48 protein-coding genes, 2 rRNA genes and 1 pseudogene (1 of these 51 cut by a window edge) are annotated in these 57,109 nt (G+C 63.2%); 35 read left to right on the plus strand and 16 right to left on the minus strand.

Features of this window, described 5'->3' with window-relative positions; all coding sequences use genetic code 11:
- Window positions 1-190 precede the first annotated feature (190 nt).
- From DUGA2_RS25590 to DUGA2_RS25605, 4 genes are all read left to right on the plus strand, one after another.
- Window positions 191-3,065: ribosomal RNA gene (locus tag DUGA2_RS25590) — 23S ribosomal RNA — on the plus strand.
- 166 nt (window positions 3,066-3,231) lie between these two features.
- A 5S ribosomal RNA gene (rrf, locus tag DUGA2_RS25595) occupies window positions 3,232-3,344 on the plus strand.
- A gap of 160 nt (window positions 3,345-3,504) precedes the next feature.
- The gene (locus DUGA2_RS25600) at window positions 3,505-4,926 is read left to right on the plus strand and encodes a tetratricopeptide repeat protein (protein WP_070272244.1); all 1,422 of its coding nucleotides are present in this window, start codon (window positions 3,505-3,507) and stop codon (window positions 4,924-4,926) included.
- The gene (locus DUGA2_RS25605) at window positions 4,926-6,155 is read left to right on the plus strand and encodes a murein L,D-transpeptidase family protein (protein ID WP_070272245.1); all 1,230 of its coding nucleotides are present in this window, start codon (window positions 4,926-4,928) and stop codon (window positions 6,153-6,155) included. Before DUGA2_RS25600 ends, DUGA2_RS25605 begins: the two co-directional genes overlap by 1 nt.
- Window positions 6,156-6,261: 106 nt before the next feature.
- Here the strand turns inward: DUGA2_RS25605 and DUGA2_RS25610 are convergent, their stop codons facing one another.
- On the minus strand, window positions 6,262-6,807 hold the full coding sequence (locus DUGA2_RS25610; RefSeq protein ID WP_070272246.1) for an acyloxyacyl hydrolase: 546 nt from the start codon (window positions 6,805-6,807) through the stop codon (window positions 6,262-6,264).
- Between the two features lie 117 nt (window positions 6,808-6,924).
- Here DUGA2_RS25610 and DUGA2_RS25615 point away from each other — a divergent pair, with 117 nt between their 5' ends.
- A complete protein-coding gene (locus tag DUGA2_RS25615; RefSeq protein ID WP_071658982.1) occupies window positions 6,925-7,821 on the plus strand; it encodes an NAD(P)-dependent oxidoreductase in 897 nt (298 codons plus the stop codon).
- Here the strand turns inward: DUGA2_RS25615 and DUGA2_RS25620 are convergent.
- Window positions 7,818-9,011 (minus strand): M20 aminoacylase family protein, encoded by a 1,194-nt coding sequence (locus DUGA2_RS25620; protein WP_070272248.1) that lies wholly within the window; start codon window positions 9,009-9,011, stop codon window positions 7,818-7,820. The two genes, DUGA2_RS25615 and DUGA2_RS25620, sit on opposite strands and share 4 nt — an antisense overlap.
- A gap of 148 nt (window positions 9,012-9,159) precedes the next feature.
- On the opposite strand from DUGA2_RS25620, the gene DUGA2_RS25625 reads away from it, so the two are divergent.
- The 4 genes from DUGA2_RS25625 (at window position 9,160) to DUGA2_RS25640 (ending at window position 15,930) form a co-directional block, all read left to right on the plus strand.
- Window positions 9,160-11,238: a molybdopterin-dependent oxidoreductase gene (locus DUGA2_RS25625; protein WP_070272249.1), complete on the plus strand. Its 2,079-nt coding sequence runs from the start codon at window positions 9,160-9,162 to the stop codon at window positions 11,236-11,238.
- Window positions 11,239-11,247: 9 nt separating this feature from the next.
- A complete protein-coding gene (locus DUGA2_RS25630) occupies window positions 11,248-12,375 on the plus strand; it encodes an aminopeptidase (RefSeq protein WP_070272250.1) in 1,128 nt (375 codons plus the stop codon).
- Between the two features lie 189 nt (window positions 12,376-12,564).
- Entirely contained in the window at window positions 12,565-14,256 is a 1,692-nt protein-coding gene (locus tag DUGA2_RS25635; RefSeq protein ID WP_070272251.1) for a long-chain-fatty-acid--CoA ligase, read from the plus strand.
- Between the two features lie 3 nt (window positions 14,257-14,259).
- Window positions 14,260-15,930, plus strand: a complete 1,671-nt coding sequence (locus tag DUGA2_RS25640; protein WP_070272252.1) for a long-chain fatty acid--CoA ligase — start codon at window positions 14,260-14,262, stop codon at window positions 15,928-15,930.
- 44 nt (window positions 15,931-15,974) lie between these two features.
- On the opposite strand, the gene DUGA2_RS25645 is transcribed toward DUGA2_RS25640, so the two are convergent.
- Genes DUGA2_RS25645 through DUGA2_RS25655 form a run of 3 tightly spaced genes read right to left on the minus strand, consistent with a single transcriptional unit; the run spans window position 15,975 to window position 18,364 of the window.
- Window positions 15,975-16,274 carry a hypothetical protein gene (locus DUGA2_RS25645; protein WP_070272253.1) on the minus strand — a complete coding sequence of 100 codons (300 nt, stop codon included), beginning with the start codon at window positions 16,272-16,274 and terminating at the stop codon, window positions 15,975-15,977.
- Between the two features lie 54 nt (window positions 16,275-16,328).
- Window positions 16,329-17,903, minus strand: coding sequence for an alkaline phosphatase (locus DUGA2_RS25650; protein WP_070272254.1), 1,575 nt, complete (start codon window positions 17,901-17,903; stop codon window positions 16,329-16,331).
- Between the two features lie 11 nt (window positions 17,904-17,914).
- The gene (locus DUGA2_RS25655) at window positions 17,915-18,364 is read right to left on the minus strand and encodes an acyl-CoA thioesterase (protein ID WP_070272255.1); all 450 of its coding nucleotides are present in this window, start codon (window positions 18,362-18,364) and stop codon (window positions 17,915-17,917) included.
- Between the two features lie 61 nt (window positions 18,365-18,425).
- Between DUGA2_RS25655 and DUGA2_RS25660 the strand changes: the two genes are divergently transcribed.
- Entirely contained in the window at window positions 18,426-20,285 is a 1,860-nt protein-coding gene (locus DUGA2_RS25660) for an ABC transporter ATP-binding protein/permease (protein WP_070272256.1), read from the plus strand.
- 14 nt (window positions 20,286-20,299) lie between these two features.
- Entirely contained in the window at window positions 20,300-21,718 is a 1,419-nt protein-coding gene (locus tag DUGA2_RS25665) for a M20/M25/M40 family metallo-hydrolase (RefSeq protein ID WP_070272257.1), read from the plus strand.
- Here the strand turns inward: DUGA2_RS25665 and DUGA2_RS34105 are convergent.
- Window positions 21,715-21,870, minus strand: coding sequence for a hypothetical protein (locus DUGA2_RS34105; RefSeq protein ID WP_168167827.1), 156 nt, complete (start codon window positions 21,868-21,870; stop codon window positions 21,715-21,717). The genes DUGA2_RS25665 and DUGA2_RS34105 overlap by 4 nt on opposite strands.
- Before the next feature lie 70 nt (window positions 21,871-21,940).
- Window positions 21,941-23,194 carry a dicarboxylate/amino acid:cation symporter gene (locus tag DUGA2_RS25670; RefSeq protein WP_070272258.1) on the minus strand — a complete coding sequence of 418 codons (1,254 nt, stop codon included), beginning with the start codon at window positions 23,192-23,194 and terminating at the stop codon, window positions 21,941-21,943.
- Between the two features lie 217 nt (window positions 23,195-23,411).
- Between DUGA2_RS25670 and DUGA2_RS25675 the strand changes: the two genes are divergently transcribed.
- Together DUGA2_RS25675 and DUGA2_RS25680 are read left to right on the plus strand one after the other, a co-directional pair.
- Window positions 23,412-24,137 (plus strand): amino acid ABC transporter ATP-binding protein, encoded by a 726-nt coding sequence (locus DUGA2_RS25675; RefSeq protein ID WP_070272259.1) that lies wholly within the window; start codon window positions 23,412-23,414, stop codon window positions 24,135-24,137.
- Window positions 24,138-24,148: 11 nt separating this feature from the next.
- A complete protein-coding gene (locus DUGA2_RS25680; protein ID WP_070272260.1) occupies window positions 24,149-25,585 on the plus strand; it encodes an amidohydrolase family protein in 1,437 nt (478 codons plus the stop codon).
- A gap of 15 nt (window positions 25,586-25,600) precedes the next feature.
- Here the strand turns inward: DUGA2_RS25680 and DUGA2_RS25685 are convergent, their stop codons facing one another.
- On the minus strand, window positions 25,601-26,503 hold the full coding sequence (locus tag DUGA2_RS25685; protein WP_070272261.1) for a LysR family transcriptional regulator: 903 nt from the start codon (window positions 26,501-26,503) through the stop codon (window positions 25,601-25,603).
- Between the two features lie 105 nt (window positions 26,504-26,608).
- Here DUGA2_RS25685 and DUGA2_RS34920 point away from each other — a divergent pair, with 105 nt between their 5' ends.
- Window positions 26,609-28,594, plus strand: coding sequence for a zinc-binding dehydrogenase (locus tag DUGA2_RS34920; protein ID WP_070272262.1), 1,986 nt, complete (start codon window positions 26,609-26,611; stop codon window positions 28,592-28,594).
- Here DUGA2_RS34920 and DUGA2_RS25695 read toward each other — a convergent pair.
- Together DUGA2_RS25695 and DUGA2_RS25700 are read right to left on the minus strand one after the other, a co-directional pair.
- Window positions 28,591-28,854, minus strand: coding sequence for a Txe/YoeB family addiction module toxin (locus DUGA2_RS25695; protein ID WP_070272263.1), 264 nt, complete (start codon window positions 28,852-28,854; stop codon window positions 28,591-28,593). The genes DUGA2_RS34920 and DUGA2_RS25695 overlap by 4 nt on opposite strands.
- Complete coding sequence (locus DUGA2_RS25700; protein ID WP_070272264.1) at window positions 28,851-29,093, minus strand: type II toxin-antitoxin system Phd/YefM family antitoxin; 243 nt, start codon at window positions 29,091-29,093, stop codon at window positions 28,851-28,853. Before DUGA2_RS25700 ends, DUGA2_RS25695 begins: the two co-directional genes overlap by 4 nt.
- A 116-nt stretch (window positions 29,094-29,209) precedes the next feature.
- On the opposite strand from DUGA2_RS25700, the gene pyrC reads away from it, so the two are divergent.
- From pyrC to DUGA2_RS25720, 4 genes are all read left to right on the plus strand, one after another.
- Window positions 29,210-30,262 carry a dihydroorotase gene (gene pyrC / locus DUGA2_RS25705; RefSeq protein WP_070272265.1) on the plus strand — a complete coding sequence of 351 codons (1,053 nt, stop codon included), beginning with the start codon at window positions 29,210-29,212 and terminating at the stop codon, window positions 30,260-30,262.
- A gap of 3 nt (window positions 30,263-30,265) precedes the next feature.
- Window positions 30,266-31,063 carry a DUF3025 domain-containing protein gene (locus DUGA2_RS25710; protein WP_070272266.1) on the plus strand — a complete coding sequence of 266 codons (798 nt, stop codon included), beginning with the start codon at window positions 30,266-30,268 and terminating at the stop codon, window positions 31,061-31,063.
- Window positions 31,064-31,107: 44 nt separating this feature from the next.
- Complete coding sequence (locus tag DUGA2_RS25715; protein WP_070272267.1) at window positions 31,108-32,103, plus strand: Gfo/Idh/MocA family protein; 996 nt, start codon at window positions 31,108-31,110, stop codon at window positions 32,101-32,103.
- A 70-nt stretch (window positions 32,104-32,173) separates the two neighbouring features.
- Window positions 32,174-33,388 carry an MFS transporter gene (locus DUGA2_RS25720; RefSeq protein ID WP_070272268.1) on the plus strand — a complete coding sequence of 405 codons (1,215 nt, stop codon included), beginning with the start codon at window positions 32,174-32,176 and terminating at the stop codon, window positions 33,386-33,388.
- Between the two features lie 209 nt (window positions 33,389-33,597).
- Here the strand turns inward: DUGA2_RS25720 and recG are convergent, their stop codons facing one another.
- Window positions 33,598-35,664, minus strand: coding sequence for an ATP-dependent DNA helicase RecG (gene recG / locus DUGA2_RS25725; protein ID WP_070272269.1), 2,067 nt, complete (start codon window positions 35,662-35,664; stop codon window positions 33,598-33,600).
- A 129-nt stretch (window positions 35,665-35,793) separates the two neighbouring features.
- On the opposite strand from recG, the gene queA reads away from it, so the two are divergent.
- From queA to DUGA2_RS25755, 6 genes are all read left to right on the plus strand, one after another.
- Window positions 35,794-36,822 carry a tRNA preQ1(34) S-adenosylmethionine ribosyltransferase-isomerase QueA gene (gene queA, locus DUGA2_RS25730; protein WP_070272270.1) on the plus strand — a complete coding sequence of 343 codons (1,029 nt, stop codon included), beginning with the start codon at window positions 35,794-35,796 and terminating at the stop codon, window positions 36,820-36,822.
- 8 nt (window positions 36,823-36,830) lie between these two features.
- Window positions 36,831-37,970 carry a tRNA guanosine(34) transglycosylase Tgt gene (gene tgt, locus DUGA2_RS25735; RefSeq protein ID WP_008452978.1) on the plus strand — a complete coding sequence of 380 codons (1,140 nt, stop codon included), beginning with the start codon at window positions 36,831-36,833 and terminating at the stop codon, window positions 37,968-37,970.
- 126 nt (window positions 37,971-38,096) lie between these two features.
- Window positions 38,097-38,432 (plus strand): preprotein translocase subunit YajC, encoded by a 336-nt coding sequence (gene yajC / locus DUGA2_RS25740; RefSeq protein ID WP_008452975.1) that lies wholly within the window; start codon window positions 38,097-38,099, stop codon window positions 38,430-38,432.
- Between the two features lie 77 nt (window positions 38,433-38,509).
- Entirely contained in the window at window positions 38,510-40,372 is a 1,863-nt protein-coding gene (secD, locus tag DUGA2_RS25745) for a protein translocase subunit SecD (protein ID WP_070272271.1), read from the plus strand.
- A 13-nt stretch (window positions 40,373-40,385) separates the two neighbouring features.
- A complete protein-coding gene (gene secF / locus DUGA2_RS25750; RefSeq protein ID WP_070272272.1) occupies window positions 40,386-41,408 on the plus strand; it encodes a protein translocase subunit SecF in 1,023 nt (340 codons plus the stop codon).
- Window positions 41,409-41,467: 59 nt separating this feature from the next.
- A complete protein-coding gene (locus DUGA2_RS25755) occupies window positions 41,468-43,546 on the plus strand; it encodes a tetratricopeptide repeat protein (RefSeq protein WP_070272273.1) in 2,079 nt (692 codons plus the stop codon).
- Here the strand turns inward: DUGA2_RS25755 and DUGA2_RS25760 are convergent.
- Window positions 43,530-44,420 (minus strand): LysR family transcriptional regulator, encoded by an 891-nt coding sequence (locus DUGA2_RS25760; RefSeq protein WP_070272274.1) that lies wholly within the window; start codon window positions 44,418-44,420, stop codon window positions 43,530-43,532. The genes DUGA2_RS25755 and DUGA2_RS25760 overlap by 17 nt on opposite strands.
- Before the next feature lie 92 nt (window positions 44,421-44,512).
- Between DUGA2_RS25760 and DUGA2_RS25765 the strand changes: the two genes are divergently transcribed.
- Both DUGA2_RS25765 and DUGA2_RS25770 read left to right on the plus strand, forming a co-directional pair.
- Window positions 44,513-45,067 carry a chromate transporter gene (locus DUGA2_RS25765; protein ID WP_070272275.1) on the plus strand — a complete coding sequence of 185 codons (555 nt, stop codon included), beginning with the start codon at window positions 44,513-44,515 and terminating at the stop codon, window positions 45,065-45,067.
- The gene (locus tag DUGA2_RS25770; RefSeq protein ID WP_070272276.1) at window positions 45,064-45,597 is read left to right on the plus strand and encodes a chromate transporter; all 534 of its coding nucleotides are present in this window, start codon (window positions 45,064-45,066) and stop codon (window positions 45,595-45,597) included. Before DUGA2_RS25765 ends, DUGA2_RS25770 begins: the two co-directional genes overlap by 4 nt.
- On the opposite strand, the gene DUGA2_RS25775 is transcribed toward DUGA2_RS25770, so the two are convergent.
- Window positions 45,590-46,513 carry a helix-turn-helix domain-containing protein gene (locus tag DUGA2_RS25775; protein ID WP_229214774.1) on the minus strand — a complete coding sequence of 308 codons (924 nt, stop codon included), beginning with the start codon at window positions 46,511-46,513 and terminating at the stop codon, window positions 45,590-45,592. The genes DUGA2_RS25770 and DUGA2_RS25775 overlap by 8 nt on opposite strands.
- A gap of 206 nt (window positions 46,514-46,719) precedes the next feature.
- Between DUGA2_RS25775 and eat the strand changes: the two genes are divergently transcribed.
- From eat to DUGA2_RS25805, 6 genes and pseudogenes are all read left to right on the plus strand, one after another.
- The gene (eat, locus tag DUGA2_RS25780) at window positions 46,720-48,099 is read left to right on the plus strand and encodes an ethanolamine permease (RefSeq protein ID WP_070272278.1); all 1,380 of its coding nucleotides are present in this window, start codon (window positions 46,720-46,722) and stop codon (window positions 48,097-48,099) included.
- Window positions 48,100-48,123: 24 nt separating this feature from the next.
- Complete coding sequence (locus DUGA2_RS25785; RefSeq protein ID WP_070272279.1) at window positions 48,124-48,945, plus strand: TorF family putative porin; 822 nt, start codon at window positions 48,124-48,126, stop codon at window positions 48,943-48,945.
- A gap of 29 nt (window positions 48,946-48,974) precedes the next feature.
- Window positions 48,975-50,366 carry an ethanolamine ammonia-lyase subunit EutB gene (locus DUGA2_RS25790; RefSeq protein ID WP_070272280.1) on the plus strand — a complete coding sequence of 464 codons (1,392 nt, stop codon included), beginning with the start codon at window positions 48,975-48,977 and terminating at the stop codon, window positions 50,364-50,366.
- An 11-nt stretch (window positions 50,367-50,377) separates the two neighbouring features.
- Window positions 50,378-51,230: pseudogene (gene eutC / locus DUGA2_RS25795) on the plus strand (ethanolamine ammonia-lyase subunit EutC).
- A 44-nt stretch (window positions 51,231-51,274) separates the two neighbouring features.
- Window positions 51,275-51,970 carry a YafY family protein gene (locus tag DUGA2_RS25800; protein ID WP_070272281.1) on the plus strand — a complete coding sequence of 232 codons (696 nt, stop codon included), beginning with the start codon at window positions 51,275-51,277 and terminating at the stop codon, window positions 51,968-51,970.
- Between the two features lie 62 nt (window positions 51,971-52,032).
- Window positions 52,033-52,650 (plus strand): glutathione S-transferase family protein, encoded by a 618-nt coding sequence (locus DUGA2_RS25805; RefSeq protein ID WP_070272282.1) that lies wholly within the window; start codon window positions 52,033-52,035, stop codon window positions 52,648-52,650.
- A 130-nt stretch (window positions 52,651-52,780) separates the two neighbouring features.
- On the opposite strand, the gene DUGA2_RS25810 is transcribed toward DUGA2_RS25805, so the two are convergent.
- From DUGA2_RS25810 to DUGA2_RS25820, 3 genes are all read right to left on the minus strand, one after another.
- A complete protein-coding gene (locus tag DUGA2_RS25810) occupies window positions 52,781-53,617 on the minus strand; it encodes an HDOD domain-containing protein (protein ID WP_070272283.1) in 837 nt (278 codons plus the stop codon).
- 87 nt (window positions 53,618-53,704) lie between these two features.
- A complete protein-coding gene (locus DUGA2_RS25815; protein ID WP_008452944.1) occupies window positions 53,705-53,986 on the minus strand; it encodes a hypothetical protein in 282 nt (93 codons plus the stop codon).
- Entirely contained in the window at window positions 53,983-54,456 is a 474-nt protein-coding gene (locus tag DUGA2_RS25820) for a MarR family winged helix-turn-helix transcriptional regulator (protein ID WP_008452943.1), read from the minus strand. The genes DUGA2_RS25815 and DUGA2_RS25820 overlap by 4 nt, the downstream gene beginning before the upstream one ends.
- An 80-nt stretch (window positions 54,457-54,536) precedes the next feature.
- On the opposite strand from DUGA2_RS25820, the gene DUGA2_RS25825 reads away from it, so the two are divergent.
- From DUGA2_RS25825 to astC, 3 genes are all read left to right on the plus strand, one after another.
- Window positions 54,537-55,451, plus strand: a complete 915-nt coding sequence (locus DUGA2_RS25825) for a DMT family transporter (RefSeq protein WP_070272284.1) — start codon at window positions 54,537-54,539, stop codon at window positions 55,449-55,451.
- Between the two features lie 7 nt (window positions 55,452-55,458).
- The gene (locus DUGA2_RS25830) at window positions 55,459-56,418 is read left to right on the plus strand and encodes a GlxA family transcriptional regulator (RefSeq protein ID WP_070272285.1); all 960 of its coding nucleotides are present in this window, start codon (window positions 55,459-55,461) and stop codon (window positions 56,416-56,418) included.
- A 140-nt stretch (window positions 56,419-56,558) separates the two neighbouring features.
- Window positions 56,559-57,109 carry the beginning of an acetylornithine/succinylornithine family transaminase gene (gene astC, locus DUGA2_RS25835; RefSeq protein WP_070272286.1) on the plus strand. It continues 694 nt past the right edge of the window, so only the first 551 of its 1,245 coding nucleotides appear in the window; the start codon lies at window positions 56,559-56,561; its stop codon lies off the right edge, out of view.

The following is a 57,109-nucleotide window of genomic DNA, read 5'->3' on the forward strand; positions in this document are numbered from 1 at the left end:
TTTGATCTTTTAGAGATCAAGTGCTGTACGTTCTTTAACAATCTGGAAGAAGTAAGTAAATTTTTATTGATCGTTTTACGGTAAAACGTAAGACGATGGGTAATGATTGTATGTATCAACAAACGCAACAACGTAGTACTTCTTATTCCTATAAACGCTCCTTGTTTAGTCGCAGGGGCTAACGTTATAGGGACAAGTGAATAAGTGCACATGGTGGATGCCTTGGCGATTACAGGCGATGAAGGACGTAGTAGCTTGCGATAAGCTGCGGGGAGCTAGCAAACAAGCTTTGATCCGCAGATTTCCGAATGGGGAAACCCGGCCTTTTAGGTCATTGCATACTGAATACATAGGTATGCAAAGCGAACGCGGCGAACTGAAACATCTAAGTAGCTGCAGGAAAAGAAATCAACCGAGATTCCCAAAGTAGTGGCGAGCGAAATGGGAAGAGCCTGCACGTTTTAGCATGACGCATAGAAGAATCCTCTGGAAATAGGAGCCATAGCGGGTGATAGCCCCGTATTCGAAATGCGATGTGTGGAACTAAGCGTGCGACAAGTAGGGCGGGACACGAGAAATCCTGTCTGAATATGGGGGGACCATCCTCCAAGGCTAAATACTCGTAATCGACCGATAGTGAACCAGTACCGTGAGGGAAAGGCGAAAAGAACCCCGGGAGGGGAGTGAAATAGATCCTGAAACCGTGTGCATACAAACAGTAGGAGCGGACTTGTTCCGTGACTGCGTACCTTTTGTATAATGGGTCAGCGACTTACATTCAGTGGCAAGGTTAACCAAATAGGGAAGCCGTAGAGAAATCGAGTCCGAATAGGGCGATAGTCGCTGGGTGTAGACCCGAAACCAAGTGATCTACTCATGGCCAGGATGAAGGTGCGGTAACACGCACTGGAGGTCCGAACCCACTAATGTTGAAAAATTAGGGGATGAGCTGTGGGTAGGGGTGAAAGGCTAAACAAACTTGGAAATAGCTGGTTCTCTCCGAAAACTATTTAGGTAGTGCCTCAAGTATCACCATCGGGGGTAGAGCACTGTTATGGCTAGGGGGTCATCGCGACTTACCAAACCATTGCAAACTCCGAATACCGATGAGTGCGAGCTTGGGAGACAGACGTCGGGTGCTAACGTCCGGCGTCAAGAGGGAAACAACCCAGACCGCCAGCTAAGGTCCCAAAGATTGGCTAAGTGGAAAACGAAGTGGGAAGGCTAAAACAGTCAGGATGTTGGCTTAGAAGCAGCCATCATTTAAAGAAAGCGTAATAGCTCACTGATCGAGTCGTCCTGCGCGGAAGATGTAACGGGGCTAAGCCAGTCACCGAAGCTGCGGATATCTAGCAATAGATATGGTAGGAGAGCGTTCTGTAAGCCTGCGAAGGTGTCTTGTAAAGGATGCTGGAGGTATCAGAAGTGCGAATGCTGACATGAGTAGCGATAATGGGGGTGAAAAGCCCCCACGCCGTAAGCCCAAGGTTTCCTGTTCAACGTTCATCGGAGCAGGGTGAGTCGGCCCCTAAGGCGAGGCAGAGATGCGTAGCTGATGGGAAGCAGGTTAATATTCCTGCACCGTCGTATGATGCGATGGGGGGACGGATCGCGGAAGGTTGTCTGACTGTTGGAATAGTCAGTTTCTGGTTCATAGAAGGCGCTTAGGCAAATCCGGGCGCGGAATTCAAGGGATCGGGACGAGGCACTTAGGTGCTGAAGCAATCGGAAGTGGTTCCAAGAAAAGCCTCTAAGCTTCAGTCATACGAGACCGTACCGCAAACCGACACAGGTGGGCGAGATGAGTATTCTAAGGCGCTTGAGAGAACTCGGGAGAAGGAACTCGGCAAATTGGTACCGTAACTTCGGGAAAAGGTACGCCCTTGTAGCTTGGCTGATTTACTTCAGTAGGGTGAACGGGTTGCAATAAACTGGTGGCTGCGACTGTTTAATAAAAACACAGCACTCTGCAAACACGAAAGTGGACGTATAGGGTGTGACGCCTGCCCGGTGCTGGAAGATTAAATGATGGGGTGCAAGCTCTTGATTGAAGTCCCAGTAAACGGCGGCCGTAACTATAACGGTCCTAAGGTAGCGAAATTCCTTGTCGGGTAAGTTCCGACCTGCACGAATGGCGTAACGATGGCCACACTGTCTCCTCCCGAGACTCAGCGAAGTTGAAGTGTTTGTGATGATGCAATCTACCCGCGGCTAGACGGAAAGACCCCATGAACCTTTACTGTAGCTTTGCATTGGACTTTGAATCAATCTGTGTAGGATAGGTGGGAGGCTTTGAAGCGGGGACGCCAGTTCTCGTGGAGCCATCCTTGAAATACCACCCTGGTTCATTTGAGGTTCTAACCTTGGCCCGTTATCCGGGTCGGGGACAGTGCATGGTAGGCAGTTTGACTGGGGCGGTCTCCTCCTAAAGTGTAACGGAGGAGTTCGAAGGTACGCTAGGTACGGTCGGACATCGTGCTAATAGTGCAATGGCATAAGCGTGCTTAACTGCGAGACTGACAAGTCGAGCAGGTACGAAAGTAGGACATAGTGATCCGGTGGTTCTGTATGGAAGGGCCATCGCTCAACGGATAAAAGGTACTCTGGGGATAACAGGCTGATTCCTCCCAAGAGTTCATATCGACGGGGGAGTTTGGCACCTCGATGTCGGCTCATCACATCCTGGGGCTGTAGCCGGTCCCAAGGGTATGGCTGTTCGCCATTTAAAGTGGTACGTGAGCTGGGTTTAAAACGTCGTGAGACAGTTTGGTCCCTATCTGCCGTGGGCGTTGGAAATTTGAAGGGGGCTGCTCCTAGTACGAGAGGACCGGAGTGGACAGACCTCTGGTGTACCGGTTGTCACGCCAGTGGCATTGCCGGGTAGCTAAGTCTGGAAGAGATAACCGCTGAAAGCATCTAAGCGGGAAACTTGCCTTAAGATGAGATTTCCCAGAGCCTTGAGCTCTTTGAAGGGTCGTTCGAGACCAGGACGTTGATAGGTCAGGTGTGGAAGTGCAGTAATGCATTAAGCTAACTGATACTAATTGCCCGTACGGCTTGTCCCTATAACCTTAGCAGGTTATGGTGAATAAGAAGTGCGTTGAAACGTTCGTTGATACAACAACTTCATTACCTAAAATATTTACTACATAAACGATATAAATCGTTTATAATACTTCCTCCAGATTCTTGGCGGCGCGGAAAAAGACGCGACGCCTGTACAAGTCAATGCCTGATGACCATAGCAAGTTGGTCCCACCCCTTCCCATCCCGAACAGGACCGTGAAACAACTCTGCGCCGATGATAGTGCTGCAACCAGTGTGAAAGTAGGTTATCGTCAGGCTAGTTATATGAAGAACCCCACCAAGTGATCTTGGTGGGGTTTTTCGCATTCTGGCGTGTTTTTTTTGTGGCGAAAAGAGGCATATAAGATACAAGCTAGATTTTGATCTGGGGAAACGAAAGGTGTACCATGTGTTCTTTCGCGCTTGCTTCAGACCTCAATGAAAAATAAGACAGCCCCAACCCCGCTGTACCGTGCCCTGGCGTCCGCCGGCATCGTGGCAACCATCCTTGCGATCATGCCCGCGCGGGCCGACGAGATGGCGGACGTCAGCAAACTGGCCAAGGCCGGCAAGGTTGTCGAGGCGCTGAACAAGACCAACGAATACCTGAGCAAACACCCTGCCGATCCGCAGATGCGCTTCATGAAAGGCGTGCTGCTGACCGAACAGAACAAATCGGACGAGGCGATCGCCGTTTTCACCAAGCTAACCGAGGACTACAAAGACCTGCCGGAGCCGTATAACAACCTGGCCGTGCTGTACGCGGCCAGCGGCCAGTACGACAAGGCGCGCGTCTCGCTGGAGAAGGCGATCCGCACCAATCCAAGCTATATGACGGCCTATGAGAACCTGGGCGACGTCTACGGCAAGATGGCCAGCCAGGCTTACGACAAGGCCCTGGCGCTGGGCGCGAACAATGCGCCGCCAGCCAAATCCAAGTTGACCTTGCTGCGCAACTTCTCGACCACGACCGGCGCCAAGTTTGCCGTGCCGGATAACGCCGTGCCGGTTGCTGCGCCAGCACCGCAATTGGCTCAGGCTGCGCCACCGCGTACCGCCGCCAATGCCGCGCCGCCGCTGATCTCGCAAATTCCTCCGGATACCGGCAAGTCGACCATGCTGCAACGCATACCGGCGCTGTCGGTCACGCCGCCGGCGCCGACGCCGGCACCGGCACCGGCCGTCAAAGTTGCTGCGGCACCGACGCCAGCGCCAGCGCCTGCAGCCAAGGTTGCCGCGACGCCGGCGCCAGTGCCGACGCCAACGCCTGCAGCGAAAGTTGCCGCTGCACCGGTACCGGTTCCAACGCCTGCGCCTGTGGCCGCCAAGCCTGTTGTACCGGCTCCTGTACCGGCGCCGGTCGTCGCCAAGGTTGAACAGCCCAAGCCTGCGCCTGCTCCGGCGCCTGCGAAAGCCGCACCGGTGGTCGTTGCCCAGGCAGAGCCTGCCAAGCCTGCCAAAGCGGAGGCCACTAAACCGGCCAAGCCTGAACCTGAAAAAGCCGCCAAGCCGGACACCACCGAACGCGACGCCGTGCTGGCCCAGGTCCACGGCTGGGCCAAGGCCTGGACCGCGCAGAACGTCGATTCCTACCTGGGCTACTACAGCCACGAATTCGAGCCGCCGAAAGGGCTGTCGCGCAAGGCGTGGGCCGATGAGCGCCGCGCCCGTATCGAAGGCAAGGGCCGCATCCGCGTCGAAGTGGGCGGACCGGAAGTGCTTGTGAACGGCAACACGGCCAAAGTGACATTCCGCCAGACCTATGAATCAGACCGTCTCACCGCAAAAAGCCGGAAGACGCTCGTGCTGGTCAAAAATGGTGGAAAATGGCAGATCAAGCAGGAGTCCTCGGGTAGCTGATGTCACACTTTAGATTTTCGAAACACTGGCGGGCAGGTGGTTTGCTGTGCGCGCTCCTTCTCGTCGGATTGGGGGGAGAGGCCAGCTATGCCGCAAAAAAGCCGTTACGGGCGCCAGTCGTCCGTAAAGCCAACCCGGAAGAGCAGCTCTCTGATATCTACAGGGAGCTGGCCCAGCACAACCTGCGTGTAGCCCAGCAAAAGGCCGATGCGCTGGTCGCGGCCTATCCCAATTTCCGCCTGGGCCACCTGGTCCGCGGCGATATCCTGTTGATGCACACCCGCGCCGTTACGGCGCTGGGCGACGCCGCGCCGCAAGGGGCGGAAGGCAAGCTGGCCGACCTGCGCCGCGAGGCCGCCGTGCGCATGCAGGCCGAGCCTGGCAGACCGTCGCCGGCCTTGCTGCCGCGCGCGCTGCTGCAGATGCGCAAGGACCAGAAGCACGCGCTGATCGTCGACGCCAAGCATTCGCGCCTGTACCTGTACGAGAACCGCAACGACCAGATCCGCCTGCTGTCCGACTTCTACGTCAGCCAGGGCAAGCTCGGCATCAACAAGCTGAAGGAAGGCGATATGCGCACGCCGGTCGGCGTGTACTACATCATCGGCCATCTGCCCGGCGTCAAGCTGCCCGACATGTACGGCAAGGGCGCGCTGCCGCTCGACTATCCGAACGACTGGGACAAGGTGCAGGGCCGCAGCGGCTCCGGCATCTGGGTGCACGGCACGCCGCCGGAAACCTTCAGCCGTCCGCCGCTGTCGACCGACGGCTGCGTGGTGGTCAGCAATGACGACCTGAACACGCTGACGCGCACGGTGGAGATCGGCAAGACGCCCATCCTGATCGGCGATCAGGTGGAGTTCGTCAGCAAGGAGCAGATGGAGCGTGATTTGCGCGTGGCCAGCTCGCTGGTGGAGACTTGGCGCCGCGATGTCGAGAATCGCGACGAGGCCGGTTTGCGCGCGCTGTATTCGCCGCGCTTCAAATCGGCGGCCGACGAGGATGTGAGTGCGTGGCTGGACAAGAACCGCTTCCTGCCCGGCGCTAAGAAGATCAGCGTCACCGTCACCGAGCCGAGCTACTTCCGCCAGCCTAGCCAGGAGGAAGTCATCGTCAGCAATTTCACGCAGCAGATCGTGGTCGGCAAATTCCGCCACGCCGTGCGCAAGAAGCAGTACTGGGCCAAGGAAGGCAAGAACTGGAAGATCGTCGCCGAGTCCAACGTCTAAAAAACAATGGGGTCAAGTCTGACATTCGGACACGAGCCCTACCGTAACGCTGGTTACGGTAGGGCTCGTGTCCGAATGTCAGACTTGACCCCAAATTGTTTTTGGATCAGAAGTGGTAAGCCGCTTTGATTTCCAGGAAGTTGACGCCGGTGTTAGGCTTCTTGTAGCCGCCGTTCGAGAAGTGCTGGATCTTGCCGGCGATTTCCCAGTTGTTGTTGAACACGTAGCCGATGCCGATGTGGTCGCCGAACTGGAAGTGGGTCGACAGACGATAGGTGTCGTTGTCGTACAGCTTGGACAGGTAGTGCACGCCGATGCCGCCTTCGTAGTACAAGCCCTTCTTGTTGTCGTTCTCAAAGCGGAACACCGGGGTGAAGCCCACGTCCCACAGGCTCGCGGACTTGCCCGAAATATTCTGGTACTGGCTCTGATTCCAGAAACCGGCGCTGGCTTCCCAGTAGCCGCTCAGGTGGGTGCCGTTCGATTGGAACCAGCGCGCGCTCCAATCCTTGGCGGCGCTGAAACGCACCATTTGCACTTTGGCGGCATTGCCGTAGTCGATCGCTACCGAGTCGACCAGCTTGTCGTCGGCATATGCACCCTGCACCGCTACCAGTGCGGCCATAGCCACAATCATTTTTTTCGCGAACATAGTATCCTTGCTAATGTTAATGCTGTATCCCAGTTGTATACGGCTGCCCAGATTGTACCGGGGTTCTTGGAATTTTTCCGGGAAGGGCTGCTATTTTGACTATCTCAGGAGTTGTAATTGTCTACGCGAATCGCCTTTCTCGGTATTGGCTTGATGGGAGACCCGATGGTGCGCCGCCTGCTGGCGGCCGGCCATGCCGTGACGGTATGGAACCGCACCTATGCCAAGGCCGCCGCGCTGGCCGATGCCGGCGCACGCGCCGCCGCTGAACTGGCCGAGGCGGTGCGCGACGCCGACATCGTCATCTCGATGCTGGAGGCCGGCCCTATCGTCGGCGTCGTGATGCAGGACGCCTTGCCGGCGCTGGCGCCGCGCGCGCTGTGGGTGGACATGAGCTCGACCCGCCAATCGGAAGCACAGGAATTCCACGCGCTGCTGACGGCGCAAGGCCGGCGTTTTGTCGATGCGCCGGTGTCGGGCGGCGTCGGCGGCGCGGCGGCGGGCACGCTGGCCATCATGGCGGGCGGCAGCGCGGAAGATTTCGCCGAGCTGCAGCCGGTGCTGGCGGCCATGGGCCGGCCGACGCTGGTGGGCCCGGCCGGCAGCGGCCAAGTGGCTAAGCTGTGCAACCAGCTGATCGTCGGCGCCACCATCAACATCGTGGCCGAAGCCCTGCTGCTGGCGCAGGCGGCCGGCGCCGATCCGGCGGCGATGCGCGCGGCCATACGCGGCGGCTTCGCCGAAAGCAAAATTCTCGACGTGCACGGCCAGCGCATGCTGGAGCGGAATTTCGTCGCCGGTGGACAGGTGAAGACGCAGCTGAAGGATCAGCGCAATATCCTGGCGGCGGCGGAAGCGGCGGGCATTTCCTTGCCTGTGACGCAGCTGGTCACGGAGCGCTACCAGGCGCTGGCGGAAACCATCCCGCAGGCCGACCATTCGGCGGCCCTGCTGGGACTGGAGGCATTGAACCCGGGCCAGCGCGTCGGCACCGCCCCGGACCGGCTGGCTTAAGCAGCCGGCAGCGCCTGCTCGGCCAGGCGCACCCAGAAGCTGGCGCCGATAGGCAGCAGGTTGTCGTTGAAGTCGTAGCTGCCGTTGTGCAGCACGCACGGGCCGAGGCCGTGGCCGCCGTCGCGGTGCTCACCCTCGCCGTTGCCGATGAAGACGTAGCAGCCCGGCTTGGCCTGCAGGAAGAACGCGAAGTCTTCCGCGCCCATGGTCGGCTCGACGTTGTCGTCGACATGGTCCGCACCCACCACCGACTTCATCACCTCCACCGCGAACCTGGTTTCGGCCGCATGGTTGACCAGCGGCGGATAGTTGCGGCGGAACTTGAACTCCACCTCGGCGCCGAAGGCGGCGGCCGTGTGTTTGGCGATTTCCTCCATGCGCTGTTCGATCATGTCCAGCACCGGCTGCGTGAAGGTGCGCACCGTGCCGACCAGTTCGGCCTCGTCGGGTATCACGTTGGTGGCGCTGCCCGCATGGATCTGCGTGATCGACAGCACGGCCGTATCCAGCGGGCTCTTCTGGCGGCTGATGATGGTCTGCCAGCTCTGCGCGATCTGCACCGCCACCATCACCGGGTCGATGCCCTTGTGCGGCTGGGCCGCGTGCGCGCCCTTGCCTTTGACGGTGACGTAGAACTCGTTACTGGACGCCATCATCGGCCCTTCGACCACGCTCATCGTGCCGGTCGGCGCGCCCGGCCAGTTGTGCATGCCGTAGATCGCGTCCATCGGGCATTGCTCGAACAGGCCATCCTCGATCATGCGGCGCGCACCGGCGCCGCCTTCCTCGGCCGGCTGGAAAATGAGGTAAACCGTTCCGTCGAAATTGCGGTGCGCGGCCAGATGCTTGGCCGCGCCCAGCAGCATGGCGGTGTGGCCGTCGTGGCCGCAGGCGTGCATCTTGCCGGGATGGCGCGAGGCGTGGGCGAAGGTGTTCACTTCCTGCATCGGCAGCGCATCCATGTCGGCGCGCAGGCCGATGGCGCGCTTGGAATGGCCGCTCTTGAGGATGCCGACCACGCCGGTCAGGCCCAGGCCGCGTATCACGGGGATGCCCCATTCGGCCAGCTTGTCGGCGACGACTTCGGAGGTGCGTTTTTCTTCGTAGCACAGCTCGGGATGGGCGTGCAGGTCACGCCGGATTTGCTGTATTTCAGATTGAAATGCAATGATGGGATCTACTAGTTTCATCTGCTTCTCCAATATCGGGTTCGCTTGCCTTTTGGGCATCGAGATCAGCCATTGTAGCCCTTGTCGTGCAAACAAATCCAGCGCCGGCGGAATCGTCGCCTTATCGATTACCATACTGCTTTGCATCCACGTTTTTTAGGCGTTTGACATGACAACCACACAAGTCCGCGCGACCTGCCCGCATGACTGCCCCGACACCTGCGCACTGCTGGTGACGGTGGAGGATGGCGTAGCCACCGCCGTCAAGGGCGACCCCGACCATCCGACCACCGCCGGCGTGCTGTGCACCAAGGTGGCGCGCTACACCGAGCGCACCTACCACGAGGACCGCCTGCTGCATCCGCTGCGCCGCGTCGGCAAGAAGGGCGAGGGCAAGTTCGAGCGCATCAGCTGGGACGAGGCGCTGGACACCATCGCAGGCAAGCTCAAAGCCATTGCCGCGCGCTTGCCGGAAGCAATCCTGCCGTACAGCTACTGCGGCACGATGGGGCTGGTGCAGGGCGAGTCGATGTCGTCGCGCTTCTTCAACCAGATCGGCGCTTCGCTGCTGGACCGCACCATCTGCGCGACGGCCGGCTTCACCGGCTACAAGTACACGATAGGCGGCTCGATCGGCATCGACATGGAGCAGTTCCAGAACGCCAAGCTGATCATCATCTGGGGCGGCAATCCGATTGCCTCCAACCTGCATTTCTGGACCCGCGCGCAGGAAGCCAAGCGCAACGGCGCCAAGCTGATCGCCATCGATCCCTACCGCTCGCTGACGGCGGAGAAGTGCCACCAGCACATCGCGCTGCTGCCGGGCACCGACGCCGCGCTGGCGCTGGGCCTGATGCATGTGCTGATCGCCGAAGACTTGCTGGACCACGACTACATCGCGCAGTACACGCTGGGCTTCGAGCAACTGAAGCAGCGCGCGGCCGAGTGGACGCCGGAGCGCACCGCCGAGACCTGCGGCATCGGCGTGGCCGAAGTGGTCGAGCTGGCGCGCCTGTACGGCTCGATGGCGCGCGCCGGCGAGCCGGTGGCGATCCGCACCAACTACGGTGTGCAGCGCGTGCGCGGCGGCGGCATGTCGGTGCGTAACATGGCTTGCCTGCCGGCGCTGGTGGGGGCCTGGCGCCATCCGGCCGGCGGCATCCAGCTGTCGTCCGGCGGCTCCTTCCCGACCAACAAGGCGGCGCTGCAGCGGCCCGACCTGCTGAAGAACCAGCCGCGCACCATCAACATGACCACCATCGGCGACGACCTGCTGCGCTCCGCGTCGCCGGAGTTCGGGCCGGAGATCGAGGCGGTCATCGTCTACAACGCCAACCCGCTGGCGATCGCGCCGGATTCGGCCAAGGTGATGGCCGGCTTCGCGCGCGAGGATTTGTTCACCGTAGTGCTGGAACACTTCCAGACCGACACCGTGGACTATGCCGACATCGTGCTGCCGGCCACCACGCAGCTGGAGCACGTCGACGCGCATACGTCCTACGGCCACCTGTACATGATGGCCAACAACGCCGCCATCGCACCCATGGGCGAGGCCAAGGCCAACACCGAGATCTTCCGCCTGCTGGCCGCGCGCATGGGCTTCGACGATCCGTGCTTCCAGGACAGCGACGACCAGCTGGCGGCCATGGCCTTCAACGCGCAGGACGTCCGCGCCGTCAACTTCGACTGGGAATCGCTGAAGCAGAAGGGCTGGCAGAAGCTCAATGTGCCGGATGCGCCGTTCGCGCAGGGCGGCTTCCCCACGCCGTCCGGCAAGTGCGAGTTTTATTCCGCCGCGATGGAGGCCGACGGCCTCGATCCGCTGCCCACCTATCTGCCGCCGTACGAATCGGTGGCCAGTAATCCGGAACTGGCTAAACGGTTTCCGCTGGCGATGATTTCCCCGCCGGCGCGCAACTTCCTCAACTCCAGCTTCGTCAACGTGAAAAGCCTGCGTTCGGCCGAGGGCGAGCCGCACCTCGACATCCATCCGGACGACGGCGCGGAGCGCGGCATCGTCGACGGCGACATGGTGCGCATCTTCAATGACCGCGGCAGTTTCGTCGCCAAGGCGCGGGTCACGGACAAGGCGCGGGCGGGCCTCGTTGTAGGCTTGTCAGTATGGTGGAAAAAGCTAGGCAGGGATGGCAAGAACGCCAATGAGGTAACAAGCCAACAGTTGACTGATATGGGCCGCGCACCAACTTTTTACGATACACTGGTACAAGTCGAAAGAGTCGCTGCTTGAAGGTAATGTATGCGCAACCTAGCCCGCCGAATCGTCCGTGCCCGATACTGGTTGGCGGCGGGCTGCGCGGCACTTCTGCTGGCTGGTTGCGCTCAGCTCAAGTACTACATGCAGGCCGCCCAGGGCCAGTATGCGCTGTGGTCGGACGCCCGTCCGATTGAAGACTGGCTGGGCGATCCCAGCACCGATCCCCAACTGAAGGCCCGCCTGGAAAAAGCGTTGTTAATACGCCGCTTCGCCGTCAAGGAACTGGGCCTGCCCGACAACGCCAGCTACAAGAACTATGCCGCGCTGACGCGCCCCTTCGTGCTGTGGAATGTGGTGGCGACGCCGGAGCTGTCGCTGCGGCCCATCCAGTGGTGCTTCCCGATCGCCGGCTGCGTCAGCTATCGCGGCTACTACAGCAAGGAAGACGCGATGGCCTACGCCGACGAGCTGCGCAAGGAGCGCAACGATGTGCAGGTGGGCGGCGTGCCGGCCTACTCCACGCTGGGCTGGTTCAGCGATCCGCTGCTGTCGACCTTCATCAACTATTCCGATGCCGAGCTGGCGCGCATGGTGTTCCACGAACTGGCGCACCAGGTGGTGTACGTGCAGGGCGATACCCAGTTCAACGAAGGCTTCGCGACGGCGGTGGAGGAGGCCGGCGTGGCGCGCTGGCTGGAGCTGTACGGCACCGATCCGATGCGCGAAGCCTACACCCGCTACAACGCGCGCCGCCAGGATTTCCTCGAACTGCTGGTGAGCCACCGCAAGATGCTGGCCGACACCTACGCCGGCAAGACCAGCACCCGCCACAAGCGGGCCGAGAAGGCGCGCATCTTCGCCCACCTGAAAACCGAGTACCAGAAGCTCAAGGACAGCTGGGGCGGCTACGCCGGCTACGACCGCTGGTTTGCCGAGCCGCTGACCAACGCCCACCTCAGCGCTGTGGGAACTTACCACGATTATTTGCCTGCCTTCCGTTCCTTGCTGAAGCAGGAACGAACGTTCGTGCGATTTTATGGTGCAGTGCAAAATTTAGCTTCTCTTGATCTAGTTCAACGTCAGCAGCAGCTACAGCAACTGGGCCGCCCCGTAATGCTCAATGCAGAGACCAGCAAGCAGGCGGACACGCCGCCGGAAGGCCCGCATTGATGTTGCGACGCAACATAAAAAGCCGTTAGAAGGCGCCTTCAAATATGGTTAAATGCGCTTGCGTCTGAGCTTGCTGCCCGATAGCATCGTCATAAGTAGGCTCCGGAAGTTCGCATAGACGAATCACCGACCCTGAACCGGCACTGTGCGCCGGACCTTACAACGATAATTCGAGACACGAGGCACAGGATGGAAAAAATCTGGTTGAAGTCATACCCGCCCGGCATGCTGACGGAGATAGACACGGGGCAGTACAGCTCCCTGGTGCAGCTGCTGGAAGAATCCTTCCACAAGTTCGCAGACCGCAACGCCTACGTCTGCATGGACAAATTCCTCACCTATGCCGAAGTCGACGCGTATTCCAAGCGCCTGGGCGCCTGGCTGCAAAGCCGCGGGATGAAGAAGGGTGCGCGGGTCGCCGTCATGATGCCTAACGTGCTGCAGTATCCGATCGCGATCGCCGCCATCCTGCGCGCCGGCTACACGGTGGTCAACATCAACCCGCTGTACACGCCGCGCGAACTGGAGCACCAGCTCAACGATTCGGGCAGCGAAGCCATCCTGATTCTGGAAAATTTTGCGACCACGCTGGAACAGGTGCTGGGCCGCACGCAGGTCAAGCACATCGTGGTGGCCAGCATGGGCGAGATGCTCGGCGGCGTCAAAGGCGCGCTGGTCAACTTCGTGGTGCGCAACGTCAAGAAGATGGTGCCGCCATTCTCGCTGCCGAACGCGGTGCGCTTCAAGGATGCGCTGTCGCAGGGCGGCCGCATGAAGCTGACGCCGGTGTCGCTGCAGCCTTCCGATGCGGCCTTCCTGCAGTACACGGGCGGCACCACCGGCGTCTCCAAGGGCGCCACGCTGACGCACCGCAACCTGGTGGCCAACCTGTTGCAGAACGAGGCCTGGTCCAAGCCGGCGCTGGGCAATGTGGCCGAGCAGATCACCATCGTCTGCGCGCTGCCGCTGTACCACATCTTTGCGCTGACCTGCTGCGCGATGTGGGGCACGCGGGTGGGCGCGCTGAACATCCTGATCCCGAATCCGCGCGACATCGGCGGCTTCATCAAGGAGCTGAGCAAGTACAAGTTCAACATGCTGCCGGCGGTGAACACGCTGTACAACGCGCTGTTGAACCATCCGTCGTTCGGCAACCTGGACTTCTCGGGACTGAAGATCTGCAACGGCGGCGGCATGGCGGTACAGCAAGCCGTCAACGATAAATGGCTGAAGGTGACTGGCGTATCCATCATCGAAGGCTATGGCCTGTCCGAAACGTCGCCGGTGGCTACCTGCAACCGCGCCGACAGCCAGGCCTTCACCGGCACCATCGGCTTGCCGGTGCCGTCGACCGACATCGCTATCCTCGATGACGACGGCAATGAAGTGGCGCTGGGCCAGCCGGGCGAGATCGCGATCCGCGGCCCGCAGGTGATGGCCGGCTACTGGAACCGTCCGGACGAAACCGCCAAGGTCATGACGGCCGACGGCTATTTCAAATCCGGCGACGTCGGTGTGATGGACGAGAACGGCTTCGTCAAGATCGTCGACCGCAAGAAGGACATGATCCTGGTGTCCGGCTTCAACGTCTATCCGAACGAACTGGAAGGCGTGATCGCGCTCCACCCAGGCGTGCTGGAGTGCGCCTGCATCGGCGTGCCGGACGAGCACTCGGGCGAGGCGGTCAAGGTGTTCGTGGTGCGCAAGGATCCGAACCTGACGGTCGAGCAGTTGATGGCCTACTGCAAAGAACAATTTACCGGCTATAAAAAGCCAAAATATATCGAGTTCCGCGAGGAGCTGCCCAAAACCAACGTCGGGAAAATCCTGCGGCGCATGCTGCGCGATGAACCTCCCGGCCAGAACAAGAAAGCTGCATAAGACATGGAAAAGATTTGGCTGAAGTCCTACCCCGAAGGCGTGCCCGCCGAGATCGACAGCACGCAGTACCGCTCGGTGACGCACCTGCTGGAAGAGTCGTTCCGCAAGTATGCCGACCGCAACGCCTACGTGTGCATGGACAAGTTCCTGACCTACGGCGAGCTCGACAAGCTGTCGCTGCAAATGGGCGCCTGGCTGCAAAGCAAGGGCCTGAAGCCGGGCGCGCGCGTGGCCATCATGCTGCCCAACGTGCTGCAATATCCGGTGGCGATGGCGGCCATCCTGCGCGCAGGCTACACGGTGGTCAACGTCAATCCGCTGTACACGCCGCGCGAGTTGCAGCACCAGCTGGTGGACTCCGGTTCGGAAGCGATCATCGTGCTGGAAAACTTCGCCACCACGGTAGAGCAGGTGCTGGCGCACACCCAGGTCAAGCACGTGATCGTCGCCACCATGGGCGACATGCTGGGCACGCTGAAGGGCACGCTGGTCAACTTCGTGGTCCGCAAGGTCAAGAAGATGGTGCCGCCGTTCTCGCTGCCGACCGCCGTGTCGTTCAAGCAGGTGCTGGCCGAGGGTTCGCGCCTGGCGCTCAATCCGGTCAAGCAGGGCCACGACGATATCGCCTTCCTGCAATACACCGGCGGCACCACGGGCGTGTCCAAGGGCGCCGTGCTGCTGCACCGTAACATCATCGCCAACGTGCTGCAGAACGAAGCCTGGCTGCAGTTCAAGCCGCAGGCCGAGCAGCTGGTGTTCGTGTGCGCGCTGCCGCTGTACCACATCTATTCGCTGACCATCAGCGCCTTCATGGGCATGCGCATGGGCGGCATGAATTTGCTGGTGCCGAATCCGCGCGACATCCCGGGCTTCGTCAAGGAGCTGGGCAAGTACCGCGTGGCCGTGTTCCCTGCGGTGAACACGCTGTACAACGCGCTGCTCAACAACGCCGAATTCGCCAAGCTGGACTTCTCGTCCTACTCGGTGTGCAACGGCGGCGGCATGGCCGTGCAACAGGCCGTGGCCGACCGCTGGCTCAAGCTGACCGGCACGCCGATCATCGAAGGCTACGGCATGTCGGAAACCTCGCCGGTGGCCACCGCCAACCGTGTGGACATCAAGGAATTTACCGGCACCATCGGCTTGCCGATTCCGTCGACCGACGTCTGCATCCTGGACGACGACGGCAACGTGCTGCCGCTGGGCCAGACCGGCGAGATCGCGATCCGCGGCCCGCAGGTCATGGCAGGCTACTGGAACCGTCCGGAAGAGACCGCCAAGTCGATGACGGCCGACGGCTTCTTCAAGACCGGCGACGTCGGCATCATGAACGAGCAGGGCTTCACCCGCATCGTCGACCGCAAGAAGGACATGATCATCGTGTCCGGCTTCAACGTGTACCCGAACGAAGTGGAAGGCGTGGTGGCGTCGCATCCGGGCGTGCTGGAAGTGGCGTGCATCGGCGTGCCGGACAAGAACTCGGGCGAGGCCGTCAAGCTGTTCGTGGTGCGCAAGGATCCGAACCTGACCGCCGAGCAGCTGCTGGACTTCTGCAAGCACGAGCTGACCGCTTACAAAAAGCCGAAGTACATCGAGTTCCGTGACGAGCTGCCGAAGACCAATGTCGGCAAGATCCTGCGCCGTCAGCTGCGCGACGAAAAAGTCGCAGCGTAAGCAAGAAAAAAAATCGCCTGCTGAGACAGGCGATTTTTTTTATCCTAGTGGTGGTGTTCGAAACGCGGCCCTTTCTTGATGCAAGCGAGCCGCTTGTCCTTCATGGCGGCGGCCAGTCGCTGGCGCACCTCATGATCGTGATCGATGTAGCCTTCGACATTGGCCTTGCGGGCACATGCGGCCCAGTGCTGGTCGTCGACATCCTGCAGCCTCTCAAACTCGGCCAGTGACAGCACGACCACGGGATCGCGGTCGGCCTGTTCCACAACTATCGTCTGTGTCAGAGCGCGGTGCAAATAGCTATCGAGCTCCTGAGCTATTTCACTCTCAGTGACTTTCAACATGTAGCGCCTCCATACGTTGATGGTCTAGCCAGTATAGGCGGTGTCTGCCCCAATTCAAGCGCGGACCAGGCCGGGCCGGCCGCCGCGCACCAGGAAGCTGGCGGCGGTGCCGATGGGGCTGGCCGCATCGTTCACATCGTCCAATGCCAGGAACAGCACGGTGGTGTCGGCCGGCGTGATGTTGAGCAGCATGAAGCCGCGCTTGTCGCTGCGGCCGTACTTGATGCTGTGGTTCATGGCGACATACTGCTCGGTGCGTGCCTGCGGCCGCGACGGCGACGTCACCGAGGTGCCGACGAACTCCGTCGCGATGACCGGGTTGGCTGCTGAGCGCGCCCGCGTGGGAATGCGGTTCAGTTCGGCGGCGAAGAAGCTGTGCACGTCGCCGCCCAGTATCAGCGGATTGGCGGCCTTGCTGGCGTGCAGCGCGTCGAACAGGCGCTGGCGCGCGGCCGGATAACCGTCCCAGCCGTCGGTCCAGAAGCGGCCGTCGGATTCCTTGATGATGGGCACCTGGCTGTTCTGCGCCATCAGCGTCTGCTGGGCCAGGATGTTCCAGCGCGCCTGTGACGACGCCAGTCCCTGGTCCAGCCAGCGCTGCTGTTCTTCACCGAGCATGGTGCGGCTTGCATCGCCGAGCTCGGCACACTCGCGCCTGAGCACCGAGCTGGACCCGCCGCGCCCGGCCGGCGTGCAGGCGTGGCGCGAGCGGTACTGGCGGTCGTCGAGCACGTGGAAGCGCGCCAGACGGCCCCAGTCGTAGCGCTGGTACATGCGCAGCCGGGCGAAGTCGGCCGGCGGCAGGCGCAGCGGCATGTGTTCGTAGAAGGCCTGGTACGCGGCGGCGCGGCGCTCAGCGAAGCGCGGGTCCAGCCGCTCGTCGCGGTCGCCGCCGTAGTCGTTGGCGACCTCGTGGTCGTCCCACGTCACGATCCACGGCGCGGCCAGGTGGGCGGCTTGCAGATCGCGGTCGGTCTTGTACTGGGCGTAGCGGGCGCGGTAGTCGGCCAGCGTGAAGCTCTCAGCGGTCCGTAGCGCGGTTTGCGGATGCCTGAGCTGGTATGGCCCCCACTCGTAGATGTAATCGCCCAGGAAGGCCACCAGATCGGGCGCAGCGGCCGCGATGTGGCGGTGCGCGGCGTAGCTGCCGAACTCCCAGTGCTGGCAGGAGGCCACGGCCAGTTTCAGCTGGTCCGGCATGGCGTTGGCGGCGGGCGCGGTGCGCGTGCGGCCGACGGGACTGACGGCGTCGCCCAGCATGAAGCGGTACCAGTACCAGCGCGCCGGCGCCAGGCCGGTGACGTCGACGTGCACGCTGTGCGCCAACTCCGGCGTGGCGCTGGCCGCGCCCTTGGCGACGATGCGGCTGAAGCGCTCGTCCTCTGCCACTTCCCAGCGCACGCTGAACGCCAGCGGCGGCGTGGCTGCGGCGTTCAGGGGATCGTGCAGGATGCGGGTCCAGATGACGACGGCGTCCGGCAGCGGCGAGCCGGAGGCGACGCCGAGGCTGAACGGATAGGCGTTGCTGGCGCTGGAGGGCGCGGCGTGGATGCCGCCGGCGCCGCAGGAAGCGGCCAGCGCGGCGAGACGCCCGGCGGTATGGAGAAAGGCGCGGCGGGGCTGTTGCATGCCGCGGCGGATCAGGAACGGATCAGCGTTTCGATAGGCGGCACCTTGCGCGGCTTGCGATCCGAATCGGTGGCGACGTAGGTCAGCGTGGCTTCGGTGACTTTGACGGTGCAGGCTTGCAGGCGGTTGCGCTCGGCGTACACCTCGACGTTGACGGTAATGGACGTATTGCCAACCTTGACAATATCAGCATAAAACGACAGCAGGTCGCCGACAAACACGGGATTCTTGAACACGAAGGAGTTCACCGAAATGGTCGCGACGCGGCCGTTGGCGCGGCGCGTGGCCGGCAGCGAGCCGGCGATGTCGACCTGCGCCATGATCCAGCCGCCGAATACGTCCCCGTAGACATTGGCGTCCGAGGGCGCCGGCATCATGCGCAATTCCGGCATTTTCCCTGCGGGCAGGCCGCGGTTGACGGTTTCGACTTTGATGGGAGGGGTGTTTTGGGGCGTGGTCATCGTGAATTCTCTTGAAGGGCTACAATTACCGGGATTGAACCATAAAAAGCCGACATCCGCCATGCGACGTACTACGTACTCCCCGAACACCCCGCCAGCCAACGCCAGCAATGCCGCGCCCCCGCGCAGCGACACGGCCACGCTGAAAACACTCTTCCCCTACCTGTGGGTCTACAAATGGCGCGTGCTGCTGGCGCTGGGCTGCCTGGTCGGCGCCAAGCTGGCCAACGTCGGCGTGCCGGTGGTGATGAAAAGCCTGATCGACAGCTTGAGCGTGTCGCCCTCGCATCCGCAGGCGCTGCTGGTGCTGCCGCTGGGCGCGCTGGTGGCCTACGGCGTGCTGCGCGTGTCGACCACGCTGTTCACCGAGCTGCGCGAGTTCCTGTTCGCGCGCGTCACGCAGCGCGCCGTGCGCACCATCGCGCTGCAGGTGTTCCGCCATCTGCATGCGCTGTCGCTGCGCTTCCACCTGAACCGCCAGACCGGCGGCATGACGCGCGATATCGAACGCGGCACGCGCGCCGTCGGTTCGCTGATCTCCTACACGCTGTTCAACATCCTGCCGACGCTGGTGGAGATCACGCTGGTGCTGGGCTACCTCGTCACGCACTACGACATCTGGTTCTCGGTGATCACCTTCGTCGCGCTGGTGACGTACATCTCGTTCACCATCTTCATCACCGACTGGCGCACGCACTTCCGCCGCACGATGAACGACCTCGATTCGAAGGCCAACACCAAGGCCATCGATTCGCTGATCAACTACGAAACCGTGAAGTACTTCGGCAACGAGGACTACGAGGCCAAGCGCTATGACGAGGGCTTGCAGCGCTACGAATCGGCCGCCGTCAAATCGCAGACATCGCTGTCGTTGCTGAACACCGGACAGTCGCTGATCATCGCCACCGCCGTCACGCTGATCCTGTGGCGAGCGACGCAGGGCGTCATCGACGGCAAGATGACGCTGGGCGACCTGGTGCTGGTGAACGCCTTCATGATCCAGCTATACATCCCGCTGAACTTCCTCGGCGTGATCTACCGCGAGATCAAGCAAAGCCTGGCGGATATGGAGAAGCTGTTCGCGCTGCTGGACCAGAACCGCGAAGTGGCCGATGCGCCGGACGCTCAGCCGCTGGCGACACGCGGTGCCGAGGTGCGCTTCAACCATGTGGACTTCAGCTACGAATCCAAGCGCCAGATCCTGTTCGATGTGGACTTCACCATCGCGCCGGGGACGACGACGGCGGTGGTGGGCCACAGCGGCTCGGGCAAGTCGACCTTATCCCGCCTGTTGTTCCGCTTCTACGAGGTCAACGCCGGCGGCATCACCATCGACGGCCAGGACCTGCGCGCCGTCACGCAGGACACGCTGCGCCACGCGATCGGCATCGTGCCGCAGGATACGGTGCTGTTCAACGACACCATCGAATACAACATCGCCTACGGCCAGCCCGGCGCGTCGAAGGAGCAGATCGTGGCGGCGGCGCGCGCGGCGTCGATCCACGATTTCATCGACAGCCTGCCGGACGGCTACGCGACCATGGTCGGCGAGCGCGGCCTCAAGCTCTCCGGCGGCGAGAAGCAGCGCGTGGCGATCGCCCGCACGCTGCTGAAGAACCCTGCCATCCTGATCTTCGACGAGGCCACGTCCGCGCTGGACTCCAAGGCCGAGCAGGCGATCCAGGCGCAGCTGAAGGAAATCGCCAAGAGCCGCACGACCATGGTGATCGCGCACCGCCTGTCCACGGTGGCCGATGCGCAGCAGATCCTGGTGCTGGACCATGGCCGCATCGTCGAACGCGGCACGCACCAGTCGCTGCTGGCGGCGGATGGCTTGTACGCGCAGATGTGGCAGCGGCAGCAGGCCAAGGCCGATGAAGAATTGGCGTCGTCGCCCGACGACGTCGTGGATGCAGTCTAACTAAGGAAGCGACTATGAAGTCTCGTTTTGCGCTGGGTGCGGTAACTGTCTTGATGGCTTGTGTTCAGAATGCGTATGCCGACCCAACGGAGCCGCAGTTCCGCGCCCTGTACAAGGAGCTGGTCGAAACCAATACCACGCTGTCGTCGGGCAGCTGCACGCTGGCGGCGGAACGGATCGCGGCGCGCCTGAAGACGGCGGGCTACGCCGATACGCAGCTGCACCTGTTTGCCGATCCGGCGCATCCGAAGGAGGGCGGGCTGGTGGCCGTGCTGCCGGGCAGCGATGCCAAGGCCAAGGCCATCCTGCTGCTGGCGCATATCGACGTGGTCGAGGCCAAGCGCGAGGACTGGGTGCGCGATCCGTTCACGCTGATCGAGGAAGACGGCAAGTTCTACGCGCGCGGCGCGCTGGACGACAAGGCGCAGGCGGCCATCTGGGCCGACACGCTGGTGCGCTTCAAGCAGGAAGGCTACGTGCCGCGCCATACGCTGAAGATGGCGCTGACCTGCGGCGAGGAGACCGGCGGCGCCTTCAACGGCGCCGAGTGGCTGACCAAGAACCGCCGTGAACTGATCGACGCCGGTTTCGCCATCAACGAAGGCGCGGGCGGCGAGCTCGATGCGGCGGGCAAGCGCGTGTCGATGACGGTGCAGGCGGGCGAGAAGGTGTCGCAGAACTACCGGCTGGAAGTGATCAACCGGGGCGGCCACAGTTCGCGCCCGCAAAAGGATAATGCGATCTACCATCTGGCCGGCGCGCTGAAGAAGATCGAGGGCTATACCTTCCCGATCCAGCTGGCCGACGGCAGCCGTGGCTATTTGACCGGCATGTCGAAGATCCAGGCGGCCGAAGGCCACAAGGACGTGGCGGCGGCGATGCTGGCGGTGGTGAAGAATCCGAAGGATGCCAAGGCGGTGGCGCTGGTTTCCGGCCGCGACACCAGCTGGGGCGCGATGCTGCACACGACCTGCGTGGCGACCATGCTGGACGCGGGCCACGCCACCAACGCGCTGCCGCAGCGCGCCCGCGCCAACATCAACTGCCGCATCTTCCCCGGCGTGACGCAGGAGACGGTGCGCGAGGCGCTGATGAAGGCGATCAACGATCCGGCGGTGAAGGTGGAGACGCTGGAAATACGCGGCGAGAACTCGGCGCCGCCTGAGCTGACCCGCGCCATCATGGAGCCGGTCGAGAAGCTGACCGCGAAGATGTGGCCTGGCGTGCCGGTGCTGCCCATCCTGCAATCGGGCGCGACCGACGGCCAGTTCCTGAACGCCGCCGGCATTCCGACCTACGGCATCAGCGGCATCTTCCTGACGCCGGACCTGGGCAACATCCACGGCCTGAACGAATACATCGGCGTGCAGTCGCTGATGGAAGGCCGTACCTTCCTGTACGACCTGGTGAAAGTCTACGCCGGCCAGAACTAAGCCCATGCGCCTTGCTCCGCCTGCTTGCTCTGAGGCGTCGCAGCGTTGTTCTTCAGACTTTTCGGCAGCGAGGCTTTCAACGTCATCATATTGGTGACGCTGGTGTCTGTCCTTATCGACAATGTGCGGTTGCGGCGCAGATTGCGCGCCAAGCTTGGCTCTGACGAAAAAAAAGGCCACCTCGCTGAATGAGGTGGCCTTCTTGTTGGTGTGTCGTATTTCTTATGCGGCTTTGACTAACTCGACTTCGCCGGGAGCGGCCAGTTCACCCTCCCATTTGGCCACGACTGCGGTAGCCACGCCGTTGCCGATGACGTTGGTCGCGGAGCGCGCCATGTCGAGGAAGTGGTCGATGCCCAGCAACAGCAGCATGCCCGCTTCCGGAATGTTGAACTGACCCAGCGTCGCGGCGATCACCACCAGCGATGCGCGCGGCACGCCGGCCATGCCTTTGGAGGTCAGCATCAGCACCATCATCATGGTCATCTGCTGGCCCAGCGACATCTCGATGCCGTATGCCTGCGCGATGAACACGGTGGCGAAGGTGCAGTACATCATCGAGCCGTCCAGGTTGAACGAGTAGCCGATCGGCAGCACGAAGGCAGCCAGGCGGTTACGCACGCCGAAACGCTCCAGGCCTTCCAAGGTCTTCGGATAGGCCGCTTCGCTCGACGCGGTCGAGAAAGCCAGCAGCGCCGGGCTGCGCAGTTCCTTGATCAGGCTGAAGATGCGGCCTTTCAGGAAGATGAAGCCGATGAAGATCAGCAGCGCCCACAACAGGACGATGCCGAAGTAGAACTCGGCCATGAACACGCCATAGGTCGACAGCACGCCCAGGCCATTCTTGGCGATCACGCCCGACACGGCCGCGAACACGGCGATCGGCGCGAACTTCATCACGTAGCCGGTTACTTTCAGCATCACGTGGGCCACGCCGTCCAGCGCGGCGACCATGACGTTGGCTTTTTCGCCAACCGCCGCAGCGGCCGAACCGAAGAACAGCGAGAAGATCACGATCTGCAGGATCTCGTTCTTGCTCATGCCTTCGACGATGGAGGCCGGCACCAGGTGGGTGACGAATTCCTTCAGCGTCAGGCCGGTGGTGACGATGTCGACCTTGGCGGTGGTGGCGGCCATGTGGCCCAGCAGCGCGTCGCCCGGACGGAACAGGTTGACCAGCACCAGGCCCAGGCTCAGCGACATCACCGAGGCGATGAAGAACCAGCCCAGCGTCTTGATGCCGATGCGGCCCACTTCGGAGGCGTCGCCCATTTTGGCGATGCCGCACACCAGCGTGGAGAACACCAGCGGGGCGATAATCATCTTGATCAGACGCAGGAACAGCGTGGTGATCAGCGACATGTAATCGGCGAATTCGACCGGTTTGGCCAGGTTGGTGTTGGCCAGGTAGCCGGCAAAGATGCCTAGCGCCAGTCCGACTAGGATGTAGGTGGTCAATCGGCTTTGTTTCTGCATGGTGTGCGTTTCCTGTGGTAGTGTCTCTCTGGGCCTGCGCAGAGGGCGGGGTGTCCGCCGCTGCTGTGGTTCTGCATTGGCTGCAACCGGTATTTTATGGTCCGGCTGGTGAAACTATTGGCAAGTTCCGCAGTATCCTTGTGGGCAGAGGCGCTGTCAAGCGCATGTAGGGCCGCGCCCACGCGGGTTCGGGCCGGTTTTTTTATTCAGCGTACATATGATCGAAATCAACAACGTCAGTAAGTGGTATGGCCAATTTCAGGTGCTGGGCGATTGCAGCACCCGGGTCGAGAAGGGGGATGTGATGGTGATTTGCGGCCCCTCAGGCTCCGGCAAATCGACGCTGATCAAGACGGTCAACGGCCTGGAACCGTTCCAAGAGGGGCAAATCAGGGTCGACGGCATCTCCGTCGGCGCCAAAAACACCGATTTACCGGCGCTGCGGGCCCGGATCGGCATGGTTTTCCAGAATTTCGAGCTGTTTCCCCATTTATCCATCCGCGACAACCTGAACCTGGCCCAGGTCAAGGTGCTGGGCCGCAGCGTCGACGAAGCCACCGAGCGCGGCCTGCGCTACCTGGACCGGGTCGGCCTGCTGGCGCAGCAGGACAAGTTCCCCGGCCAGCTGTCCGGCGGCCAGCAGCAGCGCGTGGCCATCGCCCGGGCGCTGTCGATGGACCCGATCGCCATGCTGTTCGACGAGCCCACCTCGGCGCTGGACCCGGAAATGATCAACGAAGTGCTGGACGTGATGGTCGGCCTGGCGCAGGAAGGCATGACCATGATGGTGGTCACGCATGAAATGGGCTTTGCCCGCAAAGTGGCCAACCGCGTGGTGTTCATGGACCAGGGCCGCATCCTGGAGGATTGCAGCAAGGAAGAGTTCTTCGGCGCGCCGCGTTCGGAACGGGCGCGGGATTTCCTGGCGCGCATCATTCACTAAAAAATGCACTTATGACAATTCTCAAGCCGCTCGCCGGCGCCATGCTGGCGCTGGGACTGCTGGGCGCCGCCCACGCAGCCGATAAAATCGCCGTCGACCTGGTGCTGACCAAGGCCACGCTGATCGACGTGGCGGGCGGCAAGGCCGTCAAGGGCAAGTCCGTCGTGCTGAAGGGCGACACCATCGTCGCCGTGGTCGACGACCGCCAGCTGTCCGGCTATGCCGCCAAAAAAACCATCCGCCTGCCGGGCAAATACCTGATGCCGGGGCTGTGGGACACCCATGTGCACTTCGGCGGCGGCCCGGCCCTGATCGAAGAGAACAAGCATCTGCTGGCGCTGTACCTCGCCAACGGCATCACCGCCGTGCGCGACTGCTCCGGCGACCTGCCGGACACGGTGCTGGCCTGGCGCGGCCAGATCCAGGCCGGCCAGCTGGAGGGGCCGACCATCTTCACCTCCGGCGCCAAGCTGGAAGGCTACAAGCCGCTGTGGAAGGGCACCATCGAAGTCGGCACGCCGGAAGAGGTGAGCAAGGCGCTGGACGGCCTGCAGGCGCAGAAAGTCGATTTCGTCAAAATCACCGAGAACACGCTGAAGCCGGAGATTTACCTGGAAGCGCTGCGCCAGGCCAGGGAGCGCGGCATGCGCACCTCCGGCCACATTCCGGTGCAACTGACACTGGCGCAGATGTTCGACGCGGGCCTGGGCACGGTGGAGCATCAGTCCTACCTGCTGCGTTCCTCGACGCCGAAGGAGGCCGAGCTGACCGCGCAGGTGGCGGCCGGCACGCTGACCGGCAAGGAGGCCATGAAGCAAAGCCTGCAAACCTACGACGAGGCGGCCGCGCGCGCATCGTTCCGCTACATGGCTTCGAAAGGCACGGCCGTGGTGCCGACGCTGTCGGTGTCGCGCGTGGTGGCTTACCTGGACCGCGACGACCACTCGCACGATCCGGCCTTGCAGTACATCGGCAAAGGCCTGCGCGCCACCTACGACTGGCGCGTGCAGCGCGCCGCGCAGGACAACGCGGAAGCGATCGCGCAGCGCAAGGCGGTCTTCGAGAAGTCGGCGTCGCTGCTGCCGTTGCTGGCGCAGGAGGGCGTGAGCATCATCGCCGGCACGGATGCTGGCTTTTTGAATTCCTACGATTATCCGGGCCAGGCGCTGCATGACGAAATCGGCTTGTACGTGCAGTACGGCCTGACGCCGGTGCAGGCCTTGCAGACGGCCGTCATCAACGGCCCGCGCTTCCTTGGACATCTGGACCGCTACGGCAGCCTCGCCGCCGGCAAGGTGGCCGACCTGTTGGTGCTGGACGCGAATCCATTGCAGGACATCGCCGCCACCCGCAAGATCCGCACGGTGGTTAGCCGAGGCCAGGTCTACGACCGCGCGCGCCTCGACCGCATGCTGGCCGAAACCAAGGCCTGGGTCGCTGCACAATAAGAACAGCCTCCGCGCCTACAGCGGCGCGGAGTATCCCTTCAGGCTGGCCTGCACGAAATCGATGAACAGCCGTACCCGCGACGGGATCAGGCGCGATTCGATGATCGCGTACACGGGTATCGGTGCGAAGTCCCATTCCGGCAGTACGCGCAGCAGCTGGCCGTATTCCAGTTCTTCCCGCGTCTCGGGACCGGCGGAAACTGCTATGCCCATGCCCAGTGTCGCCATCTTCCTGCACATGCTGACGTTGTTGGCCGCATACCTGCCGCTGACGTCGACGGTGACGCTCTTCTTGCGTGAGGATAGCGTCCATTGCGCCTTGCCCCCATTCCGACCCTGGATCATGCACTGATGGTTGGCCAGGTCGCCGGGATGCTTCAGCGGCGGTGCGCCGCGCAGATAGGCCGGCGATGCGTACAGATAGCGCGGCAGCAGGCCGACCTGCCTGGCGATCAGCGTGGATGGAGTCGGCGGCGGCGTACCCATGCGGATTGCGCAATCGAAGCCGTCGGTTACAAGGTCGACGCGGCGCGGTGTCAGGTCCATTTCAAAATCGATGGCAGGGTATTGTTCGCCGAAGGCCTTCAGCGACGGCGCCAGGTAGGAGATCGCCAGGTCCACCGGCATCGATACCCGCAGCGTGCCGCTGGGGCGCTCGGCCAGTTCCTGCAGCGATTCGTGGGCGATGCGCGCTTCGGCGACGATGCTTTCGCAGCGGCGGAAGTAGGCCTGGCCGGCCTCGGTCAGCTCGACCTTGCGGGTGGAACGGTGGAACAGGCGCACGCCGATTTCCTTCTCCAGCTCCGAGATGCGGCGCGACAGCGTGGAATTGGGCATGTCCAGCGTCTCGGCCGCACGCCGGAAGCCCCGGGCGTTGGCGACCGCCACGAACAGCTCCATGCTCGACAAGAGTGACATAACGATTGCTCCATCAGTGGATCAGTGATTTCATTTTAAGCTATTTATCCCAATGGAGAATCAATGGATGATGGCTGCACATTCACTCACTTAGCGAGGCTCTCCATGAACACCTTATCGACAGCAGTGCAAATCGGCCGTTACACCCTGCGCAACCGCATGGTCATGGCGCCCATGACCCGTTCGCGCGCCAACGATGCGGACGGCGTGCAGTCCGACCTGGCAGTCACCTACTACCGCCAGCGCGCCACGGCCGGTTTGATCGTCACCGAAGGCGTGTTCCCCAGCGCGATGGGCAAAGGCTATGTGCGCACGCCGGGCATCCACACCGATGCGCAGGTCGCGGCATGGATGCAGGTGGCGGATGCGGTGCACGCCGAAGGTGGCCGCATCTTCATGCAGTTGATGCACACCGGCCGCATCTCGCATCCGAGCATGCTGCCGGGTGGTGCGCTGCCGGTGGCGCCTTCCGCCATCAAGCCTGCGGGCCAGTCCTTCACCGCCAACGGCATGGAGGATTTCGTCACGCCACGTGCGCTGGAGACTTCGGAAGTGGCGGGCATCGTGGCCGAGTACCGTCTGGCGACGCGGCGCGCGCTGGAGGCGGGCTTCGATGGCGTTGAACTGCATGCGGCGTCGGGTTATTTGCCGGAGCAGTTCCTGTCGTCGGGCAGCAATCAGCGCAGCGACCAGTACGGCGGCTCGATTCCCAACCGTGCGCGCTTCATCCTGGAGGTGCTCGATGCGATGATCGCGGAAGCGGGCAGCGACCGCGTCGGCATCAAGATCTCGCCGGAGATGGGCTTCAACGACATCAAGGATGACACGCCGGTGGAGACCTACGCCTACCTGGTGCGCCAGCTTGCGCCATTGCGATTGGCCTATCTGCACGTGGCCAAGTTCAAGGCGGAGTATGACTATCACGGCGCGTTGCGGCCGCTGTTCAATGGGGCCTACATCCTGGGCGGCGGCCAGACCCGCGAGTCCGGCGAGCAGCGCATCGCGGCCGGCGAGGCGGATGCGGTGGCCTATGGCAGCGCCTTCCTGGCCAATCCCGACCTGCCGCGCCGCTTCGCGTTGAAGGCAGCGCTCAACACGCCGAATCCGGCGCTGTTCTATGCGCCGGGCGCGCAAGGCTATATCGACTATCCGGCGTTGGCCGATGCCTCCGCGAACCGCGCGCTGCGCATCCACGTCTACGGCGGGGAGGAAGTGATGCAGTGGGATGAAGTGCCTGTGCCGCGGCCTGGTGCGGGCGAAGTGCTGGTGCGGGTTGCCGCCGCAGGTGTCAACGGCCTCGATTGGAAAATCCGCGATGGCCTGGTCAAGGATGTGTTCCAGCTGCCGCTGCCGGCGACGCTGGGCCTCGAACTGGCCGGCGAAGTCGCCGCAATCGGCGCCGGCGTGGAGGGCTATGCGATTGGCGACCGCGTATTTGGCTCGCTGGGCGGGTTGGGCGCCTACGCAGGCCATGTGGCGGTTGCCGCGTCCAAGCTCGCGGCGATACCAGCGGCCATGGACGATACCATCGCTGCGGCGATTCCCGTCGCTGCGATGACGGCATGGCAGGCGCTGTTCGAAACCGGTCAGCTCCAGCGTGGCGAGACGGTTCTGATCCACGGCGCCGCCGGTGGCGTCGGCAGCTACGCGGTGCAGTTCGCGAAGCAGGCAGGCGTCCGCGTGCTGGCGACGGCACAAGGGCGCAACGCCGATCTGCTGCACCGCCTCGGCGCTGATGAAGTGATCGACTATAAAAACACGCGCTTCGAGGATGTGGCGAAGAACGTCGACCTGGTGTTCGATCTGGTGGGCGGTGAAACGCTGGACCGCTCATGGCAGGTGCTGTCGCCGCAGGGCCGCATCGTCAGCATCGCCGCACCGGACATCGCGGCGCGCGTACCGGACGGGCGCCGGGGCAGCTGGCACACCACGCATCCCGACGGCGCACTGCTGGCGCGGATCGCGGCAAAGGCGGCCAGCGGCGAGCTGACCGTGGTGGTCTCGGAAGTCGTGAGTGCCGACCAGGCGCCAGCCGCCATCGAGCGCAACAAAACCGGCCACGGCGCAGGGAAGACGGTGATCCGCTTCTAAGCGTAATGAGTCCACATGCGCAGGATGCGAACAATATGCTGATCCGGGAAAACCTCGTACACGAGGCGATGATGGATGTTGATCCTGCGCGAGTAGGCGCCCGCCAGATCGCCGACCAGCTTTTCAAATGGCGGTGGGCGCCTGAAAGGATCGTCTGCCAGCAGGTCGAGTAGCGCCTGCACCTGCTTTTTCATTCCGGCAGCCGCGGCCTTCTTTGCATCCTTCTGCGCCTGGTGGGAGTACACCAGTTGCCAGCTCACCAGATCAATTCCTTGTCGCTGTCGCCCAGAGGCTCTGCCCGCGCGGCGAGGATGGACTCGCGCATTCCCGGCACCGACAGCAAGTACAGCGTTTCCTGGATTGCTTGCCAGTCATCTGCGGAGACGAGCACGGCGTTGTTGCGCTTGCCGGTGATGGTGATGGGTTGGTGGCTGGCTGCGGTTTCGTCGATCAGGTTATAGAGCCGTGCGCGTGCGTCGCTGGCTGAGATGGTGTCCATGGCCGCTCCCTTGTGGTGTATTCAAAACGTACGCCTTAACGTACGCACTGTCAAGCGGACGGCGCAAGAGGGTAAAATGGCGGTATTCGTCATTGATAGCCTGAAAGCCCGCCGCCATGTCCGACCTCGAACACACCCCAGACAGCATCACCATCGCCCGTCCCGACGACTGGCATTTGCACCTGCGCGACGGCGCCACTCTGGCCAGCGTGCTGCCGCATAGCGCCCGCCAGTTCGGCCGCGCCATCGTGATGCCCAATCTGAAGCCGCCTGTCACCACCACCGCCGCTGCCGAGGCTTATCGCAGCCGCATCATGGCGGCCCTGCCGGCTGGCATGAAGTTCGAGCCGCTGATGACGCTCTACCTGACCAACAACACGCCGCCGGACGAAATCCTGCGCGCGCAGGAAAGCGGCATCGTCCACGCGGTCAAGCTGTATCCGGCCGGCGCCACCACCAACTCGGACGCGGGCGTGACCGACCTGTCCAACTGCTACAAGACGCTGGAGATGATGCAGGAAGTGGGCATGCCCTTCCTGGTCCACGGCGAAGTCACCGACCAGGACATCGACCTGTTCGACCGCGAAGCCGTCTTCATCGAACGCGTCATGCGTCCGCTGCGCCGCGACTTCCCGGCGCTGAACATCGTCTTCGAACACATCACCACCAAGCACGCCGCGCAGTACGTGGCGGAAGCGGAAGGCCCGATCGCCGCGACCATCACCGCGCATCACCTGCTGTACAACCGCAACGACATCTTCAAAGGCGGCATCCGTCCCCACTACTACTGCCTGCCGGTGCTCAAGCGCGAAGAACACCGCCTGGCGCTGGTGACTGCCGCCACCAGCGGCGACGAGCGCTTCTTCCTCGGCACCGACTCCGCGCCGCACGCGCAGGGCGCCAAGGAAGCCGCCTGCGGCTGCGCCGGCTGCTACACCGCGCTGCACGCGATGGAGCTGTACGCCGAAGCCTTCGAACGCGCCGGCGCGCTGGACAAGCTGGAAGCCTTCGCCAGCTTCAACGGCCCGGCCTTCTACGGCCTGCCGCGCAATACCGACACCATCACGCTCAAGCGCGAGCAATGGACGCTGCCGGAGACCCTGCCGCTGGCCGACCAGCACGTGGTGCCGCTCAACGCCGGCGAAACCATCAACTGGAAAATGGTATAAGCAGTGCTGCAAGCGATAGACTGGCCGCGTCCCTGGTACGACTCGATACGCGCCGCGGCCGGCCAGCTGTCTGCGGACGTGCCCTTCATGGACACGTTCAATGCGCGCGCCGTGGCACTTGGCTTGCGCAATCACCTGGATTTGCCGATCTCCTTCGTGCCGCAGGAGTCCCTGCCTGACGGCACCGCCTACGAAGCCTTCATCGGCGCTACCGGCTGCGTGCCCACGCGCGACAATCTGCACGACTTCTTCAACGGCCTGGTATGGCTTAGCTTCCCGCGCATCAAAGTGCAGCTGAACGCCTTGCAGGCGGCGCAGATCGCGCTGGATGGCGTCGGCAAATCGCGCGGACCCGCGCGCGACGGCGCCACCATCTTCGACGAAAACGCCGCGCTGCTGGTGGTGCGCGACAGCGCCGCCGGCCACGCCCTGACCGCCGCCTTGCGCGACCATCAATGGCGCGCGGCCTTCGTCGAACAGCGCGCCAGCTTCGGGCCGGAGGCGCAGGTCTGGCTGTTTGGCCACGCGCTGATGGAGAAGCTGGTCGCGCCGCGTAAGGCGATCACCGCGCACACGCGAGTGGTGGTGGCGGGCGACGATTTCTTCGCCATGGACCACGACGCCCGCCGCCACTGGATCGACGCCAAGGTGGCGCAGGAGCTGGCCGAGCATGGCCTCAGCACCGCCGGCTTCATGCCGATGCAGGCGTTGGGCGTGCCGGGCTGGTGGCCGGAGCAGGACGACGCCTTCTACGACGACGCAACGGTGTTCCGCCCCAAGCGCGCACCGGCGGTAAAATAGATTTTTCACCGACTTCGCCGCCGACGCGGCAGAAAGAGCACACCATGACGCAGGTAATTCGTTGGGGGATACTCGGCACCGGCAAGATCGCCAAGGCTTTCGCCACCGCCTTGCAGGACACGCCCGGCGCCAAGCTGGCCGCCGTTGCTTCGCGCAGTGTAGATAGCGCTACCAAGTTCGGCATCGAATACGGCGCTGAGCGCTTCCACTGCAGCTACCAGGCGCTGGCCGACGATCCCGAGGTCGACGTCATCTACATCGGCACGCCGCACCCCATGCACCATGAGAACGCGCTGATGTGCCTCCACGGCGGCAAGGGCGTGCTGGTTGAGAAGTCGTTCACCATGAACCGCCGCCAAGCCGAGGACATCATCAAGCTGGCGCGCCAGAAGAAGCTGTTCGTCATGGAGGCGATGTGGACGCGCTTCATGCCGGCCGTGGTGGAGGCCAAGCGCATCGTCGACAGCGGCGAGATCGGCGTGCCGGCGAATGTCAGCGCGGATTTCGGCTTTACTTCGGATGCGGGACCGGAGCACCGCCTGTTCGCGCCGGAGCTGGGCGGCGGCGCGCTGCTGGACCTGGGCATCTATCCGCTGTCGATGGCGTCGTTCTTCCTTGGCCCGGTCACGGGCGTGAAGGCGCAGGCGGAGATGGCCGCCACCGGCGTCGACATGCAGACCGCGTTCACGCTGATGCACAAGGATGGCGGCGTATCGTCGTGCGCATGCAGCTTGCGTTCGCGCACGCCGACCGAGCTGACGATTTCCGGCACCAAGGGCTTCGTGCGCCTGCACGACCGCTTCCACAACACCGAGATCATCACCGTCACGCTGGTGGACGGCGCCTCTCGCAGCGAGCGCACCATCAACCTGCCGCGCAGCGGCAACGGCTACACGCACGAGGCGCAGGAAGTGGGGCGTTGCATCCGCGCCGGCCTGATCGAAAGCCCTGTGATGCCGCATGAGGAAACGCTGTCCATCATGGGCACGCTGGACGATATCCGCGCACAGATCGGCCTGACATACAGCGCCGATAATTGAGCACCGCAAGCGCGGGTTGCGGGAACTGGTTAGAATCGACAGATGTCGTTTCCACAATCGGGACCCTATCATGTTCGTCGCCACCCGCGCTCCCTCTCTTAAAACCGTTCTGCTGGCCAGCGGCGTCGTCCTGACGCTGGCAATGGGCGTGCGCCACGGCTTCGGCTTCTGGATGCAGCCGATCTCGCAAGCCAACGGCTGGACGCGTGAAACCTATTCGCTGGCGTTGGCTTTGCAGAACCTGTTGTGGGGCGCGTTCGGCCCGTTCGCCGGCATGGCGGCGGACCGCTACGGCACCATGCGCGTGGTGCTGGTGGGCGCGGTCAGCTACATGGCGGGCTTGGTGTGGATGGCGCTGGTGACGCAGCCTACCTTGTTCGTGATCGGCTCCGGCGTCTTCATCGGACTGGGGCTGGCGTGCACCGCGTTCGGCGCGGTCAGCGGCATCATCGGCCGCGTGGCGCCGATGGAAAAACGCTCGTGGGCGTTCGGCATTTCCGGTGCGGCCAGCTCCTTCGGCCAGTTCCTGATGATGCCGGTCGAGCAGCAGCTGATCTCCGCAGTCGGCTGGCAGAATGCCTTTTATTTGCTGGCTGGCTTGGTAGTGCTGCTGATGGTGCCGATGTCCTTCCACCTGCGCGAGCCGGCGGTGGAGCATAGCGGTCCCCAGCAAAGCGTGCGCGAGGCGATGGGCGAGGCTGTGGGCAACCGTTCCTTCCTGTTCCTGGTGGCGGGCTATTTCGTGTGCGGCTTCCAGCTGGTGTTCATCGGCGTGCACATGCCGGCGTACTTGAAGGACAAGGGCATCGCCAGTCCGGGCGTGGCGGTGCTGGCGCTGGCGCTGATAGGCTTGTTCAACATCTTCGGCTCGTACTACGCGGGCAAGCTGGGTGGACGCTTCCCCAAACGCTACCTGCTGTCGTCGATTTACTTCACGCGCGCCGTGGTCATCGGCCTGTTCCTGCTGGCGCCGTTGACGCCGTACTCGGTGTACGTGTTCGCGGCGGCGATAGGCTTCATCTGGCTGTCGACGGTGCCGCTGACGAACGGCATCATCGCCGGCATCTTCGGCGTCAAGCACATGTCGATGCTGGCGGGTGTGGTGTTCTTCTCGCACCAGGTGGGCAGCTTCATTGGCGTGTGGCTGGCTGGCTACCTGTTTGCGAAGCTGGGCAGCTACGACATCGTGTGGGGCATCGCGATTGGACTGAGCGTGATGGCCGGCTTGATCAACCTGCCGATCAACGAGCGCGCCCTGGAGCGGGGCGAGCTGAAAGCTGCATAGCCATGAAAACCTGGCTGCTCCGCGCGGCTGGCGTCGTGGTGCTGGCGCTGGTGTTCATGGCCTATCTGACGCCGGACTTCATGCTGGACCTCGCCAACCGCATCTACCTCTGTTTCTAACATTGGGGTCAAGTCTGACATTTGGACACGGCCTCTGCCGTAGCAGTCGCTACGGCAGAGGCCGTGTCCAAATGTCAGACTTGACCCCAACTAGACTTTGAGGAATTCCTCGCGGCCGCCGAGCCAGCGGGCCAGGTGGGCTTCGACGGTGGCGGCTTTTTCTGGGGTGTCGGCGTGCAGCAGGTCGTGGGCGACGTCGCGTGCCTGGTCGACCAGCCAGCCGTCCGTTTCCAGGTCGGCGAAGCGCAGCATCGCCTGGCCCGATTGACGGGCGCCGAGGAATTCGCCGGGGCCGCGTATCTCCAGGTCGCGCCGAGCGATCTCGAAGCCGTCGGTGGTTTCGCGCATCGTCATCAGGCGCTGCTTGGCGACGCCGCCCAGCGGGCTTTGATACAGCAGCAGGCACACCGAGGCCGCCGTGCCCCGTCCCACCCGTCCGCGCAACTGGTGCAGCTGCGACAGGCCGAAGCGCTCCGCATGCTCGATCACCATCAGCGACGCATTCGGCACGTCCACGCCAACTTCGATCACCGTGGTCGCGACCAGCACCTGCATCTCGTTGGCGCTGAAGGCGTCCATCACCACCTGCTTTTCGGCGGGCTTGAGGCGGCCGTGCACCAGGCCTACGTTCAGGTCCGGCAGGGCCTCGGCCAGCAGCGCGTGGGTGTCGGTGGCGGTTTGCAGTTGCAGCGCTTCCGATTCCTCGATCAGCGGGCAGACCCAGTAGATCTGCCGTCCTTCCAGCGCCGCCGCATGCACACGCTCGATCACTTCATCGCGCCGGTTCTGGTCGACGGCGCGCGTGACGATGGGGCTGCGGCCTGGCGGCAGCTCATCGATCACCGATACTTCAAGGTCGGCGTAGTAGGTCATCGCCAGCGTGCGCGGAATCGGCGTGGCCGACATCATCAGCTGGTGCGGGATCGCGCCTTCAACGCCCTTGTTGCGCAGTGTCAGGCGCTGGCCGACGCCGAAGCGGTGCTGTTCGTCGACGATCACCAGCCCCAGGTTGGCGAAGTTCACCGCCTCCTGGATCAGCGCGTGTGTGCCGATCACCAGCTGCGCCTCGCCCGACTCGATCAGCGCATACGCGGCCAGCTTGTCTTTTTTCTTCAGGCTTCCCGTCAGCCACGCGACCTTGACGCCCAAGGGCTCCATCCACGCGGCGATCTTGCGGAAGTGCTGGTCGGCGAGGATTTCGGTGGGCGCCATCAGCGCGGCCTGGAAGCCGCTGTCGATCGCCTGCGCGGCCGCCAGCGCCGACACCACGGTCTTGCCGCTGCCGACGTCGCCCTGCAGCAGCCGCTGCATCGGATACGGATGGCGCAGGTCGGCGCGGATTTCGTTCAGCACGCGCTGCTGCGCGCCCGTCAGCTTGAACGGCAGCGCGGCCTGGAAGCGTTCGGACAACTGGCCCACCGTCTTCAGCGCCGCCGCGCCCTTGGAACGGCGCGCCCGCTGCGCGCGCTTGAGCGACAGCTGCTGCGCCAGCAGCTCGTCGAACTTCATGCGCGTCCACGCCGGATGCGAGCGGTCGGCCAGCGCATGCTCGTCCACCTGCTGCGGCGGGTAGTGCAGCAGCTTCACGGCCGGTTCGAAATCGGACAGCTGCATCGCGGCGCGCAGATCGGCCGGCAGCGTATCGGTCCAGTCGACCCGCTTCATGGCATCGCCGATGGCACGCCGCAGTATCGGCTGCGACAGGCCTTCGCCCGACGGATACACCGGCGTCAGGGAAGTCGGCAGCGGCGCGCCCTCGTTGACCACCTTGTACGCCGGGTGCACCATCTCGGCGCCGAAGAAGCCGTGTTTCAGTTCGCCGCGCGCGCGCACCCGCGTGCCCTCGGCCAGCTGCTTGACCTGGCTGCCGTAGAAGTTCATGAAGCGCAGTTGCAAATCGCCGCTCTCGTCGGCGATGTGCACCAGCAGCTGCTTGCGCGGCTTGTAGGTGATCTCGTTCTTGACCACCACGCCCTCGACCTGCGAGGTCTCGCCGCCGTGCAGGCGGGCCTCTTCGATGGTGATGACCTGGGTCTCGTCCTCGTAGCGCATGGGCAGGTGCAGCACCAGGTCCATATCGGTGTGCAGGCCCAGCTTGGCCAGCTTGGCTTCCGGGCTGACTGTCTTTTTGACGGGTTTGGAGGTTGAAACAGGCATATTGGAGCGTTTTTCGGGCACTAGCGTAAAATAGAGGGTTGGCCGCAGCAAAGCAACGCCGGTATTGTACGACTTGCACCGCCATCGGGCCTACCCGAATTTTCTTCAACAGTTTCCAGAAGTCCGCCCATGTATTCGCTTTCCGATTTCGATTTTAACTTGCCGCAAGAGCGTATTGCGCAATTCCCGCTGCCAGACCGCAGCGCTTCCCGCCTGCTGCACCTGGACGGCGCGCAGATCATCGACCGCCAGTTCGCCGACATCGTCGGCCTGCTGCAGGCCGGCGACCTGCTGGTGATGAACGATACCCGCGTGCTGAAGGCGCGCTTCTTCGGCGTCAAGGAAAGCGGCGGCAAGATCGAGGCGCTGGTCGAGCGCGTGCTGGACAACCGCACCGTGCTGGCCCAGGTGCGCGCCTCCAAGTCGCCCGGCCCCGGCGTCAAGATCCGCCTGGCCGACGCCTTCGACGTTACCGTCGGCGAGCGCGCCGGCGAGTTCTACACCCTGCATTTCGACGCCGACGTGTTCGACCTGATCGAAGCCCACGGCCGCCTGCCGCTGCCGCCCTACATCGAGCACGACGCCGACTCCTTCGACGAAAACCGCTACCAGACGGTGTTCAACAAGGTGCCGGGCGCGGTGGCCGCGCCGACCGCCGGCCTGCACTTCGACGAGAAGCTGCTGGCCGAGCTCAAGGCCAAGGGCGTCAACTTCGCCTACGTCACGCTGCACGTGGGCGCCGGCACCTTCCAGCCGGTGCGCGCCGAGGTGCTGGCCGAGCACAAGATGCACACCGAGTGGTACACCATGCCGCAGGAAACCGTGGACGCCGTGCGCGCCACCCGCGCCGCCGGCCGCGACGTGGTGGCGGTCGGCACCACCAGCCTGCGCGCGCTGGAATCGGCCTCGCAGAGCGGCCAGCTGGAGGCGGGCAGCGCCGACACCGCGTTGTTTATAACGCCCGGCTACCAGTTCAAGACGGTCACGCGTCTGATCACCAATTTCCACCTGCCGAAGTCGACCCTGCTGATGCTGGTGTCGGCCTTCGCCGGTTTTGAAGAGATCCGCAAGGCCTACGCCCACGCGATCGCCAACGAATACCGTTTCTTCAGCTATGGCGACGCCATGCTGCTGACGACGCAAGCACGAGCAAAATAAGGAACAATATGCTGGAATTTAAACTGCACAAGACCGATAGCAGCGGTCTGACCAAGGCCCGCCGCGGCGAAGTCAAACTGAACCACGGCGTGGTCCAGACCCCGATCTTCATGCCGGTCGGCACCTACGGCTCGGTCAAGGCGATGTCGCCGCTGGAGCTGAAGGAAATCGACGCCCAGATCATCCTGGGCAATACCTTCCACCTGTGGCTGCGCCCGGGCAATGACGTCATGGCCAAGTTCGGCGGCCTGCACGACTTCATGGGCTGGGACAAGCCCATCCTGACCGATTCCGGCGGTTTCCAGGTGTTTTCGCTGGGCGCGATGCGCAAGATCACCGAAGAGGGCGTGCACTTCAATTCGCCGATCAACGGCGACAAGCTGTTCCTGTCCCCGGAAGTGTCGATGCAGATCCAGCGCGTGCTGAACTCCGACATCGTCATGCAGTTCGACGAATGCACGCCTTATGAAATCGATAACCGCCCGGCAACTCTTGATGAGGCGGCAAAATCCATGCGCATGTCCTTGCGCTGGGCGCAACGATCGATGGATGAATTCCACCGCGGCGAAAACCCGAACGCGCTGTTCGGCATCGTCCAGGGCGGCATGTTCGAGAACCTGCGCGACGAATCGCTGGCCAAGCTGGAAGAGATCGACTTCCCCGGCCTGGCCATCGGCGGCCTGTCCGTCGGCGAGCCGAAGGAAGACATGATGCGCATCCTGGCCCACGTCGGCCCGAAAATGCCGGCCAACAAGCCGCACTACCTGATGGGCGTGGGCACGCCGGAAGACCTGGTCAACGGCGTGTCCAACGGCGTCGACATGTTCGACTGCGTGATGCCGACCCGTAACGCCCGCAACGGCTGGATCTTCACCCGCTTCGGCGACGTGAAAATCAAGAACGCCCGTTACAAGGAAGACAAGGAACCGCTGGACAGCACCTGCTCCTGCTATGCTTGCCGCAACTTCTCGCGCGCCTACCTGCATCACCTGAACCGCACCCAGGAAATCCTCGGCGCGCGCCTGAACACCATCCATAACCTGCACTACTACCTGGACATCATGCGCCAGATGCGCGAGGCCCTGGATGAGGACCGCTTCCACGCCTGGACCCTGCAATTCCACGCCGACCGGGCGCGCGGCGTCTAAGAATAACTAAAAGTGTTGTAAGTCTTGTAAAAAGATTTATGCCACCCACATAGCCGGAAGACCTAGCGCCTTCCGGCCAGTGCTAGAATACAGCGCTATTTTTTCAAACTATTATCGGAGTCACCTGTGTTCATTTCCAACGCTTACGCCCAATCGGCTTCCCCACTCGACGCACTCGGCCTGGGCGGCAACCTCGGCAGCTTCCTGCCGCTGATCCTGATGTTCGTCGCGATGTACTTCCTGATGATCCGTCCTCAGCAGAAGCGCGCCAAAGAACAGAAGGCCATGATGGAAGCGCTGGCCAAGGGCGACGAAGTCGTCACCGCCGGCGGCGTGCTGGGCAAGGTCTCCAAAGTGACCGACCTGTACGTGACTCTGGAAATCTCCAGCGGCGCCGAACTGACGGTGCAGAAGAACTCCGTCACCATGCTGCTGCCTAAGGGCACGCTGAAGGCGCTGTAATCTGGCCTCGGCCTTGGCCCGGCCCGCACTGCGCGGGCCGTATTGCATCCGACGCCTAACACTGAACGTTGAACAATATGAATCGCTATCCTCTCTGGAAATACATACTGATCGTAGTCGCCGTCCTGCTGGGCGCGCTGTACACCGCGCCCAACTACTACGGTGAATCGCCTGCGGTTCAAGTCACGAGCGGCAAATCGACCGTCAAGATGTCGTCCGAAATGAGCGCCAAGGTGGAAGCGGTGCTCAAGGGCGCCAACATCGCCTACAACGGCATCGCCTTCGACGGCACCGGCACCTACGCTTCCGTGCGCGCCCGCTTCGCCGATCCGGACACCCAGTTCCGCGCCAAGTCGGTGTTGGAAAAAGGCTTGAACGCCGATCCGGCCGATCCGACCTACCTGGTCGCGCTGAACCTGCAAAAAGATACGCCTAAATGGATGCAAGCCCTGCATGCGCTGCCGATGTACCTCGGCCTCGACTTGCGCGGTGGTGTGCACTTCCTGATGCAAGTCGATACCAAGGCCGTGCTGACCAAGCGCGTGCAAGGCATCCAGGCAGCATCGCGCAGCCTGCTGCGCGACAAGAACGTGCGCCACGCCGGCATCGACCGCGTGGGCGACACCATTGAAATCAAATTCCGCGACGACGCCACCCGCCAGAAGGCCAAGGACGTGCTGCAAGGCCAGATGACCGACCTGATGTTCGTCGACGCCGGCGAAGGCGATGCGCTGAAGACCACCATCAGCCTGAAGCCGGTCGCGCTCAAGCAAACCATCGACGACGGCGTCAAGCAGAACATCTCCACGCTGTCCAAGCGCGTCAATGAGCTGGGCGTGGCCGAGCCTATCATCCAGCAGCAAGGCCCTGACCGCATCGTGGTCCAGCTGCCGGGCGTGCAGGACGTGGCGCGCGCGCGCGCCGTGATCGGCCGCACCGCGACGCTGGAAATCCGCATGGTCGACGAGACCATCACGCCGGGCACCGAAATGACGGCGGCGATTCCATTCAACTCGGAGCTGTTCACCGTCGGCAAGGCTGTTCCTGTCGTGCTGACCAAGGACGTGGTACTGAGCGGCGACTACATCTCCAGCGCCACCGCCACCTACGACCAGAACCAGCAGCCAGCGGTCAGCATCGACCTGAATGGCGACGGCGGCCGCAAGATGCGCGACGCCACCCGCGAACGCGTGGGCAAGAAGATGGCCATCGTGCTGTTCGAAAAAGGCAAGCCGGAAGTGCTGTCGGTCGCCACCATCCAGAGCGAACTGGGTAGCCGCTTCCAGATCACCGGCATGGGCAACGCGGAGAATTCCTCCGAGCTGGCGCTGCTGCTGCGCTCCGGCGCGCTGTCCGCACCAATGGACGTGATCGAAGAACGCACCATCGGCCCGCAACTGGGCGCAGAGAACATCAACAAGGGTCTGCATTCGACGATGTACGGCTTCGCCGCCATCGCCATCTTCATGATCGCCTACTACATGATGTTCGGCTTCTTCAGCGTGCTGGCCCTGGCCTGCAACCTGTTGCTGCTGCTGGCATTGCTGTCGCTGATGCAGGCGACCCTGACCCTGCCTGGTATCGCCGCTATCGCGCTGGCGCTGGGTATGGCGATTGACGCCAACGTGCTGATTAACGAACGTATCCGCGAAGAGCTGCGTTCCGGCGCCACGCCGCAGGCGGCCATCGCGGCCGGCTTCGACCGCGCATGGGCCACCATCATCGACTCCAACGTGACCACGCTGATCGTCGGTATCGCCCTGTGGGTGTTCGGTTCCGGTCCTATCCGCGGCTTCGCCGTGGTGCACTGCCTGGGCATTCTGACCTCGATGTTCTCCGCCGTGTTCATCTCGCGCGGTGTGGTCAACCTCTGGTACGGCCGCAAGAAGAAGCTGCAATCGATCGCCATCGGTACCGTTTGGGTACCGGGTCTGAAATAACTCAGGGGTTCACATGGAATTTTTCCGCATCAAAAAAGACATACCGTTCATGCGCCACGCGCTGGTGTTCAACGTGATTTCCGCGTTGACCTTCGTCGCGGCCGTGTTCTTCCTGGTCCACAAAGGCTTGCACTTGTCGGTGGAGTTCACCGGCGGCACCGTGATGGAGCTGAAGTACCAGCAGCCTGCAAAGCTGGAGCAGATCCGTCACTCGCTGGAGAAGATCGGCTACGAGCAGCCGGAAGTGACCAGCTTCGGCACCGCGCATGACGTCATGCTGCGCCTGCCGGTGATCAAGTCGGTCACTTCGAAGGATGCGTCGCTGCTGGTGTTCAACACGCTGTGCGCGGCCGAGCAGGGCGCCACCAAGCAGATCGACGCCGTTAGCGCCAAGGGCGAGCACGTGGTCAAATCCGCTTGCACGGACGCTGCCGGCGTTGAAACGGTGTCGCTGCAAAAAGTCGAATTCGTCGGCCCGCAGGTCGGCGACGAACTGGCGCAGAACGGCTTGAACGCACTGGTGATGGTGATCATCGGCGTGATGATCTACCTGGCCGTGCGCTTCGAATGGAAATTCGCCGTGGCGGCGATCATCGCCAACTTGCACGACGTGGTCATCATCCTCGGCTTCTTCGCCTTCTTCCAGTGGGAGTTCTCGCTGACGGTGCTGGCGGCGGTGCTGGCGGTGTTGGGTTACTCGGTCAACGAATCGGTGGTTATCTTCGACCGTATCCGCGAAAACTTCCGCAAGCAGCGCAAGGCGTCGGTGCATGAAGTGATCGACAACGCGATCACCTCGACCATCTCGCGTACCATCATCACCCACGGCTGCACGCAGATGATGGTGCTGTCGATGCTGTTCCTGGGCGGTCCTACGCTGCACTACTTCGCCATCGCGCTGACCATCGGTATCTGCTTCGGTATTTACTCGTCGGTGTTCGTGGCCGCCGCAGTGGCCATGTGGCTGGGCGTGAAGCGTGAAGACCTGATCAAGCCGATCAAGGAAAAAGACGAAACCGATGGCGCTGTTGTTTAAACAACGTTATTGAATCGATAGTAGAATCCCCCAGCGCTTACGCCTTGGGGGATTTTTTTATGTCGTACAAATTATTGGCCGGTCTGCTGGCCTGCTGCGCCGCGCATGGCGCCGAACTGCCGTGGGACTTGAGCTATCAATCCGCACTGCGCGACCATCCGATCGCCGAACGTGAATTCATGCGGGTCTGGCCGCAGCAGCATCCGCAGCGGCCCATCCATCAAAAGCTGGCGGAGTACGCGGGCGGGCCGATCGAGGCGTCGATGCTGATCGAGCAGCCCGACGGCCACGCCGGCGACGCCATCGCCCAGTGGTTCATCAAGACGCGCAATACCGCGCAGGTGTGTAGCTTCCATCCCAAGCGTTTGAACGATGAATGCAAAAAGCTCGACCCGGCGCGCGTGGAGACGGCGATCCGCGATGTGCTGCACATGAGCGATCCGTGGCCGCCGAGCGGCGACGGGCTGGTGGTCGAGAAGGATTACTTCGGCCCCGGCAAGCCGTTGCTGCTCAATTACTTCGGCTACGTCAGCGTGTACGTGGATGGCGTGTCGTCACAGCGGCCTGTCGGCGGCGATGAGTGGGGCGAGCGGCTCGACAAGTCGCGCCCTGCCGGGCCGGAAGCGGGGCGCCTGCAGCTGGCCGTGGCTAAGGCCATGGAGGGCGCCAAGGCGACGGCGCCTGCCGCCGCCGTTCCTGCCCCCGCGCCATCGGCGCCGGAGAGTGAGGAGCTGAAAGCCCGTAACGCATTGATCGCCGAAGTGCAGGGCTATCTGAACAAAAACGACTACAAGAGTCTGGAGGCGCTGCGCAAGCGCTTGCTGGACCCGCAGCAGCGCACCGGCAGCGGCGTGTGGAAGCTGGCGATCTTCTACAACCAGCTGCGCTGGCGTCCGCAGGCCACGCGCGACATGGACTACTGGACCCGCATCGAGAACGAAGCCAAGGCCTGGGAAAAGCAGTTCCCCAAATCGAGTGCGGCGCGCATCTATCACACCTACGTGCTGCTCGCGCGCGGCACCGCCTTCCGTGGCACGGCCAACTACAAGGACGTACCCAAGGCGGACATCGAGCGCATGCTGTCCGCCACGCGCGAGGCGATGGGCATCATCAACACGCTTGAAAAGCCGATGCTGAAGGAGCGCGATCCCGAGTTCTACAAGGCGCTGCTGCAAGTGCTGCCGTACACGGACCACTACAGCTTCCTCGGCGTGATGAACACCGTGGCCGACGCCCGCAAGGAATTCCCCAACTATCACGAGACCTACTTCACCGCCGCCTTCTTCTCCACCGAGATGTGGGCCAGCGCGCCGGATGCGGTGGATGACATCGCCCGCAGCGCGATGTCCGTGCGCACCGGCGATTCGGAAGCGATGTACGCCCGCGTCTACTGGTACATGAGCCAGATGGCCTACGACGACAAGCTGTTCGAGAACAGCCTCGCCGACTGGAGCGAAATGAAGACCAGCTTCGACACGCTGGTGGACCGCTATCCCGATCCGTGGAACCTGAACGCCTACGCCTACTTCGCCTGCCAGGCCGGCGACTACGCGACCATGGCCGGCCTGCTGAACCGCATCGGCGAGCGTCGCGTCTACACCAGCTGGGGCAAGCGCGGCGCGCGCGCCTACGACGATTGCGCCGCCCACGCGGGCGACGACACCAGCCGCTACCTGTCCGACTTGCGCGAGATGGTCAAGAAGCGGCAGACACGCGTGTTCTACCGCTACATCAACTACGCCGCGCAGACGCGCAAGGATGGCAAGTACGGCGAAAGCATGCGCATCCTGCGCAAGGCCGAAGAATTGAACCGGGTGCTGTTCAGCAAACCGTCGATGATGGTGCAGTACCACCTGGGCCTGACGTTCAACGCCACCAAGCGGTATGACGAGGCCGTGCAGGCGCTGTCGCTGGGCTTGCAGTCGCAGCCGAGCTACGCGCCGGCCTACTTCCAGCGCGGCCTGGCCTACGAGGCGCTGGGCCGTCGCGAGGAGGCACGCGGACAGTTCGAAACCGCCGCCGGCCGCATGCCGGCCGAAATCACTAGCAAAGAGCCGGCGCAGCGCGAGGCCGAGGAGCAGGAGCGCCGTACGATGTCGGCCAAGTTCCGCGAGTACGGGATCAGCGCCCCGTTTTGATCATGTCGTACAGCGCCTGCGCGGCCGGCGACAGGTGGCCGGCCTTGCGGGTGATGAGCACCAGCTGGCGCGAGATGGTCGGCTCCTTCAGCGTGATGATGCGCAGGCGCGGATAGCTGCCCTTGAGGATCGCCAGCCGTGGCACGATGGCGGCGGCGATGCCGGAGGCCACCAGGCCCACCGCGGTCGCGCTGCGCTGCACGTCGTACTGGAACTGCAGGTTCAGGTCCGCGCTCTTATCGCCCAGGTAGCTGTCCAACAGCGCGCGGTTGCCGTTGACGTCTCCCGAGAAGATCAGCGGGTAGGGTTGGATCTGCGTCCACGTCAGCGAGCGCCGCTTCGCCAGCGGATGATCGTCGCGGCACACCAGCACGAACTGATCCTCCAGCAGCGGCTCCGACACCAGGTCGGGATGCATGCTGCCCCCCAGGCCGATGCCGAATTCCGCTTCGCGCCGCTGCACCGCCTCCGCCACGCGCGACGAGGCGTGGTCGAGGATCTTGATGCGGTTGTCGGGGAAGCGCGCCGAGTAGGCCTGGATGATCTGCGGCAGATACTGTATGCCCACCGTCGGCACGCAGGCCAGCGCGACGTCGCCGCGCTGGGCCTTGCCCGTCTCGCGGATCTCGCTCAAGGTCGATGACAGCTCTTGCAGCAGACGCCGCGCCTGCGGCAGGAAGTCCTCGCCGATGCTGGTCAGCGCAATGGAACGGGTGGTGCGCTCGATCAGCATCACACCCAGGAAATCTTCCAGGTTGCGCAGGCGCTGCGTAACGGCGGTCTGCGTCACATGCAGCGTCTCCGCTGCTTTTTGAAATCCGCCGAAGTCCGCAATCGCGACAAAAGCCTGCACGCCGAGTATGTCGATTTTCATCAAAAATATGAATGAATAGTCTAAATAAATTCATTGTACTTATATTTCGCCGAGGCGGAAAATTCTCCCTATCGAAACCGAAGGAGAAGATCATGCCGCTATCAACCATATTCCTGGTGTTTTCCAGGCTGGCGCTGATGGGCTTTGGCGGCGTGATGCCGTTCGCCTACCGGGCGCTGGTCGAGCAGCGCAAGTGGCTGACGGCCGAGGAGTTCGCGCAGTACCTCGCCACCAGCCAGATGCTGCCAGGCCCCACCATCTGCAACGTCGCGCTGATGGTGGGCAGCCGCTACGCCGGTATGCGCGGCGCGCTGGCGGCATTGGCCGGCATGATCGCCGGCCCCTTCCTGGTGGTGGTCGCGCTGGGCGTGGTTTACCAGCGCTTTGGCGAGATCGAAGTGTTCCGCCACGCGATACGCGGCATGGCTGCGGTGGCGGCGGGCCTGATCCTGGCGACCGCCGTGAAGATGGCCAAATCCCTGTTCGCCAAGGCCGACTGGCGCGCGCGCGGCACGCTGCTGCAACTGGCCTTGCTGGCGCTGGCCTTCACCGGGCTGGGTTTGATGCAATGGCAGCTGGCGCTGGTGTTCGGCCTGCTTGCGCCGCTGGGCGCGGGGGCGTTTTATTTGGTGGGAGAGAAAAAATGAACGAGCAATCTCCGGTGACGGAACTGTCGATGCATATCGCGGTGATGTCCTTGATGGCAGTCGGCGGCGGCGTCGTGCTGCTTGGGCCGCAGGTGGGACACTACGTGGTCGACGCCAAGCAGTGGTTGAGCAACGAGCAGTTCGCGGCGGCTTATGCGATAGCGCAGGCGGCGCCCGGTCCCAACCTGCTGTTCGTGTCGCTGGTGGGCTGGCTGATCGCCGGTTGGGCCGGCGCCATCTGTACCACGCTCGCGGTGCTGCTGCCTTCCACGCTGCTGACGCTGGCCGCGATCCGCTTGCAGGCGCGGCATGCGGGCGGGCGTTTGACGCGGGCGCTGGGCGACGCCTTCGCGCCGATCTCGATAGGCTTCCTGGCCGCCACCGCGTGGCTGTTCACGCGCATCTCCAACGTCGACATCCAGGCCGACGCGCTGACGCTGGCGGCGGCGCTGATACTGCTGCGCTCCAAAATCAATCCGGTGATATTGATCGCCGCCGGCGCATTGGCCGGAGCGCTGCGCCTCATCTGAGCGAGTGCGGCGTCGAACGCGAGCGCGAGCGCAGCGACGCCGACGGGCACTGGCCGAACAGCTTGCGGTAGTCGCTGGAGAACTGGCTGAAGTTGCTCAACCCCCAGGAGCCGGCCACATCGCCGATGGCGCCGCCGTCCTGCAACTGCCGCCGCACGCCGTTCAGGCGCACCATGCGCAGGTAGAGCATGGGGCTCATGCCCAGCACGTCTTCGAAGCAGTACTGCAAGGTGCGGCGGCTGACGTGCACGCGCTCGCACAGCTCGGGCACGGTAATCGATTCGCTGCGGTGCGCCATGATGTACTCGCGCGCCAGTGCGACCACGTGGCGGCGCCGTTGCAGGCTGGCCGCCAGCGCCGGCTCCACGCAACTGTGATCCAGCATGTCGAGCAGGGCGCTCAGCACCGTCTCCTGCCATTGCGCCATGCCTTCGGCGCAGCCCAGGCCTTCGGCCGGCAGCAGCTGACTCAGCACGTGCAGGCAGCGCGCCTGTGCCTGCACATCCACCTGCAACAGCTCGGCCGACTGCACGCGCTGCCAGTCGATCTCGCAGCCGTAGCGCCGTGCCGTCTCGACCAGCAGCTCGCGGCTGGCGACGATGCCATAGATGCTGTAGGCGCTCGGTGTTACCAGTTCGAATTCAACGTTGCCTGGTTGCACCATAATCCAGTCGGCGGCTGTCTGGCGGCCGTTGATGCGGGTGGCGGCGCCGTGGTCCGGCAGGCCGAACCAGATGGCGTCCGGCCACACGCGGCAGGATTGGCGCACCGACTGGCTCAGGCTTTCCCTAAACACTTGCAGCTGCGGCAGGCGCAGCTCGGTCAGCGCGCCACGGAACAGGCCTGAGCTGATCTGGTCGTAGCTTTGTTGCCAGTTGGTGAGCTTGCTGGCCAATTCGTCGGCGTCGTGCGCCATCACAGTGCGCAAATCTGGCGCACTGTGTAACAACTCTGTCGCAGTCTGGTGCATATTATTTTTCTCCCACTGTTGTTATTTCTTCCCTTGGCCGCCAGCCCCTCGCAAGTTTGCCGATTTTCGATAACGCTGGCATTTGGCTGGCTCCTATACTCGATTCTGCTGCAACTTCCATACCAGACGCGCTTTACCTTAGGGAGAATCACATGAATGCAAAACAGGCGGCCGGGCAACCGGCGCTGCAACAGTCGCTAGGCACCTTCCAGTTGTGGGGCATCGCGGTAGGCCTGGTGATCTCGGGCGAGTACTTCGGCTGGAGTTACGGCTGGGCCTCGGCGGGGACGCTGGGCTTCACCATCACCGCGCTGTTCATCGCGGCCATGTACGCCACCTTCATCTTCAGCTTCACCGAGCTGACCACCTCGATCCCGCACGCGGGCGGCCCGTTCGCCTACAGCAAGCGCGCCTTCGGCCCGACCGGCGGCTACCTGGCCGGCGCGGCCACGCTGATCGAGTTCGTGTTCGCGCCGCCGGCGATTGCGCTGGCCATCGGCGCCTACCTGAACGTGCAGTTCCCGACGGTCGATCCGAAGACGGCGGCGGTCGGCGCCTATGTGGTGTTCATGACCTTGAACGTCGTCGGCGTGCAGGTGGCGGCGACTTTTGAATTGCTGATGACGTTGCTGGCGATCTTTGAATTGCTGGTGTTCATGGGCGTGGTGTCGCCGGGCTTCTCGGTGGCGAACTTCGTCAAGGGCGGCTGGTCCGGCCAGGACAGCTTCAGCATCGCATCGATCCCCGGCATGTTCGCGGCGATCCCGTTTGCGATCTGGTTCTTCCTGGCGATCGAGGGCGTGGCGATGGCGGCCGAGGAAGCCAAGGATCCAAAACGTTCGATCCCCATCGCCTACATCGCCGGCATCATTACGCTGGTGCTGCTGGCGATCGGCGTGATGGTGTTCGCCGGTGGCGCCGGCGACTGGACCAAGCTGGCCAACATCAACGACCCGCTGCCGCAAGCCATGAAGATCATCGTCGGCGAGAACAGCAACTGGCTGCACATGCTGGTGTGGCTGGGCCTGTTCGGCCTGATCGCTTCCTTCCACGGCATCATCCTCGGCTATTCGCGCCAGATCTTTGCACTGGCACGCGAGGCTTACCTGCCGCATTACTTCGCCAAGATCCACCCACGTTTCAAGACGCCGCACCGCGCCATCCTTGCGGGCGGCGTGATCGGCATAGCTGCCATCTATAGCGACGAGCTGATCAAGATCGGCGGCCAGACCCTGACCGCCAACATCGTCACCATGTCGGTGTTCGGTGCGATCACGATGTACATCCTCAGCATGCTGAGCCTGTTCAAGCTGCGCCGCACGGAGCCGAACATGGTGCGTCCTTTCCGTGCGCCGTTCTATCCGCTGTTCCCGGCCATCGCGCTGGCCGGCGCCCTGGTCTGCCTGGTGACGATGGTGTACTACAACCCGCTGATCTTCGGCGTGTTCGTCGCCTTCCTGGCGGCCGGCTATGTGTTCTTCCTGGCCACCAAGGGCAACCGCCAGCAGCACGCGGCTTTCGACGCCGTCTAACTTTCCAATTACGGAGCTTCATCCATGTCCAAAAAATTCTTCTCCATGCTGGCTGCGGCCGGTTGCCTGGCTTGCGCCGCAGGCGGCGCGCTGGCTGCCGATGCCGCCCCCGCTGCGCCTGCGCCAGACTGGACCAACACCGGCAACCTGACGCTGGTGTCGGACTACCTGTTCCGCGGCATTTCGCAGACGCAGGCCAAGCCCACCGTGCAAGCCACGCTGGACTTCACGCATGTCAGCGGCTTCTACCTGGGGCTGTTCGGTTCCGGCGTGTCGCACGCGGCCTACAACAACGGCAGCGGTTCGGAGATCGACGTCTACGGCGGCTACCGCTATCCGCTCAGCGAGGGTAACAATATCGACGCCGGCCTCGTCACCTACTGGTATCCGGGCGCGCACTACGCGGCGGGCGGCAAGGACATCAAGTACCATACCCAGGAGGCCAAGCTGGGCGTAAACATCGGCGCCTTCAATGCCTACGCCTGGGTGGCGCTGAGCGAGTACTGGTTCGGCTTCGCCGTGCAGCCGGACAGCGGTAAGCTGGCCAACACGCGCGGCACCGCCTATGTCGAGGCGAACTGGAATCCCGAGCTGGCGCCGGGGCTGGTGCTGAACCTGCACGCCGGCCGCCAGCAGGTGCGCAATATGAGCGATTTCAATTTCTTCGACGTCAAGGCCGGTGTGACGAAGACCATCGACAGCTGGGCGTTCTCGGCGGCGGCCACCTACAATAGCGGCGACGCCAGCAAGAACGGCACGCCGTTGTGGACCTTCTTCAACGCCGACGGCAGCGGCAAGAACGTGGCACAGAAGCGCCTGGTCCTGACGGCCGCGCGCAACTTCTAGAGCACCGGCATTATCGGGAGAGTACGGCCATGAGCAGCTTTGCACATACGGTAGGCAGCAGGACTTATCAGTTCCGCGACCTGAAGGACTTGATGGCGAAGGCGACGCCGGCGCGTTCCGGCGACTATCTGGCGGGGCTGGCGGCGGCCAGCGCCGAGGAGCGGGTGGCGGCGCAGATGGCGCTGGCCGAACTGCCGCTGTCGCTGTTCCTCAACCAGATGGTGGTGCCGTACGAGCAGGACGAGGTGACGCGGCTGATCATCGACGATCACGACCGCGCCGCCTTTGCCCGCATCGCCCACCTGACCGTGGGCGACTTCCGCAACTGGCTGCTTGGCGACGCCGCCGATGAGGCGGTTCTGGCCGCCGTCGCTCCGGGCATCACGCCGGAGATGGCGGCGGCTGTTTCCAAGATCATGCGCATCCAGGATCTGATCCTGGTGGCGAAGAAGTGCCGCGTCGTCACGCGCTTCCGCAACACCATCGGCCTGGCGGGACGCATGGCCACGCGCCTGCAACCCAACCACCCGACCGACGACGCCACCGGCATCGCCGCCAGCGTGCTGGACGGCCTGCTATACGGCAGCGGCGACGCGGTGATCGGCATCAACCCGGCCACCGACAACGTGCCGCAGGTGATCAAGATCGTCACCATGCTCGACGAGATCATCGACCGCTACGGCATCCCCACGCAATCGTGCGTGCTGACGCACGTGACCAACACCATCGCCGCCATCGAGCGCGGCGCGCCTATCGACCTGGTGTTCCAGTCGATCGCCGGCACCGAGGCGGCCAACGCCAGCTTCGGCATCAACCTGGCCCTGCTGGCGGAGGCGCAGCAGGCGGCGCTGTCGCTGCAACGCGGCACGGTGGGCAACAACGTCATGTATTTCGAAACGGGGCAGGGCAGCGCGCTGTCAGCCAACGCCCACCACGGCGTCGACCAGCAGACCTGCGAGACGCGCGCCTACGCGGTGGCGCGCAAGTTCCAGCCGCTGCTGGTCAATTCGGTGGTCGGCTTCATCGGCCCCGAGTACCTGTACGACGGCAAGCAGATCGTGCGCGCCGGACTGGAGGATCACTTCTGCGCCAAGCTGCTGGGCTTACCGATGGGCTGCGACGTCTGCTACACCAACCACGCCGAGGCCGACCAGGACGATATGGATATCCTGCTGACCCTGCTGGGCACGGCCGGCTGCACCTTCGTCATGGGCATACCGGGCTCGGACGACATCATGCTCAACTACCAGACCACGTCCTTCCACGACGCGCTGTATGCGCGCCGCGTGCTGGGCCTGAAGCCGGCGCCGGAGTTCGAGGCCTGGCTGAAGCAGATGGAAATCTTCACCGGCGACGAGTGCGCTACACTGGGCAATGCGCTGCCGGCATCCTTCCAGCGCGCGCTGTCGAGTCTGAACTGATGGGAGTCCGCATGAACGACGCCGAGCACCTGCTTCCGGCCACCAGCGACGGCGCCAACGAGGACGGCGTCGTCATCGCCAATCCGTGGCGTTCGCTGCGGCGCTTCACGGCGGCGCGCATCGCGCTGGGCCGCAGCGGCGTCAGCCAGCCGACCGCGCCGCAACTGGAGTTCCAGCTGGCCCATGCGCGCGCGCGCGACGCCGTGCACCTGGCGCTGGACCACGCCGCGCTGGGCGACGCCCTGCAAGCCTCCAGCGGCTTGCCCTGCCTGCCGCTGCATAGCGCGGCCGCCAGCCGCGACATCTATCTGCAACGCCCGGATCTGGGGCGGCGTCTGGACGAGGCCTCGCGCCAGGCGCTGCTGGAGCGCGCATCCGCCCCTGCCGGCTACGACCTGGCCTTCGTCATTGCCGACGGCCTGTCGGCGCTGGCCATCGAACAGAACGCCTTGCCCTTCCTGAAGGTGGTGATGGCGCGCCTGGCCGCCGAGTCGTGGACGCTGGCGCCGCTGTCCATCGTGCGCCAGGGACGGGTGGCGGTGGGCGACGAGGTGGGCGAGTTGCTGGGCGCGCGCGCGGTGGTGGTGCTGGTCGGCGAACGACCCGGCCTGAGCTCGCCGGACAGCATGGGCTTGTACCTGACCTGGGCGCCGAAGAGCGGCCTGCCGGACGTCCGCCCGCAATTGCATCTCGAATGTGCGTCCTGCGGGCTTGACCTACGACGACGCAGCCTTCAAGCTTCACTACCTGCTGTCCGAGTCGCGCCAACGCCAGTTGTCCGGCGTCGCGCTCAAGGATGAAACAGCCACCGACAACACCACGCTGGACGCACCGCAACGCAACTTCCTGCTCGACCTCGATTAGTCGGCAGGCGGACGTTCCGCCCACCGACGAATGAGAGAGCAACGATGAGCCGTACCGGCCGACTTTTCCTGCTGATGGATGCGATGCGCGGCTACCGCCGCCCCGTCACCGCCGCTCGCCTGGCCGAGCAGCTGGGCGTATCCGAACGCACCATCTACCGCGACATCCAGACCCTGTCCGGCCTGGGCGCGCCACTGGAGGGCGAGGCCGGCGTCGGCTACATGTTGAAGGCCGGCTTCTTCCTGCCGCCGCTGATGTTCGGCGCCGACGAGCTGGAGGCGCTGGTGCTGGGCGCGCGCTGGGTGCGCCGGCAGGGCGACGAGGCGCTGGCCGCCGCCGCCAACAACGCACTGGCCAAGATCGCCGCCGCCACGCCGAAAGACCTGCGCGACGACATGGCCGAAACCAGTCTGTGGGTGCCGCTGGGCCAGGACCAGGATACCGCCAGCGATGTCCACGTGCGTCCGGTGCGCGAGGCGATCCGCTACCAGCACCGGCTGCGCATGGCCTACCAGGACGAGCAGGGCAAGCCGTCGGACCGGGTGGTGTGGCCATTCGCGCTGGCTTTCATGGAAGGCAAGCGGCTGCTGGCCGCGTGGTGCGAAATGCGCATGGCCTTCCGTCATTTCCGCATCGACCGCATAGCAGGCGTAGAATCGTTGGGCGTGCGTTATCCGGCCCGTCGCAGCGACTTGCTGAAGACATGGCGCCAGCAACAGAACCTGCGCGAAGACTACTGACAAAAACTGTCGCGGCCCGGTCGTACGATGAAGTCCTCAACTCACCTGATGGAGACTTTCAAATGCGCTTATACCACCACCCCGCTTCCTCCAATTCGCGCCGCGTGATGCTGGCCGCCATCCACATGGGCACGCCGCTGGACGTGACCGAAGTCAACCTGATGAGCGAAGAAGACCGGCGCCGCCTGGAGGTGCTCAACCCCAACTGCATGGTGCCGGTGCTGCAGGACAGCGACTTTATCCTGTGGGAATCCTGCGCCATCATGCAATACCTGGCCGACCGCACCCATGGCCAGACGCTGTACCCGGACAACATCGTGCACCGGGCCGACATCAACCGCTGGATGCTGTGGGCCAGCCAGCATTTTTCGCCGGCGATAGGCATCATCGTCTGGGAAAATATCTGGAAGGGCATCACTGGCGGCGGCATGCCCGATGCTGCGGAGCTGGACCGGGGCGCACGGCTGGTGGCGCGTTTCGGCGCCGTACTGGAGCAGCATTTGGCGGGGCGCGAGTGGGTTGCCGGCGACAAGCTGAGCCTGGCCGACTTCGCGGTGGCCGCGCCGTTGATGTACATCGAGCAAGCTAAATTGCCTGTCACTCAATATCCGAAAATGATGGCGTGGCTGGGCCGGATTCAGCAGCTGGATGCGTGGAAACAATCGGAGCCGGTGTGGTGATAGAAAAATGCGCTTATATGTGAACTGGCGCACAGAGCGAGCGGGACGGGCGGAGTACTCTGGGTGTGTCTCCTCTGGAGGAGATCCCTAGTTTTGGACTTTGCCCGCTCCCCAGCGGGCTTTTTTTTGTTCAGAGCATCAGCACCGCGTACAGCGACTGCACCTCGTTGGCCGATTCGCTCATGATGGCGTGCAGCGTGCCTTCGCCGACCACGAAGTCGATGGTGCGCGCGCCCTGCAGCGTGGTGGCGCCCGGACGTTGGTACAGCGGCGAATGCACCGGCGACAGATCATTGGCCAGCAGCAGCGTGTCGCCCAGGGTTTCCGGCGGCAGCGCGCGCAAGCCTATCCACATCGATTCGATCGCCTTGTAGACGCCGTCCGGCACGCCCAGCTTGCTCAGCACGCCGCGGCCTATTTCCACCTCGCCATGCTCGACCCAGTCTTCGGGCTCGCCGTCCATCACTTCCGGGAAGTCGCCGGCGCAGGACAGCATGTAGAAGCCCGCCACCTCGTGCATGATGCCGGCAAACAGCGCCGTATCGGGATCGACATGCGTGACACGGCGCGCGATCACTTGCGACAGCGCGGCCACGTGCGCCGTGTGTTCCCACAGTTGATTGATCTTGGCTTGCAGGCCGGGATCCGTGACCTGGCTGCCGATCTGGCGCACGATCAGCGCCGCCACCAGCGATTGCAGGGTGCGTACGCCCAGCCGCTGCACGGCGGCGCGCACGCTGGAGATTTCAGTGCCGGAACGGTTGTAGGCCACCGAGTTGGCGATGGCGACGCTGCGCGCCGCCAGCAACGGGTCTGCCTGGATGAGCTTGGCTGCCGCTTCGACGTGGCAGTCGGGATCGCTCAGCGCCTGCTGCAGGCGCAGCGAGGCGTTGACGTTGGCCGGGAACGAGAGCTCCCCCCGGCTCGCCTGAGCAGCAATAGTCTTGAAGGCGTCGAGTCTGTCCATTGCAAAAAATTATACTCGGAATATTGCCTTGTGGCACTTCTTCTGAAAATACTTTTGCGCGACACAACAAGCCGCCTTCAGCGTCGATTATTGCTCGCTGAAGATGGCGTCGCAGCCGTCTTGCGTGGCGTCGGTGTCTTGCAGTTCGTCGGTCAGGCCCAGGTCGAACAGTTCTTCGATGGCGTTCATGAAGCTGTTGTGCTTGGTCGCGCCGATCAGGCGGTAGATTTCGCCGTCTTCGTTGCGTACGCCGATGATCAGTTTTTCCTGGCGCACTTCGTCAGGCGTGGCCTGGTTCAGCAGCAGGTTGCCGATGATGTGTTTGTCGAATTTGGCAGGCTTTTTGCCTTCGAGCAGAGTCGTTTTCAAATGATTTCCTTGGTTGAGTCGTGGGTGGACGGGCATTCGGTATGGCCGGCCGTAATCACAGTTTTAAGTTCGGACAGCGTTTTTTCAAGGGCGGCGAAATCGTCTTCGCTGTAATGCGCGAACACTTTCCCGCTTTCCCCGACGACTTTCGGGAAGACCGTGCAAAACACCTGCTCGCCCTCCGCCGTCAGCCGGACAAAGAAGGAACGTTTGTCGCAGTCGTTGCGCTGACGCTCCACCAGGCCTTTTTGCTCGAGCCGTTCGATGACGCCGGTCAGCGTGCCCTTGGTGATCAGCGTCTTGTCGCCCAGTTCTTTATAGGACATGCCGGGCGTATTGCCCAGCGTGGCGATGATATCGAACTGGGCGTGCGTCAAGCCGCTCTGGCGCACATACTGGCCAGAGAGCCGTTCATAGCTCTGTAAGCAGTCGGCCAGCAGCCGGATGCTTTTCAAAAAACGTTCACCCATAGACTGTGATTATAGCCGGTTCGCACCGGCAATCCTGGCCGGGACTATAATGGCGGACGGACATTCATAATAAAAAAACCATGCCTCAACACTTGCGCGGCATTGCCGCTTTGCTCATCGTGACCCTGGTATGGGGCACGACTTTCCCCGCGATGAAGGACATGACCGGCTACCTGTCGGCCAGCTGGATCGTGCTGTGCCGCTTCGCGCTGGCCGGCGTGCTGTTGCTGCCGTTTATGTGGCGGGCGAAATGGAATGATATCCGCTGGGGCATCATCGCCGGCGCGGTGTTGTTCCTGTGCTACGTGTTCCAGATCGAGGGGCTGGCGCCGACCAGCTCCAACCGCAACGCCTTCGTCACCGGCCTTAACGTGCTGGTGCCGCCGCTGCTGGGCGTGCTGATGGGCGCGCGGCTGGAGCGCCGCATCGTCGTCGCGCTGGTGCTGGCGCTGGCCGGCCTGTTCGCGTTGTGCTGGGAGGGCAGCTTCACCTGGGGCCGCGGCGATACGCTGGCGCTGCTGTGCGCGCTGTTCTTCGGCATCTACGTCAAGCTGATGGAAACCACCACCCGCAAGGTCGACAAGCTGATGGTGCTGACCGCCTCGCAGATCTGGACCGTGGCCGTGTGCGCCGCCGTTTGGCTGCTGATGCGCGAGGTGCCGCTGGGCTTTGCCGAGCGCAGCCAGGATTTGCCCGACTACGTCAGCTACATCTGGAAGGGCTTGCAGGTGTACGGGCTGAACCTGGTCTACCTGGGCGTGGTCGCCACGGCTGCCATCATTTCGCTGCAGACCTGGGGCCAGAGCCACAGCAGCGCCAACGAGGCTGCGGTGATCTATGCGTTCGAGCCCGGCTGTGCGGCGATCTTCGCCTACTTCTGGCTGGGCGAGACGCTGGCCTGGAATGGCTTGCTGGGCGCGGCGCTGCTGATTTCCGGCATGATCGTCAGCCAATGGAGCACCGAGCGGCCCGCCGCCGCGCTGGCTCCGGAGTAGAGGTCCGATGTCTTTCGATAATTTATCCCGCGTCACCCAGGAGCGGCCGCTGCGCATGCTGCTGGTGAACGCGGGCGAAGCCGATGCGATCACCTGGGCCGGCCTGGTGCAGCCGCTGCGCCTGGCCGCCGCCGCGCTGGGCCGCGACGTGCTGCACCTGGAAACCATGACGCCGGCGCAAGTGGTGCTGGCGCAGCCGGGCTGGCCGCCTCACAATCCCCACCTTGCCTTGCTGGTGGCCGACGAGGGCCAGGCGCCGATGGCCCCGGAGCTGAGCCGCGCCGTCATCGAGCGCTGCCGCTCGGCCGAGTACTGGGGCGGTGTCGGCGCAGGCGTGCTGTGGCTGGCCACCGCCGGCTTGATGGCGGGCGTGCGCATCGCCTTGCCGTGGGCGCTGTATGCCGACACCGAGGGCATCTCCGAGCGCGCCATCCTGACCCCGCACCTGTTCGAACTGGACGGCCGCCACCTGAGCTGCTGCGGCGGCGCCGCCAGCATCGACTTCTCGCTGACCATGATCGAGCATCTGTTCGGCGCCACCGTGCAGGCCGCTATCAAGGAGAGCCTGTGCATCGAGCGCGTGCGCGGCCACGAGGAACGCCAGCGGGTGGCCTTGCAGGCGCGCTTCGGCGCCTTGCAGCCGCGCCTGTCCGAGGCGGTGACGCTGATGGAAACCAATATCGAGGAACCGCTGTCCACCGACGACATCGCCAACCTGGTCGGCCTGTCGCGCCGCCAGCTGGAGCGGCTGTTCAAGCAATACCTGGGCAGCCTGCCATCGCGCTACTACCTGGAGTTGCGCCTGCAGCGCGCCCGCCAATTGCTGCTGGAAACCAATCATTCCATCGTCCAAGTGGGGCTGATGTGCGGATTCTCGTCCGGCTCGCACTTCTCGACCGCCTTCGGCGCCTTGTTCGGCAACACGCCCCGCGAGGAGCGTCAGCGCAAATTAATGCCTCCGGGATAGCTAGCTTTTCTGACAAGCTTACTTTGCGGCCAAAAGTGAAAATCCTTGTCGCCATTTGAAAAGAGTTTTAGCATGCCGCTTTTTATAATGGGTCCACGCGGTGCTGTGCCGCGCCTTACCCAACATTAATAGGGAATGCCATGAACGCCAAGCTCGATACGACCGTCACCACCCGTCCTGTAACTCGTCAGACCTTTGATGAAGTCCTGGTGCCAACCTATGCACCAGCAGCGATGGTACCGGTCCGAGGCTCTGGTCTGGACCTGTGGGACCAGAATGGCAAGCACTACCTGGACTTCACCTCCGGCATCGCCGTGGCGTCGCTGGGCCACTGCAACCCGGCCGTGGTCGAAGCGCTGACCCGCCAGGCCAACACCCTGTGGCACCTGGGTAACGGCTACACCAACGAGCCGGTGCTGCGCCTGGCCACCGCGCTGACCGAGGCGACCTTCGCCGACCGCGCCTTCTTCTGCAACTCCGGCGCCGAAGCCAACGAAGCCGCGCTGAAGCTGGCCCGTAAATACGCCCACACCAAGTTCGGCGCGCACAAGTCGCGCATCGTGTCGTGCTACCAGTCGTTCCACGGCCGTACGCTGTTCACCGTGTCGGTCGGCGGCCAGTCCAAGTACACCGAAGGCTTCGAACCGCTGCCGCCAGCGATCGAGCACGTCACCTATAACGACATCGAGTC

Source organism: Duganella sp. HH101 (assembly GCF_001758795.1).
Taxonomy (GTDB): domain Bacteria; phylum Pseudomonadota; class Gammaproteobacteria; order Burkholderiales; family Burkholderiaceae_D; genus Rugamonas; species Rugamonas rivuli.

What these genes read in the sequence shown, in the direction of transcription:
- DUGA2_RS25600 (WP_070272244.1), top strand. Translation starts at nt 3,505, where the DNA reads ATGAAAAATAAGACAGCCCCAACCCCGCTGTACCGTGCCCTGGCGTCC.
- DUGA2_RS25605 (WP_070272245.1), top strand. Translation starts at nt 4,926, where the DNA reads ATGTCACACTTTAGATTTTCGAAACACTGGCGGGCAGGTGGTTTGCTG.
- DUGA2_RS25610 (WP_070272246.1), bottom strand. Translation starts at nt 6,807, where the DNA reads ATGTTCGCGAAAAAAATGATTGTGGCTATGGCCGCACTGGTAGCGGTG.
- DUGA2_RS25620 (WP_070272248.1), bottom strand. Translation starts at nt 9,011, where the DNA reads ATGAAACTAGTAGATCCCATCATTGCATTTCAATCTGAAATACAGCAA.
- DUGA2_RS25625 (WP_070272249.1), top strand. Translation starts at nt 9,160, where the DNA reads ATGACAACCACACAAGTCCGCGCGACCTGCCCGCATGACTGCCCCGAC.
- DUGA2_RS25630 (WP_070272250.1), top strand. Translation starts at nt 11,248, where the DNA reads ATGCGCAACCTAGCCCGCCGAATCGTCCGTGCCCGATACTGGTTGGCG.
- DUGA2_RS25635 (WP_070272251.1), top strand. Translation starts at nt 12,565, where the DNA reads ATGGAAAAAATCTGGTTGAAGTCATACCCGCCCGGCATGCTGACGGAG.
- DUGA2_RS25640 (WP_070272252.1), top strand. Translation starts at nt 14,260, where the DNA reads ATGGAAAAGATTTGGCTGAAGTCCTACCCCGAAGGCGTGCCCGCCGAG.
- DUGA2_RS25645 (WP_070272253.1), bottom strand. Translation starts at nt 16,274, where the DNA reads ATGTTGAAAGTCACTGAGAGTGAAATAGCTCAGGAGCTCGATAGCTAT.
- DUGA2_RS25650 (WP_070272254.1), bottom strand. Translation starts at nt 17,903, where the DNA reads ATGCAACAGCCCCGCCGCGCCTTTCTCCATACCGCCGGGCGTCTCGCC.
- DUGA2_RS25655 (WP_070272255.1), bottom strand. Translation starts at nt 18,364, where the DNA reads ATGACCACGCCCCAAAACACCCCTCCCATCAAAGTCGAAACCGTCAAC.
- DUGA2_RS25660 (WP_070272256.1), top strand. Translation starts at nt 18,426, where the DNA reads ATGCGACGTACTACGTACTCCCCGAACACCCCGCCAGCCAACGCCAGC.
- DUGA2_RS25665 (WP_070272257.1), top strand. Translation starts at nt 20,300, where the DNA reads ATGAAGTCTCGTTTTGCGCTGGGTGCGGTAACTGTCTTGATGGCTTGT.
- DUGA2_RS25670 (WP_070272258.1), bottom strand. Translation starts at nt 23,194, where the DNA reads ATGCAGAAACAAAGCCGATTGACCACCTACATCCTAGTCGGACTGGCG.
- DUGA2_RS25675 (WP_070272259.1), top strand. Translation starts at nt 23,412, where the DNA reads ATGATCGAAATCAACAACGTCAGTAAGTGGTATGGCCAATTTCAGGTG.
- DUGA2_RS25680 (WP_070272260.1), top strand. Translation starts at nt 24,149, where the DNA reads ATGACAATTCTCAAGCCGCTCGCCGGCGCCATGCTGGCGCTGGGACTG.
- DUGA2_RS25685 (WP_070272261.1), bottom strand. Translation starts at nt 26,503, where the DNA reads ATGTCACTCTTGTCGAGCATGGAGCTGTTCGTGGCGGTCGCCAACGCC.
- DUGA2_RS34920 (WP_070272262.1), top strand. Translation starts at nt 26,609, where the DNA reads ATGAACACCTTATCGACAGCAGTGCAAATCGGCCGTTACACCCTGCGC.
- DUGA2_RS25700 (WP_070272264.1), bottom strand. Translation starts at nt 29,093, where the DNA reads ATGGACACCATCTCAGCCAGCGACGCACGCGCACGGCTCTATAACCTG.
- pyrC (WP_070272265.1), top strand. Translation starts at nt 29,210, where the DNA reads ATGTCCGACCTCGAACACACCCCAGACAGCATCACCATCGCCCGTCCC.
- DUGA2_RS25715 (WP_070272267.1), top strand. Translation starts at nt 31,108, where the DNA reads ATGACGCAGGTAATTCGTTGGGGGATACTCGGCACCGGCAAGATCGCC.
- DUGA2_RS25720 (WP_070272268.1), top strand. Translation starts at nt 32,174, where the DNA reads ATGTTCGTCGCCACCCGCGCTCCCTCTCTTAAAACCGTTCTGCTGGCC.
- recG (WP_070272269.1), bottom strand. Translation starts at nt 35,664, where the DNA reads ATGCCTGTTTCAACCTCCAAACCCGTCAAAAAGACAGTCAGCCCGGAA.
- queA (WP_070272270.1), top strand. Translation starts at nt 35,794, where the DNA reads ATGTATTCGCTTTCCGATTTCGATTTTAACTTGCCGCAAGAGCGTATT.
- tgt (WP_008452978.1), top strand. Translation starts at nt 36,831, where the DNA reads ATGCTGGAATTTAAACTGCACAAGACCGATAGCAGCGGTCTGACCAAG.
- secD (WP_070272271.1), top strand. Translation starts at nt 38,510, where the DNA reads ATGAATCGCTATCCTCTCTGGAAATACATACTGATCGTAGTCGCCGTC.
- secF (WP_070272272.1), top strand. Translation starts at nt 40,386, where the DNA reads ATGGAATTTTTCCGCATCAAAAAAGACATACCGTTCATGCGCCACGCG.
- DUGA2_RS25755 (WP_070272273.1), top strand. Translation starts at nt 41,468, where the DNA reads ATGTCGTACAAATTATTGGCCGGTCTGCTGGCCTGCTGCGCCGCGCAT.
- DUGA2_RS25760 (WP_070272274.1), bottom strand. Translation starts at nt 44,420, where the DNA reads ATGAAAATCGACATACTCGGCGTGCAGGCTTTTGTCGCGATTGCGGAC.
- DUGA2_RS25765 (WP_070272275.1), top strand. Translation starts at nt 44,513, where the DNA reads ATGCCGCTATCAACCATATTCCTGGTGTTTTCCAGGCTGGCGCTGATG.
- DUGA2_RS25770 (WP_070272276.1), top strand. Translation starts at nt 45,064, where the DNA reads ATGAACGAGCAATCTCCGGTGACGGAACTGTCGATGCATATCGCGGTG.
- DUGA2_RS25775 (WP_229214774.1), bottom strand. Translation starts at nt 46,513, where the DNA reads ATGGCGCACGACGCCGACGAATTGGCCAGCAAGCTCACCAACTGGCAA.
- eat (WP_070272278.1), top strand. Translation starts at nt 46,720, where the DNA reads ATGAATGCAAAACAGGCGGCCGGGCAACCGGCGCTGCAACAGTCGCTA.
- DUGA2_RS25785 (WP_070272279.1), top strand. Translation starts at nt 48,124, where the DNA reads ATGTCCAAAAAATTCTTCTCCATGCTGGCTGCGGCCGGTTGCCTGGCT.
- DUGA2_RS25790 (WP_070272280.1), top strand. Translation starts at nt 48,975, where the DNA reads ATGAGCAGCTTTGCACATACGGTAGGCAGCAGGACTTATCAGTTCCGC.
- DUGA2_RS25800 (WP_070272281.1), top strand. Translation starts at nt 51,275, where the DNA reads ATGAGCCGTACCGGCCGACTTTTCCTGCTGATGGATGCGATGCGCGGC.
- DUGA2_RS25805 (WP_070272282.1), top strand. Translation starts at nt 52,033, where the DNA reads ATGCGCTTATACCACCACCCCGCTTCCTCCAATTCGCGCCGCGTGATG.
- DUGA2_RS25810 (WP_070272283.1), bottom strand. Translation starts at nt 53,617, where the DNA reads ATGGACAGACTCGACGCCTTCAAGACTATTGCTGCTCAGGCGAGCCGG.
- DUGA2_RS25820 (WP_008452943.1), bottom strand. Translation starts at nt 54,456, where the DNA reads ATGGGTGAACGTTTTTTGAAAAGCATCCGGCTGCTGGCCGACTGCTTA.
- DUGA2_RS25825 (WP_070272284.1), top strand. Translation starts at nt 54,537, where the DNA reads ATGCCTCAACACTTGCGCGGCATTGCCGCTTTGCTCATCGTGACCCTG.
- DUGA2_RS25830 (WP_070272285.1), top strand. Translation starts at nt 55,459, where the DNA reads ATGTCTTTCGATAATTTATCCCGCGTCACCCAGGAGCGGCCGCTGCGC.